54 protein-coding genes (2 of these 54 running past the window's edge) are annotated in these 56,501 nt (G+C 72.9%); 33 read left to right on the top strand and 21 right to left on the bottom strand.

Features of this window, described 5'->3' with window-relative positions; all coding sequences use genetic code 11:
- The 3 genes from ABD832_RS13010 to panD all read left to right on the top strand — a co-directional run.
- Window positions 1–5,008, top strand: partial view of an amino acid adenylation domain-containing protein gene (locus ABD832_RS13010; RefSeq protein ID WP_344893308.1) — the 3' portion only. The gene continues 1,859 nt to the left of window position 1, outside the view; 5,008 of the gene's 6,867 nt are visible here — the last part of the coding sequence; its start codon lies beyond the left edge, outside the window; the stop codon is at window positions 5,006–5,008.
- 76 nt (window positions 5,009–5,084) lie between these two features.
- Window positions 5,085–5,297: an MbtH family protein gene (locus ABD832_RS13005; protein ID WP_344893305.1), complete on the top strand. Its 213-nt coding sequence runs from the start codon at window positions 5,085–5,087 to the stop codon at window positions 5,295–5,297.
- A 28-nt stretch (window positions 5,298–5,325) separates the two neighbouring features.
- Entirely contained in the window at window positions 5,326–5,697 is a 372-nt protein-coding gene (gene panD / locus ABD832_RS13000) for an aspartate 1-decarboxylase (protein ID WP_344893302.1), read from the top strand.
- A 108-nt stretch (window positions 5,698–5,805) separates the two neighbouring features.
- Here panD and ABD832_RS12995 read toward each other — a convergent pair whose 3' ends face one another.
- Window positions 5,806–6,771 (bottom strand): HAAS signaling domain-containing protein, encoded by a 966-nt coding sequence (locus tag ABD832_RS12995; RefSeq protein WP_344893299.1) that lies wholly within the window; start codon window positions 6,769–6,771, stop codon window positions 5,806–5,808.
- The gene (locus tag ABD832_RS12990) at window positions 6,768–7,106 is read right to left on the bottom strand and encodes a PadR family transcriptional regulator (RefSeq protein WP_344893296.1); all 339 of its coding nucleotides are present in this window, start codon (window positions 7,104–7,106) and stop codon (window positions 6,768–6,770) included. The genes ABD832_RS12995 and ABD832_RS12990 overlap by 4 nt, the downstream gene beginning before the upstream one ends.
- 410 nt (window positions 7,107–7,516) lie before the next feature.
- Between ABD832_RS12990 and ABD832_RS12985 the strand changes: the two genes are divergently transcribed.
- From ABD832_RS12985 to ABD832_RS12940, 10 genes are all read left to right on the top strand, one after another.
- Entirely contained in the window at window positions 7,517–8,929 is a 1,413-nt protein-coding gene (locus ABD832_RS12985) for an MFS transporter (protein ID WP_344893293.1), read from the top strand.
- The gene (locus ABD832_RS12980) at window positions 8,926–10,284 is read left to right on the top strand and encodes an amidase (RefSeq protein WP_344893290.1); all 1,359 of its coding nucleotides are present in this window, start codon (window positions 8,926–8,928) and stop codon (window positions 10,282–10,284) included. Before ABD832_RS12985 ends, ABD832_RS12980 begins: the two co-directional genes overlap by 4 nt.
- Complete coding sequence (locus tag ABD832_RS12975; RefSeq protein ID WP_344893287.1) at window positions 10,281–11,309, top strand: 3-oxoacyl-ACP synthase III family protein; 1,029 nt, start codon at window positions 10,281–10,283, stop codon at window positions 11,307–11,309. Before ABD832_RS12980 ends, ABD832_RS12975 begins: the two co-directional genes overlap by 4 nt.
- 49 nt (window positions 11,310–11,358) lie before the next feature.
- Complete coding sequence (locus ABD832_RS12970) at window positions 11,359–11,655, top strand: phosphopantetheine-binding protein (RefSeq protein WP_344893285.1); 297 nt, start codon at window positions 11,359–11,361, stop codon at window positions 11,653–11,655.
- Window positions 11,656–11,839: 184 nt separating this feature from the next.
- Window positions 11,840–13,312: a class I adenylate-forming enzyme family protein gene (locus ABD832_RS12965; RefSeq protein WP_344893283.1), complete on the top strand. Its 1,473-nt coding sequence runs from the start codon at window positions 11,840–11,842 to the stop codon at window positions 13,310–13,312.
- Window positions 13,313–13,347: 35 nt separating this feature from the next.
- A complete protein-coding gene (locus ABD832_RS12960) occupies window positions 13,348–14,571 on the top strand; it encodes a beta-ketoacyl-[acyl-carrier-protein] synthase family protein (protein ID WP_344893281.1) in 1,224 nt (407 codons plus the stop codon).
- Between the two features lie 80 nt (window positions 14,572–14,651).
- Entirely contained in the window at window positions 14,652–15,179 is a 528-nt protein-coding gene (locus ABD832_RS12955; protein ID WP_344893278.1) for an SET domain-containing protein-lysine N-methyltransferase, read from the top strand.
- The gene (locus ABD832_RS12950; protein ID WP_344893275.1) at window positions 15,176–16,897 is read left to right on the top strand and encodes a thiamine pyrophosphate-binding protein; all 1,722 of its coding nucleotides are present in this window, start codon (window positions 15,176–15,178) and stop codon (window positions 16,895–16,897) included. The genes ABD832_RS12955 and ABD832_RS12950 overlap by 4 nt, the downstream gene beginning before the upstream one ends.
- Window positions 16,890–18,086 (top strand): Glu/Leu/Phe/Val dehydrogenase dimerization domain-containing protein, encoded by a 1,197-nt coding sequence (locus ABD832_RS12945; protein ID WP_344893271.1) that lies wholly within the window; start codon window positions 16,890–16,892, stop codon window positions 18,084–18,086. The genes ABD832_RS12950 and ABD832_RS12945 overlap by 8 nt, the downstream gene beginning before the upstream one ends.
- Window positions 18,087–18,354: 268 nt before the next feature.
- A complete protein-coding gene (locus ABD832_RS12940) occupies window positions 18,355–20,010 on the top strand; it encodes a CocE/NonD family hydrolase (protein WP_344893268.1) in 1,656 nt (551 codons plus the stop codon).
- Between the two features lie 78 nt (window positions 20,011–20,088).
- On the opposite strand, the gene ABD832_RS12935 is transcribed toward ABD832_RS12940, so the two are convergent.
- Both ABD832_RS12935 and ABD832_RS12930 read right to left on the bottom strand, forming a co-directional pair.
- Window positions 20,089–20,745 carry a TetR/AcrR family transcriptional regulator gene (locus ABD832_RS12935; RefSeq protein ID WP_344893265.1) on the bottom strand — a complete coding sequence of 219 codons (657 nt, stop codon included), beginning with the start codon at window positions 20,743–20,745 and terminating at the stop codon, window positions 20,089–20,091.
- Between the two features lie 213 nt (window positions 20,746–20,958).
- On the bottom strand, window positions 20,959–21,597 hold the full coding sequence (locus ABD832_RS12930) for a TetR/AcrR family transcriptional regulator (protein WP_344893262.1): 639 nt from the start codon (window positions 21,595–21,597) through the stop codon (window positions 20,959–20,961).
- A gap of 120 nt (window positions 21,598–21,717) precedes the next feature.
- Here ABD832_RS12930 and ABD832_RS12925 point away from each other — a divergent pair, with 120 nt between their 5' ends.
- The gene (locus ABD832_RS12925; protein ID WP_344893259.1) at window positions 21,718–22,929 is read left to right on the top strand and encodes a cytochrome P450; all 1,212 of its coding nucleotides are present in this window, start codon (window positions 21,718–21,720) and stop codon (window positions 22,927–22,929) included.
- A 28-nt stretch (window positions 22,930–22,957) separates the two neighbouring features.
- Here the strand turns inward: ABD832_RS12925 and ABD832_RS12920 are convergent, their stop codons facing one another.
- Window positions 22,958–23,635, bottom strand: a complete 678-nt coding sequence (locus ABD832_RS12920) for a TetR/AcrR family transcriptional regulator C-terminal domain-containing protein (protein ID WP_344893256.1) — start codon at window positions 23,633–23,635, stop codon at window positions 22,958–22,960.
- 144 nt (window positions 23,636–23,779) lie between these two features.
- On the opposite strand from ABD832_RS12920, the gene ABD832_RS12915 reads away from it, so the two are divergent.
- From ABD832_RS12915 to ABD832_RS12885, 7 genes are all read left to right on the top strand, one after another.
- Complete coding sequence (locus tag ABD832_RS12915; RefSeq protein ID WP_344893253.1) at window positions 23,780–24,298, top strand: hypothetical protein; 519 nt, start codon at window positions 23,780–23,782, stop codon at window positions 24,296–24,298.
- A gap of 99 nt (window positions 24,299–24,397) precedes the next feature.
- Window positions 24,398–24,946, top strand: coding sequence for a hypothetical protein (locus ABD832_RS12910; protein WP_344893250.1), 549 nt, complete (start codon window positions 24,398–24,400; stop codon window positions 24,944–24,946).
- A 208-nt stretch (window positions 24,947–25,154) separates the two neighbouring features.
- Complete coding sequence (locus ABD832_RS12905) at window positions 25,155–25,721, top strand: hypothetical protein (RefSeq protein ID WP_344893247.1); 567 nt, start codon at window positions 25,155–25,157, stop codon at window positions 25,719–25,721.
- A gap of 104 nt (window positions 25,722–25,825) precedes the next feature.
- Entirely contained in the window at window positions 25,826–26,674 is an 849-nt protein-coding gene (locus tag ABD832_RS12900) for a DUF4097 family beta strand repeat-containing protein (RefSeq protein WP_344893244.1), read from the top strand.
- A gap of 49 nt (window positions 26,675–26,723) precedes the next feature.
- Complete coding sequence (locus ABD832_RS12895) at window positions 26,724–27,689, top strand: ATP-binding cassette domain-containing protein (RefSeq protein ID WP_344893241.1); 966 nt, start codon at window positions 26,724–26,726, stop codon at window positions 27,687–27,689.
- Entirely contained in the window at window positions 27,686–28,489 is an 804-nt protein-coding gene (locus ABD832_RS12890) for an ABC transporter permease (RefSeq protein WP_344893238.1), read from the top strand. Before ABD832_RS12895 ends, ABD832_RS12890 begins: the two co-directional genes overlap by 4 nt.
- Window positions 28,486–29,031, top strand: coding sequence for a DUF1707 SHOCT-like domain-containing protein (locus ABD832_RS12885; protein ID WP_344893235.1), 546 nt, complete (start codon window positions 28,486–28,488; stop codon window positions 29,029–29,031). The genes ABD832_RS12890 and ABD832_RS12885 overlap by 4 nt, the downstream gene beginning before the upstream one ends.
- A 173-nt stretch (window positions 29,032–29,204) precedes the next feature.
- Here the strand turns inward: ABD832_RS12885 and ABD832_RS12880 are convergent, their stop codons facing one another.
- On the bottom strand, window positions 29,205–30,464 hold the full coding sequence (locus tag ABD832_RS12880; protein WP_344893232.1) for an epoxide hydrolase family protein: 1,260 nt from the start codon (window positions 30,462–30,464) through the stop codon (window positions 29,205–29,207).
- Window positions 30,465–30,501: 37 nt separating this feature from the next.
- A complete protein-coding gene (locus ABD832_RS12875; protein ID WP_344893229.1) occupies window positions 30,502–30,948 on the bottom strand; it encodes a MarR family winged helix-turn-helix transcriptional regulator in 447 nt (148 codons plus the stop codon).
- A gap of 129 nt (window positions 30,949–31,077) precedes the next feature.
- Here ABD832_RS12875 and ABD832_RS12870 point away from each other — a divergent pair, with 129 nt between their 5' ends.
- Window positions 31,078–32,286: a WD40/YVTN/BNR-like repeat-containing protein gene (locus ABD832_RS12870; protein ID WP_344893226.1), complete on the top strand. Its 1,209-nt coding sequence runs from the start codon at window positions 31,078–31,080 to the stop codon at window positions 32,284–32,286.
- Between the two features lie 98 nt (window positions 32,287–32,384).
- Here ABD832_RS12870 and ABD832_RS12865 read toward each other — a convergent pair whose 3' ends face one another.
- Genes ABD832_RS12865 through ABD832_RS12840 form a run of 6 tightly spaced genes read right to left on the bottom strand, consistent with a single transcriptional unit; the run spans window position 32,385 to window position 37,892 of the window.
- Window positions 32,385–32,966, bottom strand: a complete 582-nt coding sequence (locus ABD832_RS12865) for a flavin reductase family protein (RefSeq protein ID WP_344893223.1) — start codon at window positions 32,964–32,966, stop codon at window positions 32,385–32,387.
- Window positions 32,963–33,499 carry an NADPH-dependent FMN reductase gene (locus ABD832_RS12860; protein ID WP_344893220.1) on the bottom strand — a complete coding sequence of 179 codons (537 nt, stop codon included), beginning with the start codon at window positions 33,497–33,499 and terminating at the stop codon, window positions 32,963–32,965. Before ABD832_RS12860 ends, ABD832_RS12865 begins: the two co-directional genes overlap by 4 nt.
- Window positions 33,496–34,845: an LLM class flavin-dependent oxidoreductase gene (locus ABD832_RS12855; protein ID WP_344893217.1), complete on the bottom strand. Its 1,350-nt coding sequence runs from the start codon at window positions 34,843–34,845 to the stop codon at window positions 33,496–33,498. Before ABD832_RS12855 ends, ABD832_RS12860 begins: the two co-directional genes overlap by 4 nt.
- Window positions 34,842–35,963, bottom strand: a complete 1,122-nt coding sequence (locus ABD832_RS12850; protein ID WP_344893214.1) for an ABC transporter permease — start codon at window positions 35,961–35,963, stop codon at window positions 34,842–34,844. The genes ABD832_RS12855 and ABD832_RS12850 overlap by 4 nt, the downstream gene beginning before the upstream one ends.
- Window positions 35,956–36,876, bottom strand: coding sequence for an ABC transporter ATP-binding protein (locus ABD832_RS12845; RefSeq protein WP_344893211.1), 921 nt, complete (start codon window positions 36,874–36,876; stop codon window positions 35,956–35,958). Before ABD832_RS12845 ends, ABD832_RS12850 begins: the two co-directional genes overlap by 8 nt.
- On the bottom strand, window positions 36,873–37,892 hold the full coding sequence (locus tag ABD832_RS12840) for an ABC transporter substrate-binding protein (RefSeq protein WP_344893208.1): 1,020 nt from the start codon (window positions 37,890–37,892) through the stop codon (window positions 36,873–36,875). The genes ABD832_RS12845 and ABD832_RS12840 overlap by 4 nt, the downstream gene beginning before the upstream one ends.
- A gap of 430 nt (window positions 37,893–38,322) precedes the next feature.
- Between ABD832_RS12840 and ABD832_RS12835 the strand changes: the two genes are divergently transcribed.
- The gene (locus ABD832_RS12835; protein WP_344893205.1) at window positions 38,323–38,826 is read left to right on the top strand and encodes a TipAS antibiotic-recognition domain-containing protein; all 504 of its coding nucleotides are present in this window, start codon (window positions 38,323–38,325) and stop codon (window positions 38,824–38,826) included.
- A 108-nt stretch (window positions 38,827–38,934) separates the two neighbouring features.
- Window positions 38,935–39,471: an NUDIX hydrolase family protein gene (locus tag ABD832_RS12830; RefSeq protein ID WP_344893202.1), complete on the top strand. Its 537-nt coding sequence runs from the start codon at window positions 38,935–38,937 to the stop codon at window positions 39,469–39,471.
- A 59-nt stretch (window positions 39,472–39,530) separates the two neighbouring features.
- On the opposite strand, the gene ABD832_RS12825 is transcribed toward ABD832_RS12830, so the two are convergent.
- Complete coding sequence (locus ABD832_RS12825) at window positions 39,531–40,781, bottom strand: helix-turn-helix domain-containing protein (protein ID WP_344893199.1); 1,251 nt, start codon at window positions 40,779–40,781, stop codon at window positions 39,531–39,533.
- Between the two features lie 217 nt (window positions 40,782–40,998).
- Between ABD832_RS12825 and ABD832_RS12820 the strand changes: the two genes are divergently transcribed.
- The gene (locus ABD832_RS12820; protein WP_344893196.1) at window positions 40,999–42,174 is read left to right on the top strand and encodes an NlpC/P60 family protein; all 1,176 of its coding nucleotides are present in this window, start codon (window positions 40,999–41,001) and stop codon (window positions 42,172–42,174) included.
- The gene (locus ABD832_RS12815) at window positions 42,174–43,262 is read left to right on the top strand and encodes a hypothetical protein (RefSeq protein ID WP_344893193.1); all 1,089 of its coding nucleotides are present in this window, start codon (window positions 42,174–42,176) and stop codon (window positions 43,260–43,262) included. The genes ABD832_RS12820 and ABD832_RS12815 overlap by 1 nt, the downstream gene beginning before the upstream one ends.
- A 213-nt stretch (window positions 43,263–43,475) precedes the next feature.
- Here ABD832_RS12815 and ABD832_RS12810 read toward each other — a convergent pair whose 3' ends face one another.
- Window positions 43,476–44,072 carry an ArsR/SmtB family transcription factor gene (locus ABD832_RS12810; RefSeq protein WP_344893190.1) on the bottom strand — a complete coding sequence of 199 codons (597 nt, stop codon included), beginning with the start codon at window positions 44,070–44,072 and terminating at the stop codon, window positions 43,476–43,478.
- A 310-nt stretch (window positions 44,073–44,382) separates the two neighbouring features.
- Here ABD832_RS12810 and rfbD point away from each other — a divergent pair, with 310 nt between their 5' ends.
- Window positions 44,383–45,249, top strand: a complete 867-nt coding sequence (gene rfbD / locus ABD832_RS12805; protein WP_344893187.1) for a dTDP-4-dehydrorhamnose reductase — start codon at window positions 44,383–44,385, stop codon at window positions 45,247–45,249.
- Window positions 45,250–45,262: 13 nt separating this feature from the next.
- On the opposite strand, the gene ABD832_RS12800 is transcribed toward rfbD, so the two are convergent.
- Complete coding sequence (locus ABD832_RS12800) at window positions 45,263–45,859, bottom strand: dTDP-4-dehydrorhamnose 3,5-epimerase family protein (protein ID WP_344893183.1); 597 nt, start codon at window positions 45,857–45,859, stop codon at window positions 45,263–45,265.
- 228 nt (window positions 45,860–46,087) lie between these two features.
- On the opposite strand from ABD832_RS12800, the gene ABD832_RS12795 reads away from it, so the two are divergent.
- The 4 genes from ABD832_RS12795 to ABD832_RS12780 all read left to right on the top strand — a co-directional run bounded on the left by ABD832_RS12795 (window position 46,088) and on the right by ABD832_RS12780 (window position 49,307).
- Complete coding sequence (locus tag ABD832_RS12795; RefSeq protein ID WP_344893180.1) at window positions 46,088–46,318, top strand: hypothetical protein; 231 nt, start codon at window positions 46,088–46,090, stop codon at window positions 46,316–46,318.
- Between the two features lie 240 nt (window positions 46,319–46,558).
- Complete coding sequence (locus tag ABD832_RS12790; protein ID WP_344893177.1) at window positions 46,559–47,491, top strand: DUF4429 domain-containing protein; 933 nt, start codon at window positions 46,559–46,561, stop codon at window positions 47,489–47,491.
- 14 nt (window positions 47,492–47,505) lie between these two features.
- The gene (locus ABD832_RS12785) at window positions 47,506–48,630 is read left to right on the top strand and encodes a sensor histidine kinase (RefSeq protein WP_344893174.1); all 1,125 of its coding nucleotides are present in this window, start codon (window positions 47,506–47,508) and stop codon (window positions 48,628–48,630) included.
- Window positions 48,627–49,307: a response regulator gene (locus tag ABD832_RS12780; RefSeq protein WP_344893171.1), complete on the top strand. Its 681-nt coding sequence runs from the start codon at window positions 48,627–48,629 to the stop codon at window positions 49,305–49,307. The genes ABD832_RS12785 and ABD832_RS12780 overlap by 4 nt, the downstream gene beginning before the upstream one ends.
- Window positions 49,308–49,436: 129 nt before the next feature.
- On the opposite strand, the gene rfbB is transcribed toward ABD832_RS12780, so the two are convergent.
- Both rfbB and ABD832_RS12770 read right to left on the bottom strand, forming a co-directional pair.
- Entirely contained in the window at window positions 49,437–50,375 is a 939-nt protein-coding gene (rfbB, locus tag ABD832_RS12775) for a dTDP-glucose 4,6-dehydratase (protein WP_344893168.1), read from the bottom strand.
- A gap of 368 nt (window positions 50,376–50,743) precedes the next feature.
- Window positions 50,744–51,559, bottom strand: a complete 816-nt coding sequence (locus tag ABD832_RS12770) for an SAM-dependent methyltransferase (RefSeq protein WP_344893165.1) — start codon at window positions 51,557–51,559, stop codon at window positions 50,744–50,746.
- A 216-nt stretch (window positions 51,560–51,775) separates the two neighbouring features.
- On the opposite strand from ABD832_RS12770, the gene ABD832_RS12765 reads away from it, so the two are divergent.
- On the top strand, window positions 51,776–53,077 hold the full coding sequence (locus tag ABD832_RS12765) for an endonuclease Q family protein (protein WP_344893162.1): 1,302 nt from the start codon (window positions 51,776–51,778) through the stop codon (window positions 53,075–53,077).
- A gap of 66 nt (window positions 53,078–53,143) precedes the next feature.
- Here the strand turns inward: ABD832_RS12765 and ABD832_RS12760 are convergent, their stop codons facing one another.
- From ABD832_RS12760 to ABD832_RS12750, 3 genes are all read right to left on the bottom strand, one after another.
- A complete protein-coding gene (locus tag ABD832_RS12760; RefSeq protein ID WP_344893159.1) occupies window positions 53,144–53,356 on the bottom strand; it encodes a hypothetical protein in 213 nt (70 codons plus the stop codon).
- 232 nt (window positions 53,357–53,588) lie between these two features.
- A complete protein-coding gene (locus ABD832_RS12755; protein WP_344893156.1) occupies window positions 53,589–54,275 on the bottom strand; it encodes a nucleoside/nucleotide kinase family protein in 687 nt (228 codons plus the stop codon).
- Between the two features lie 84 nt (window positions 54,276–54,359).
- Window positions 54,360–55,094 (bottom strand): GntR family transcriptional regulator, encoded by a 735-nt coding sequence (locus ABD832_RS12750; RefSeq protein WP_344893153.1) that lies wholly within the window; start codon window positions 55,092–55,094, stop codon window positions 54,360–54,362.
- Between the two features lie 137 nt (window positions 55,095–55,231).
- On the opposite strand from ABD832_RS12750, the gene ABD832_RS12745 reads away from it, so the two are divergent.
- Window positions 55,232–56,501: the 5' portion of an extracellular solute-binding protein gene (locus tag ABD832_RS12745; protein ID WP_344893150.1), read on the top strand. Its footprint extends 14 nt past the window's final position; 1,270 of the gene's 1,284 nt are visible here — the first part of the coding sequence; the start codon lies at window positions 55,232–55,234; the stop codon falls past the right edge of the window.

The raw sequence follows: 56,501 nt of genomic DNA, 5'->3' as shown, positions 1-56,501 counted from the left end.
CGTCGCGTTCATGCTCCAGGACGCCGCCCCCGCCGTGGTGATCCGCGCCGGTGCCGCCGGCGCGGCGTTCCCCGGCGACCGCCCGGTGATCCCGATCGACGACGACGCGGTACGGGCCGAGCTGGCCCGGCTGCCCGCGGGCGGGCTGGACGACGCCGAGCGCGGCGGGCCGGTTCGCCCCGCCGACATCGCCTACGTCCTGTACACCTCGGGATCGACCGGCCGTCCCAAGGGCGTCGCGGTGGAGCACCGCTCGGTCGACAGCTACCTCGCCTTCGCCCGCGCCGCCTACCCCGGCCTGGCCCGGGAGGCGCTGGTGCACTCGGCTCCGTCGTTCGACCTCACCGTGACCAGCATGTTCGGCCCGCTGACGTCGGGCGGCCTGGCGCGGGTCGTCGACCTGAACGACTACGAGCACTCCGACGAGGCCACGGGCACCGCCCCGGCCTTCCTCAAGGCCACCCCCAGCCACCTGCCGGTGCTGAACGCGTCCCCCGAGCGGTGCTCGCCGACCGGCGAGCTGGTGCTGGGCGGTGAGCAGCTGCTCGGCGAGGCGCTGGCCGAGTGGCGCGGCCGTCACCCTGGGGTGACGATCGTGAACGAGTACGGTCCCACCGAGGCGACCGTGGGCTGCATGGAGTACCGCCTCGAACCCGGCGACCCGCTGCCCCGGGGCGCGGTGCCGATCGGCCGGCCCGTGCCCGACGCCTGCGTCTACATCCTGGACGGCTTCCTGCGGCCGGTCCCCCCGGGCGTCGCCGGGGAGCTGTACATCGGCGGGGACGTGCTCGCGCGCGGCTACGTCAACCGGCCCGGCCTGTCGGCGATCCGCTTCGTCGCCGACCCGTTCGGCGCGCCCGGCGCGCGGATGTACCGCACCGGGGACATCGCCTGGTGGCGGCCCGACGGCGTCATGGTCTACGGCGGCCGCGTCGACGACCAGGTCAAGCTGCGCGGCTTCCGGATCGAGCTGGGCGAGATCGAGGCCGTGGTCGCGGCGGACCCGGCCGTCGCGCAGGTCGCGACGGTGGTGCAGGAGGACCGGCGGGGGGTCCAGCGGCTGGTGGCGTACGTCGTCCTCGCCGACGGCCAGAACGACCAGGACGTCCGCGACGGCCGCGACGGGGCCGGGGACACCGCGACCGACTCGCTGGCCGGCAGGATCGCGGCGCGGCTGCCCGCCCACATGGTCCCCTCCGCGTTCGTCGCCCTTCCCGCCCTTCCGCTGACCCCGAACGGGAAGCTCGACCGGGCGTCACTGCGGCTGCCCGACGCGGCGGTGGACCCGGAACCGGAGCCCGAGACGACGCCGGACCCGAGGCCGGAGCCGATACCGGAGCCGGTGGCGACGCCCCCGGCGGCGGCGCGGGTGAACGGCTCCGCAGAGCGGCGTGAGCCCGCGAACGGCTCCGCAACGCGGCACGAGCCCGCGCCCGATGTGGCCGAGACGCTGGCCTCGCTGTTCGCGCAGGTCCTCGGCCTGGAGCGGGCCCGCCCCGACGCCGACTTCTTCACCCTCGGCGGCGACTCCATCACCGCCATCCAGCTCGCCGCCCGCGCCGCCAAGGCCGGACTGCGCCTCACCCCCAAACACGTCTTCACCCACCGCACCGCCACCGCCCTGGCCACCTTCCTGCGCGACCGCACCACCACCACCGCCACCCCGGCGGCGAACGGTTCCGCGGAGCGGCACGAGCCCGTACCCGACGTGGCCGAGACGCTGGCCTCGCTGTTCGCGCAGGTCCTCGGCCTGGAGCGGGCCCGCCCCGACGCCGACTTCTTCACCCTCGGCGGCGACTCCATCACCGCCATCCAGCTCGCCGCCCGCGCCGCCAAGGCCGGACTGCGCCTCACCCCCAAACACGTCTTCACCCACCGCACCGCCACCGCCCTGGCCACCTTCCTGCGCGACCGCACCACCACCACACCGGCGGCGCGGGCGGACGGGCCGGCCGGAGCGGGCACCGGCGAGCCGGCGGCGGAGACGATCCCGGCCACGCCGATCATGCACTGGCTGCGGGAACGCGGCGGCACCATCGACGCCTTCCACCAGTCGACGCTCCTGCGCGTGCCGTCCGGGCTCGGTACCGACCGGCTGGCCGTCGCGCTCGGCGCGGTCATGCGGCGGCACGAGGCACTGCGCACGCGCCTGGAGGCGGACGGGTCCCTCACCGTGCGGCCGGCCGGATCCGGCGAGCCGGGTGACCGGGTGCGCCGGGTCGACGTCCACGGGCTGAGCCGTGACGCGCTACGGGAACGGATCGCCGAGCACGCCCGCCGCGACGCCGCGGCGCTCGCCCCCCGGGACGGCGCGATGCTCCGCCTGACCTGGTTCGACGCCGGCGAGGGCCGGCAGGGACGGCTGCTGGTCACCGTCCACCACCTGGCCGTGGACGCGGTCTCCTGGCACATCCTGCTGCCCGACCTGTACGCGGCCTGGCAGAGCGTGACCGAGGGCGCCGAACCGCGGCTGGATCCGGTGCCGCTGTCGCTGCGGGACTGGAGCCGCGGGCTGCGGGCCGCGGCGACGACGCCCGCCGTGCTGGACGAGCTCCCGTACTGGCGCCGCGTCCTGGCGCCGGGCGACACGGCGCTCACCGGCACCGCGCCGTCCCCGGCGCGCGACCTCTACGAGACGGCCGGCGAGCTCAGCCTCACGCTCCCCGGGCAACTGACCGCGCCGCTGCTCACCACCGTTCCCGCGGCCCTGGGCACCCGTACCGACGAGGTCCTGCTCGCCGGTCTGGCGCTCGCCGTCGCCGCGTGGCGGCGGGCCCGGGGGCTCGGTGACGGCACGGGCGTGCTGGTCGACGTGGAGGGGCACGGCCGCGAGGAGATCACGGACGGCGTCGACCCGTCGGGCATCGTCGGCTGGCTCACCTCGCTGTACCCGGTGCGGGTCGACGCGGGCCTGCCCGGCTGGGACCCGGACGGCGACCCCGCGGACCCGCGCCTCGGCGACGCCGTGCGCCGGGTCCGCGACCAGCTCGGCGAGATCCCCCGGCGCGGTGTCGGTTTCGGCCTGCTGCGCCACCTGAACCCCGGCACGGCCGCCGAGCTGTCGTCCTACCCGGCCCCGCAGATCGGGTTCAACTACCTGGGCAGGCAGGGCGGGAACCCCGGCTCGTCGGACTGGAGCGTGGCGCCCGAGTCGGACGCGCTGCCCGTCGGCGCCGACCCCCGGATGCCGCTGCCGCACGTCGTCGAGCTGAACGCGACGGTCGACGACGGCCCGTCCGGCCCGAAGCTGGTCACCCACTGGTTGTGGGCCCGCCTGCTCCTGCCGGAGGAGGACGTCAAGGAGCTTGCCCGGCTGTGGTTCTCGGCGCTGTGCGCGCTGATAGCGCACGCGACGAGCGTCGCGCCGGCCGGGCGGGTGCCGGAACCGGCCCTCGTGGCGCGGGCGGCGGACCCCGACAGGGACCCGGCCCGGCTCGGGTCGCGGATCGGCATGCCGCTCAGCGAGGTGCTGCCGATGACGCCGGTGCAGGAGGGACTGTTCTTCCACGCCCGGTACAACAGCCAGGACCTCGACGTCTACAACGTGCAGATCTCCATAGAGGTGGAGGGCGCGCTCGACGTCGAGCGGTTCCGGGAGGCGTGCGACGCCCTGCTGCGGCGCCACCCGATGCTGCGCGCCGGTTTCCTGCGGCTGCCGTCCGGGGAGCCCGTGCAGGTCGTCCCCGAGCGGACGCGGATGCCCTGGTCGTCGCACGACCTGAGCGGCCTGGGCCCGCGCGCGCTGTCGGAACGGCTGGACGCGCTGCTGGAGGCGGACCGCAGGGAGCGCTTCGTCGTGGCCGAGCCGCCGCTGATGCGCTGCACGCACGTCACGCTGGCCCCGAACCGGCGCAGGCTCGTGCTGAGCATGCACCACCTGCTCGTGGACGGCTGGACCACCTCGATCGTGCTGCGCGACCTGTTGGCGCTGTACGAGCACGGCGGTGACGACAGCTGCCTTCCGGAACCGCCCCGCTACCCGGACTACCTGCGCTGGCTGGCCGCGCAGGACCGCGACGAGGCGCGCGCCGCCTGGACGGCCGCGCTGGACGGCCTCAAGGAGCCCACGCTGCTCTGCCCGGAGGCGGACATCGCGCGGGTCCGCGAGCTGCCCGAGCGCATCGTCGTCGAGCTCTCCGAGGCGGAGACCTCCGCGCTGGCCGAGGCGTCGCGCCGTCACGGCGTCACGCTCAACACCCTCGTCCAGGTGGCGTGGGCGCTGTGCCTGCACCGGAGGACACAGGCGCGGGACGTCACCTTCGGCGCCACGGTCTCGGGCAGGGGGGCCGACCTGCCCGGGGTCGAGGACATGGTGGGGATCTTCATCAACACCGTGCCGGTACGGGTGCGCCTGGACCCGGACGAGCCGGTGGGGGCGCTGCTGGAGCGTCTGCAGGCCGAGCAGGCCGAGCTCCTGCCGTACCACCACCTCGCCCTGAGCGACGTCCAGCGGGCGATGAGGCTGGGCCCGCTGTTCGACACCTGCCTGGTCTTCGAGAACTTCCCGGACGCCCGGAGCGTGCCGCCCCCGCCCCCCGGCTCCCCGTCGGGCCCGCCCGAGGACGAGCTGCGGCTCGTGGACGTCACCGGCCGCGACGCCTACCACTACCCGCTGAAGGTGATGGTGGTGCCCGGCAGCAGGCTCGTCCTGGACATCGGGTACCGCTCCGAGTTCCTCGACGCCGAGACCGCCGGGCAGATGGCCGACCGGTTGCGGGCGCTGCTCGTGGAACTGCCCGCGGCGACGGCGGACCCGGTGTCCCGGTTCTCGCCGCGGGTGCCGTCGCCTCCCGTCGCCCCCGGGCAGCGGCTGCTGTGCGAGCTGATCGCCGAGGTGCTGGGACGCGACGTCGTCAGCGCCGACGACGACGTGTTCGACCTCGGCTGCGACTCGACGACCGCGCTGCGGCTGGCCGGCCGGATGGAGCAGGAACTGGAGCGGCCCGTCGACGTCGAGACCGTCTTCCGCCACCGCACCGCGCGGGCCCTCGCCGAGGCGCTCGCCTGACCCGAACCGCTGGATCGAACACCGCGTGACGTGCGGGCGGCGAACGTGCCGCCCCCGAAATGGAGAAGGACGACCCATGACCAACCCCTTTGACAACGACAACGGCAGCTTTCACGTGCTGGTCAACGACGAGGGCCAGCACTGTCTGTGGCCCGCGTTCGCCGAGGTGCCGGCCGGCTGGAACGTCGTCATGGCCGACTCCGGCCGGCGCGCCTGCCTCGACTACATCGAGGCGAACTGGACGGACATGCGTCCCGCGAGCCTTGTCGACGCGATGGGCAAGGCGTAACTCTCTCTCGTCCTGAAGGGGCATTCACATGCAGCGGATCATGCTCAAGTCGAAGATTCACCGCGCCACGGTCACCGAGGCGAACCTGCACTACATCGGCTCGGTCACGATCGACCCCGACCTGATGGAGGCGGCGGACCTGCTGGTGGGCGAGCAGGTGCACATCGTGGACATCAACAACGGTTCGCGGCTGGAGACCTACGTCATCGAGGGCGAACGCGGATCGGGGATGATCTGCATCAACGGTGCGGCCGCGCGCCTGGTGGCTCCGGGCGACCTCGTCATCATCATCGGGTACATGACGGTCAGCGACCAGGAGGCCCGCGAGCTGGAGCCTCGGGTCGTCTTCGTCGACGAGCGGAACCGGATCGTGAAGCTGGGCTCGGACCTGGCGACCTGACCGGGGCGGTGAACGAGAGCGGCGGCCGGGTCCGATCCCGGCCGCCGCTCTCGTACGTTCCGGCCGCCTTCCGGCGGGGTCACCCTCCGGCGGGGCCGGAGGGTGCTCTCACGCGCGGGCCTGGCGGAAGCGCGTGACCACCGCGCTCGCGGCGACGAGGAGCACGCCCGCCGACATGGCGGTGTAGAACGCCTCCGGCGTCGTCCAGCCCTTGTTGAAGTCGGTCAGGAACTCCTGGTTGAAGATCATGTGGTTGTAGAGGATCCACGCCGCGGGCAGCGCGAACACCGCCTGGGCGGCGGCGTACCAGGTGGCCGTCGTGGTGGTCCACCTGCCGGCCGCGACCCGGATCAGGTTGAGCACGACCAGGGCGCCGAGCCCGGCCAGGACGGGCCAGATCCAGCCCGACCACAGCGCCGGGTCCAGGATCTCCATCCGCTCGCCGCCGTCGGTCACGTAGGGCCTGGCGGTGTGCTGCCAGACGATCAGGCCGAGCAGGAGGGCGTTGCCCACCACCGCGGCCAGGGCGCCCGCGCCGCCCTTCCTGTCGCGCTGGGGGACCTCGGGCAGGTGGTCGGGGGTCCAGCCGTCGCCCCGCGCGGTCACCGAGGCGCGGTAGCGGGAGCGCTCCACCAGGGCGAACACCACGGTGGGCCACGCGACCAGCTGGGCGCCGAGCGCGACGGTCATGCCGACGGCGGTCTGCAGCACCGCCCCGAGGTCCTTGCCGTCCACGATGTCGAGCACCACCAGGACGACGACGACCACCGGCAGCACGGCGGTCAGCAGGACCCTCATCAGCCGCCGGTAGGCGGGGTAGAGCGCAGGACCGATCAACGACAGCGGCCGGTCGGCGTAGCGGGCGGCGAGCCGGCTCGGGTCGCCCATCTCGCTGAGCACCTCGCGCTCCGTCGAGAGCGGGTCGGCCGCCGCGCGCGCCTCGATGGTGTCGGCGATCGTGGTGCGCAGCTCGTCGGCGATCTCGTCACGTTGGTCGGCGGGGACTCGTCGGATGACCTCCTGCACGTAGCGCTCGGTCAGGGTGTTCGAGCTCAACGCTGCGTTCGTGCTCAACAATCCTCCTTGGTCAGTTGTGAGATCGAGTCGACCAGCGTCTGCCACTCCTGGATCAGGCTGGCGCGCACCCGCGCACCCTCCGGATTGACCCGGTAGTACTTGCGTGGCCGGGCGTCGCTCGTCCTCCACTCGCTGTTCAGCAGACCTTGCTTTTCCAACCGCCGCAGCAGGGGATAGAGGGTGTTGCCGTCGACGGCGACCTCCGCGTCCTTCAGGGTCTCCAGGAGCGCGTAGCCGTACTGTGGCTCGTCCAGAAGGGCGAGACAGGCCAGGACGACCGTGCCTCGCCGCAGTTCCTGAACCTGGCTGAATATTACCTCGTCTGATACCACGTACAGCACTATACAGTACGGCGCACACTAATGTCTTGCCCCCGAATCGGACCGGTTCCGCGGCGCTCCGCGAGCCCGTCCGGAGCCCCGGGAACACTCCGGCCAGGCGATATGCCGGCGGCGGCGCCGGAGCGCGGCGGGCGGCGCCGGCCGGATCCGCGCCGAACCCGCAGGGCGGCAACTTCCCGCACGTGGTTGCCGGTGCTTTGTCCAGGTGTTTTGCCGGTGTGCTGCCTGTTCGATCCGGTGAGGCATCACCGAGCATCCATAAGGGGTTCGCGGCAGGAGCCCGGCCCGAACGGCGATGAGCGGACAGGGGGCGAATGGTGGAGCGGTCGCACCCGGAGGAGCCACGGGTCGTTGCGGAGCGAGCGGAGCAACCCGGGTCGCTGTGGCGTAACCGGGACTACATGGCCTGGTGGACGGGGAACGGGATGTCCACCCTGGGCACCGCCGTGTCGACCATCGCCTTCCCCCTGCTCGTCCTGCACACCACCGGATCGCTGGCCCAGGCCGGCAGCATCACCGCCGCCCAGATGATCGGCACGCTCGTCACCCTCGCGGTCGGCGGCGCGCTGGCCGACCGGGTGTCGCGCCGCCTGGTCATGACGGTGGCGCCCCTGGTCCAGGGGGTGGCGCTTGGCCTGGTGGCCCTGCTGGTCCACCGCGGGGCCCCCTCGATCCTGGCGCTCGACGCGCTGGCGCTGATCAGCGGGTTCGCGGCCGGGCTGCGCACCTCGGTCTCCATGCCGGCGCTGCGCCGCATCGTCCCCAAGGAGCAGGTCTCCACCGCGACGGCCCAGGGCATGGGACGCGACATGATCGCCCACCTCGTGGGCGCGCCCCTGGGCGGGCTGCTGTTCTCGCTCGCCCGCTGGGCCCCGTTCCTCTTCGACGCCCTGTCCTTCCTGTTCGTCACGGTCGGCGCCCTGCTGATCCGCCGGCCGCTCGGTCCCGACCGGGACACCGACGCGGGCAGACCGCCCGGCATGCTCGCGGACATCACCGACGGCCTGCGCATGATCCGGCGCAGCGACTACCTCATGTTCACGATCATCTGGGGAGCCCTGCTCAACGTCGTGACGGAGGGCTTCACCCTGCTCTTCATCGCGCTCGTGCACCACCGCGGCGGCGGGCCCGCTGCGGTCGGCACCGCGACGTCGCTCGCGCTGGTCGGCGGCGTCATCGGAGCCGTCGCCGGCCCCTGGATGATCCGCAGGCTCGGCGCGCGACGGGTCCTCACCCTGTCCGCCTGGGTCGTCACGGCGACCTTCGCCATCACGGTCTGGACGCCCCAGCCGTGGCAGATCGGCGTGGTCACGATGATCGGGATGATCAGCATGGTGCCGCTGAACGTCGTCACCGAGTCCTACCAGGTCCGTCTCGTCCCCGACGCCTACCTGGGCAGGGTCGCCGCGACGAACCGGTTCTGCGTCCAGGCCGTGCAGTGGTCCGGCCCGCTGGGAGCGGGCTTCGCCGCCGACGCGATCGGGGTGCCCGGGGCCGTCCTGATCCTGACCGCCGTCATGGCCGTCCTCGCGCTCGCGCTGTGGACCTACAGGCGCCGCCTGGACATCCTCGACGTCCCGCTGAGCGAGGTGCGGGAGCTCGACCCACCGGCCCCCGGCCCACGGGAGAGCGCCACGAGCGCGGCGAGCACAGAGAACGCGGCGAACGCGACGAGCGCCACGCGCACGACGAGCACGACGAGCACGACGAGCACGACGAGCACAGGGAACACGGCGAGCGCAGGAAGCGCGACGAGCGCGGAGAGCTCGCCGGAACGCCACGACGACCGCGAGCCGAGCGGACGGCTCTCATGAGGGAGACCATGGAGAGCCTGGTCCGGCCCATCGACCTGACGCGCGTGTCCGAGGACCTGCGGACCGGCGCGATCGACCCGCGGGAGTACGCGGCCGCGACCTGCGAGCGTATCGACCACCTGGACGGCGTCGTCCAGGCGTTCGTGCCCGAGACCGGCCGGGCCGGACGGTTGCACCGGGCCGCCGAGGCGCTGATCGCGTCCGGCGCCGAGCCGGACGGCGGGCGACCCCCGCTGTTCGGCGTCCCGGTCGGGATCAAGGACATCGTGCACGCCGACGGGCTCGACACCCGGGCCGGTTCGGCGCTGCCACCGGAGGTCCTGCGCGGTGAGCAGGCCGTCGTCGTGGACCGGCTCGTCGCGGCCGGTGCCCTCGTCGCCGGGAAGACCGTGACGGGCGAGTTCGCCGTCACCGCGCCCGGCCCCACCCGCAACCCGCACCGGCCCGGCCACACCCCGGGCGGAACCAGCAGCGGATCGGCCGCGGCCGTCGCCGCGGGCATGGTGCCGCTCGCCGTCGGCACCCAGACCATCGGGTCCCTGATCCGCCCCGCGGCCTACTGCGGGGTGGTCGGCTTCAAGCCGAGCCACGGGCGCATCCCCACCGACGGCGTGCTCCCCGTCTCCCCGACGTTCGACACCCTCGGGGTCGTCACCGCGGGGGTCGCGGGCGCCGCCCTGGCCGCCGCGTGCCTGTGCGACGACTGGCGGCCCGAGCGGGCCGGGTCCGGCGCGCCGGTGCTCGGCGTTCCCGACGGCCCCTACCTGGGCTTCGCCGAACCGGAGGCGCTCGCCGCCTTCGAGGAGCACGTGGCCCTGCTGCGCGCGGCCGGTCACCGGGTCGTGCGGGTGCCCATGTTCGAGCACTTCGAGCAGGAGGCATTCGACCTGGTCATCATCAACCTCTACGAGGTGGCCCGCTCGCATGCCGGGTGGTTCGACCGCTTCGGGACGTCGTACGACGAGCGGACCGCGGAGGTCGTCCACCAGGGCCGGAGCATCGCGGAGTCCGACCACGCCGCGGCGATGGAGCGGCGGGACGCCTTCCGCGACCGCCTGGCGGCCGAGACCGACCGGCACGGCGTCGACCTGTGGATCGCCCCCTCCGCCACCGGCCCCGCGCCCGCGGGGCTGGAGAGCGCCGGCGACTCGGTGATGTCCCTTCCGTGGAGCGGCGCCGGCCTGCCCTGCCTCACGATCCCCGCCCCCCGCCCCCCGGGCGCCCTGCCCCTGGGCCTCCAGTTCGTCGCCCGCGACGGCGACGACGAGCGCCTGCTGGGCTGGGCGCCGGAGCTGGAGAGGGCTCTGTCGCCGCAGGAAACGGTCACCGTAGGGAACAGGAAGGACAACGCATGAGCGTCCCCGTGGAGATGGGCATCGTCGCGACCGGAACGGCGTTCGGCGAACAGCTCGGAGTGGCCGAGACGGCGGCCCGGTACGTGAGCGACCCCACGTTCGTCCTCAGCCTGGGCTTCGACACCTACCACCGGCTGGCCGACGGCCGCACCTCGATCGAGCTGGCGGCCGAGGCGGCCCGCGACGCGCTGGACCGGGCCGAGGTGGGCATCGACGACGTGGACCTGATCGTCGTCGGCAACTCCGACATCCCGGAGTACCTGGGCTGGGACTCCTCGGCGGCGGTGGCCAGGGCGCTGGGGTCGTACGGCACGCCCACCGTGCTCATCACCCAGGCCTGCGCCGCCTGGTCACTGGCCTTCGACCACGCGGCCGGCGCGATGGCGCTCTCCCCCGAGGTCGGCACCGTGCTGGTGGTCATGGTCAACGTGGTCAGCGAGCAGCACAGCAACCGGATGGCCTTCGGCGCCAGCGTCGCCAGTGACGGCGCCGCCGCGGTCGTCCTGCGGCGCGGCCACCCGCGCCTGCGCAGGCTCGCCTCCGCGCACTACACCAACCCCGAGTTCGCCGACCTGTTCCGGCTGGAGTACGGCGGCTCGGCCGTTCCCGAGCCCCCGGAGGGCGAGCACAACCTGAAGGTCGACCCGATGGCCGGGGTCTACCGGCACTTCGGCCGGGAGCCCAAGCAGTTCAAGGCCTTCGTGGACGAGATCAACGGGCGGCTCGCGGACGTGGTCGACCTGGCCTTCACGCGCGCCGGGAGGGACCGGGGCGAGCTCGCCCGGCTGATCTTCCTCAACGACAACCGGCAGGCGATCCGGGAGGCCGCCGATGCCGTCGGCCTCCCGCTCGAGCGCACCAACGCCGAGCTGGCCCGCAGGTACGGCCACATGGGAGCGGCCGACCAGCTGGTCTCCCTCCGGCACCACCTGGAGGCCGGGGAGCTGGTGCCGGGCGATCTGGTGGCCCTCGCGGGTCTGGCGGTCCCGGGCATGCACTGGTTCTGCACGCTCATCGAAGTCTGACGCGGTGAACCGGCCGACGGCCGCTCACGCCCCCCTGAGAGGAACGAAAATGCCCCCCGAGCACCGAACCTCGACGACGGAGGTCCCCGTGGTCTCCGAGGAGGAGATCGCCCGGTTCGTCGCCGAGCACTTCCTCGACGACGACGACGAGGACGTCGACGCGGAGGAGGACCTGCTGGCGCGCGGCGCGATGGACAGCCTCGGCGTGCTGCACGTCGCCGCCTGGCTGGAGAAGCGGTACGCCATCACCCTCCCGGACGACGAGCTGACCATCAGGAACCTCCACTCCGTGCGCACCATCCGCGAGACCGCCGAGCGGGCCGCGGCCCGTGCCGGAGAGCCGTAGGCGAACCGCTCGCCCCGGCGAGCCCCGATCACGCCGCCCGGACCACCGCCAGGGCCGGGAGGCCCGCGCGTGCGCGGAGCCTGCCGAGCGGCCGGCACGGCGATGAACGACCCCAGAGGGAGTGATTGGCTTGTCCACTAAAGCTGTGAAAAACATAGAATTATCACTTTTGTCCGATACGGAGGTGAACTCCCTCGGGGTCGCGCGGGAACTGGAACGCCACGGACTCGCGCCGGGCGACCGCGTGGTGCTCAAGGCCGACAACTCCGCCGGGTACGTGCACACATTGCTGGCCCTCGCGCACTGTGACGCCTCCATCGTGCTCCTGGACCACCGACTGACCGGTGCCGAGACGCGCAGGGTGATCGACCAGTGCGACGTCCGCTGGGTGATCGCCGACGGCCCGGACGAGGAGGATCCGGCCGGCGCGCCCCGCTTCCTGCTCATCGAGGACCTGACGGACCCCGTGCCGCCCTCCCCGGACGCCGGGACGGGAACCGGACCGGACCTGTCGCGGTGGCGCCGCCGCACCGACGCCCTCATCGCCTGGTCGACCGGGTCGACGAAGGAGCCCAAGGCCATCGTGAAGTCGGGAGGGGCGTTCCTGACGAACCTGGAGCGGACCCTGGCGCACATGGGCTACCGCGACGACGACGTGCTCCTGCCCCTGCTGCCCTTCTCCCACCAGTACGGCCTCTCCCTGGTCTTCCTGGCGCACCTCGCCGGCGCCTCGCTGCTGGTCACCCCGTACCGCAGGATCGACCTGTCGCTCGCGGCCGCCGCGGCCCACGGCGCCACCGTCGTCGACGCCACGCCGGCGACGTACCGAAGCCTGCTCAACCTGGCCGAGCGCAACCCGCGGCTGCTGGAGTGCCTGCGCGACGTCCGCCTGTGGTGCACCGGCGGGGCCCCGCTGGACGGGTCGCTGTCGCGGCGGTTCGCCTCCGTCATGGGCGCCCCGCTGCTGGACGGGTACGGCAGCACCGAACTCGGCAACGTCTCCTTCGCCACCCCCGACAACCCGTCGGGGTGCGGCAGGACCCTCGACGGGATCGAGGTCAGGGTGGCCGGTGAGACGGGCCCGCAGAACACCGGCGGCACCGGCGTCCTCGGCGGGCCCGGCGGGCCCGGCGGCATCGATCTCGACGCCGCGGGCACGGCGGACGACGGGTTCGGCGAGATCTGGGTGAGGTCCCCGGACGTCATGGTCGGCTACCTCGACCCCGACGGGAGGATCCAGGAGCAGACCGGCGAGTGGTACCGCACCGGTGACCTGGGGTACCTCTCCGACACCGGCGACCTGTACGTGATCGGCCGCTCCCAGGCCGTCCACCGGATGGGTCACCTCATCTACCCCGAGGCCCTGGCGGCGAAGGCCGGTGCCTGCGGGCGCCAGGTGGTCGTCGTCCCGGTCGACGACGAGCGGTGGGGCAGCCGCCTGGTGTTCGTCGTGGTGGACCCCGACGGCGGCGACCCCCAGGAGTGGAAGCGGACGTTCTGCTCGATGCTGCCCTCGTTCGAGCATCCCAACCAGGTGGTGGTCGTCTCCGACCTCCCGCTGAACCGGAACGGGAAGGTCGACGTCAAGCAGCTGCGCCTGCAGAACGAGCACCCGGTGACCGTGGGCGACCTCGCCCGGAGCGGGGCCCGGCTGTGAGAGTCGCCTCATCACGAGGATCGGGACGACGGGTCGTGGTCACCGGCTACGGCGCGGTCACCCCCGTCGGCTCGGACGTGCCGACCATGTGGAAGGCACTGGTGTCCGGGCAGAGCGGGGTCGGCGAGATATCGGGGTTCGACACCACCGGCCTCCCGGTGACCATCGCCGGGGAGGTGCGCGACTTCGACCCCCTCGACTTCATGCCCAAGCGGGCGACCCGGCGCCTCGACCCGTTCGCCCAGTACGCGCTCGCCGCGTCGGTCCAGGCGATGACCTCGGCGGACCTGCCCTTCCCGGCGTCCCGGGCCGACCGGATGGGCGTGCTCATCGGGTCGGGGTACGGGGCGGAGAAGACGCTCACCGCCGCGGTCGAGACGCTGAACGCGGACGGTCCCCGCGGTGTCACCCCGTACTTCGCCGTCAGCGGCGGGATCAACTCCGCGGCGGTGGAGGTGGCGATCCGCTTCAGCGCGCAGGGCCCCTCCGGCGCGATGAGCACCGCCTGCGCGACCGGGGCCACCTGCATCGGCGAGGCCGCGCGCATGATCATGATGGACGCGGCGGACGTGATGATCGCGGGTGCCTCGGACGACTGCCTGACCCGGCTGGAGATGGTCTCGACCGCCAGGACGGGGGTGCTGTCCAAGCGCAACGACAGCCCCGCCGAGGCGAGCCGGCCCTTCGACCTGAACCGCGACGGGTTCGTGATGAGCGCCGGAGCAGGAGTGGTGGTCCTGGAGGAGGCCGAGCACGCGCTGCGCCGGGACGCCGAGATCCTGGCGGAGATGGTCGGGTACGGCGCGACCACCGACGCCTACCACCTGACCACCCCGGAGCCGGACGGCCGGGGGCTGCAGCAGGCGATGCGGCTGGCGCTGTCGAACGCGGGCATGGACGCCGGCGCCGTCGACTACGTCAACGCGCACGCCACGGGGACACCGACCGGGGACCGAGCCGAGATCACGGCCCTGCGGGGGGTGCTCGGGGAGCACGTCACGAAGATCCCCATCAGCTCGGTGAAGTCCGCCCTCGGGCACATGATGGGCGCGGCCAGCGCGATCGACCTGATCGCGACCGTCGAGACCCTGCGCACCGGAATCGTGCCACCGACCACGAACTGCACGCACCCCGAGGACCCGGCGCTGAACTTCGTCTCCCAGGGCCCCGAACGGCACAAGGTCAACACCGCCATGAGCAACTCGTTCGGGTTCGGCGGTCACAACGCCGTACTGGTGGTCACGTCGTTCGACGGCTGAGCGGGTCCCGCCCGTACATCTCCCCCGGCGGCATCCGCCGCGCACGACCGGCACAGAAGAAACGAAAGGTACCCACGGCCATGAGCAACGTACACGACGAGCAGATCGCGGCCGAGAACCGCTACCGGATCAAGACGGACTGCACCTCGGGGACCGGCCTGGTGGCCGGCACGGTCATCGAGGCCGGCAGCGAGGTCATGACCCTGCACGACTGCGTCCCCTCGACCGCCTCCAAGTACACGATCCAGGTCAACCAGGATCTGCACGTCATCGGATCGGACATCCGCTTCCTGAACCACTCCTGCCGGCCGAACACCTTCGTCGACACCACCGCGGGCAGCGTCATCAGCATCCGCCGCATCCTGCCCGACGACGAGATCACCTTCTTCTACCCCTCCACGGAGTGGGAGATGTCCATGCCGTTCGACTGCAGGTGCGGCTGGGAGGAGTGCGTGGGCGAGATCAAGGGCGCCGCCTTCCTCGACCCCGAGACGTCGCACCGGTACCGGCTCAACAACCACATCGTCATGCTGATGACGGCGCGGGAGAACGGCCAGGCCCTCGCGTTCGAGGGCCTGGCGGCCGAAAAGGCCGAGCCGCTTCCATGACGATCCATCACGACACGCGGCCCGGCGCCCCGATCGGGAGCCCGGGCCGGACCGGCGTACCGGACGCCACCGCGTCCGGCACCGGAGGTCGCCGCCTGATCGAGGGACTGACCGGGCACGGTGTGGACACCGTGTTCGGCATCCCGGGCATCGACAACCTCGAGATCTTCCGGCACCTCGGGGGGAGCGGCATCAGGCAGGTCACCACGCGCCACGAACAGGGCGCGGGGTACGCGGCCTACGGGTACGCCAGGACCACCGGGCGGCCCGGTGTCGTGCTGACCACCTCCGGCCCCGGCCTGCTCAACGCGGCGGCCGCGGCCGGGCAGGCGTACTCCGACTCCGTCCCCGTGCTGTTCCTCTCGGCCGGTCCCCCGCTGGGACAGCGGCCGGGCGACGGGCTGCTCCACGAGGTCAAGGACCAGTCCGGCGCGATGAACGCCATCTGCGCCTGGAGCGAGCGCGCCACCGGCGCGGAGAGGACGGCCGAACTCCTGGACCGGGCGTTCGGCGAGTTCTCCCGCCGGCGCCCGCGTCCCGTCCACATCGAGATCCCGGCCGACGTCCTGGCGACGGAGACGTCCTGGTCCTCCTCCCCGGCGGGGTCCTCCGCCGGTGGGCCGCCTGTCGCGCGGGCGGGGGACGACGACGTCCCCGCGGCCGTCGAGGTCGGGCCCGCGGCCCGGCTGCTCGCGACGGCGCGCCGCCCGGTGATCGTCGCGGGCGGGGGCGCGGCCGGCGCGTCCGCCCTGGTGACGCGCCTGTCCGAGGAACTCGGCGCCCCGGTCGTGACGACCGCGAACGGAAAGGGAGTGATCGACGAGTACCACCGCAACGCGCTCGGCGCCGTTCTCCACCTGGAGTCCGCGCGCGCGTTCCTGCGCCGCGCGGACGTCGTGCTCGCGGTCGGCACCGAGCTGGCCGACACCGACACCTGGTCGGGCCCGCTGGAGCTGCCCGGCGACGTGGTGCGGGTGGACATCGACCCGGAACAGGGCCATCGCAACGCCGTCGCGACCTGCGCGCTGATCGGTGACGCGGGCAGCGTGCTGCACGACCTGCTGGCCGCCCTCGGTCCCGGACCGGACCGGGCCGGGACGCGGGAGGAGTACCGTCGCGAGATCGCCGGGGTCCGCGCCGGGATCGAGGCCGAGCACGCCGGCCAGGGCGCGCGGTGGACCGGGCTGATCGACGCGATCCGGGAGGCCACGCCGCCGCGCACCGTCCTGACCACCGACAGCGCGATGGTGTGCCACTACGGCGCCATCAGGGGGTTCAGGGTCCGCCATCCCCGCTCCTTCGTGCATCCGACCGGGTTCGGAACGCTCGGGTTCGCGCTCCCGGCGGCGATAGGGGTCCTGGTGGGCCGTCCCGACCTGCCGGTGGTGGCGCTCACCGGCGACGGCGGCCTGCAGTTCACCGTCAACGAGCTGGCGGGCGCCGTCATGCTGGGAAGACCGCTTCCCGTCGTCGTCGTGGACAACGGCGGATACGGGTCGGTGCGCAGAGAGCAGTCGCGCATGGGTTTCCCCCCTCTCGGCGTGGACCTGCCGAGCCCCGACTTCACCACCCTGGCCCTGGCCTACGGCGCCCACGGCGTGTCGGCCCCGACCCTCGACGCGGTGTCGGCCGAGCTGTCCGCGGCGCTGCGGCGCAACGGGCCGACCCTGATCACGGTGCCCGATCGTTCTCTCGACCCGGAGGGTCACCATGACTGATCCCTATCTTCAGGTGACCTGGACGGACCGGGAGACCGGCGCCGTGGGCCACCTGGTGATCGACCGCCTGCTGGGCGGCGTCTCCAGCGGGGGCCTGCGCATGCGGCCCGGATGCACGCTCGGCGAGGTGGCGGACCTCGCCAGGACGATGAGCCTGAAGGAGACGCTGGTCTACCGGCCCACGGACCGTTACGTCCCCTACGGCGGCGCCAAGGGCGGGATCGACTTCGACCCGCGCCACCCGGACGCGCGCGCCGTCCTGACCAGGTACCTGGAGGCGATGAAGCCCCTGGTGCAGACGTGCTGGGCGACGGGGGAGGACCTCGGCGTGCAGCAGCGGACCCTGGACGAGGCCGCCGCCGAGGTGGGGATCGCCTCCAGCGTGCAGGCGGCGCTGCCGCACGTGCCGGACGGGGCCGCGGCCGGGCTCGCCCGGCTGGAGGCCGGTTTCGCGACCCGGGTCGACGGGATCTCCCTGGCCGACCTCATCGGCGGCTACGGGGTCGCCAGGGCGACGATCGCCACGCTGGAGCACCACGGCGACCCCGCGGACCGGGCGACGGCGGCGATCCAGGGCTTCGGGACGATGGGCGGCGCCATCGCCCGCTACCTGTCGGCCGCCGGGCTGCGCGTGGTGGCGGTCGCCGACGCCCAGGGCGTGGTGGCCAACCCCACCGGGCTCGACGTGGAGCGCATGCTCGCGCACCGCACCCCGGACGGGCGCGTCGACCGCGACATGCTGGGACCGTACGACGAGGAGGTCACCTCCGACTGGCTCTCGACACCGTGCGACGTGCTGGTGACGGCCGCCGTCCCGCACGCCGTCGACGCGGGCAACCACCACCTGGTGAAGGCGCGCTACGTCGTCGAGGGGGCCAACATCTCGATAACCCCCGAGGCCGAGCGTGAGCTCTTCACCAGGGGCACGGTGGTCGTCCCGGACTTCGTCGCGAACTGCGCGGGCAACGCCTGGTGGTGGTGGACCCTGTTCGGGGACATCGAACCGACCGCCCCGTCGGCGTTCGGGCACGTCTCCTCCGTCATGGAGGACCTGGTCTCCGGCGCGCTCGGCGGCGCGCCCGGCGACACCAGGACCCCGCGCGAGCGGGCGACGGCCCGCGCCGAGGCCAACGCGGCGCTCGTGAGGGAACGCCCGAGGAACCGGCCCGTCCCCGCGGGCTCCCGCTGACCCGACCCGGTTCCCCGGCCCGCCTTCTCCCGGCAAGGGCCGGGGCCGGGGAACCGGGGTGGGAACCGGGGTGGGAACCGGGGTGGGAACCGTACAGATTACTCGCCGGTAATGAGAATTGCACCGCCTTCTCATTCTCGGTGCCGGCCCATACGCTGCCGTCACTGAAGCGCTGCGGCCGGTGCCGTGCCCGGGACCGGAGCCCGGACGAGCCGTCGTCACGCACGCCTCACACCCCCCGCCCCGAGCCCGTCCAAGGAGTGCGCGCATGTCGCGACGCCGCTCGACCCTGCTCGTCCACCTGCTGTCGGCCGTGACCGTCACGGCCCTGGCCACCACCGTCCTCGCCGGGCCCGCCGAGGCCGCCCCGGCCGCGGCTCCCCTCGCCGCTCCCGCCACGGCCTCCCTCGCGGCCCCCGCCACGGTCAGGGCCGGCGCGCCCGTGGCCACGACCGGGTTCCGGTTCGTCGACGTCCCCGGCGCCGGCGTCACCCTCAAGGCCAACGTCATCGCCCCGGCCGCCGCCGGGCGGTACCCGGCCGTCATCCTCCCGTCCAGCTGGGGACTGAACGACCTGGAGTACCTGGCCCAGGCCAAGGCGCTGGCCGGACGCGGCTACGTCGTCGTCTCGTACACGCCCCGGGGGTGGTGGGCCTCCGGAGGGGAGATCGACACCGCCGGTCCCCGGGACATGGCCGACCTGTCCAGGGTCGTCGACTGGACGATCGCCCAGACCGCGGCCGACCCGGCCCGCATCGGCGCGGCCGGCATCTCCTACGGCGCCGGTCTCAGCCTGCTGGGTTCGGCCTTCGACCGGCGGATCCGGGCCGTCGCCGTGATGAGCGGCTGGACCGACCTGGTCCACTCCCTCTACGGCGACTCCACCCGCCACCGGCAGTCGTCCGGGCTGCTCCAGCTCTCCGCGGACCTGCTGGGCAACGCCGGTCCGGAGCTGACCGAGAGGCTCGGCGACTTCGCCGCAGGCCGCGACCTGGACGAGATCGTCGCGTGGGCGAACGTCCGCTCCCCGGCGACGTACCTCGACGCCATCAACGCCAACCGGCCCGCGGTGCTCATCGCGAACGCCTGGAACGACTCGTTCTTCCCGCCCAACCAGCTCGTGGACTTCTACGCGCGGCTGACCACCCCCAAGCGCCTGGAGCTGCGGCCCGGTGACCACGCGATCGCCGAGTTCACCGGCGTGCTGGGCCTGGAGAACGACGTCTGGACCGGCGTGTACCGCTGGTTCGACCAGCACCTGGCCGGCATCGACACGGGCATCGGCGGGGAGCCGCCGGTCCTGGTGAAGCCGCACAACGCCGCCCGCGAGGGGTACGCCGACTGGTCCGCGCTCACCTCCGCGACCCGCCGGTACGGGCTGGGGCAGATCCGCAGGCTGGACCGCACCGGCCTGCTCGGCGGGGAGCCGCAGGCCGGCTGGAGCAAGAGCCTTCCCACCGACCTCGACACCACGGCGAACGGCGGCCAGGTGCTCATCTCCAACGGCATCGCCGCGTTCACCGGCAGGCGTCCGCAGATCTGGCTGCCCACCGTGGACCGGGGCCGGGCCGGGGTGTGGGCGTCGGAACGGCCGTCCACGGCGCAGCGGATCCGCGGCATCCCGACGCTGCACCTGGAGCTGGGCGACACCGCGGCCCGCGGCACCGTCATGGCGTACCTGTACGACCTCGACGCGCTCGGCAACGCCCAGCTCATCACCCACGCCCCGGTGAGCTGGCTGGGCACCGAGGGCGGTGACCGCGCCGTCGACGTCCGCCTGCCCGCGACCGCCTACGACCTTCCCGCGGGGCACTCCCTGACCCTGGCCGTCGACACCGTCGACCCGCTGTACTACGACGAGAACGCGCCGGGCGGCACGGTCACCGTCAAGGGCGGGTCCTACCTCGACGTCCCGCTGAAGTAGACGCACGGGCCCGTCTGAAGTAGACGCACCGGCCCGTCGCCGGCGCCGCGCCCGTCACGGGCCGGTGCCGGCGACGTGTCACGCCCTCGCGCTCCCGGTGGCCGGTGGCAGGGCCGGCTCCGGATCGCGAGCCGCGCGGCCGTCGTCCCGGGCGTCCGTCCCGGACGCGGGCGCGTCGCCGAGGAACAGTCCGTCCAGCATCAGCTCGATCGACCGGTGGGCGGCGGCCTGCGCCGTGGCGACGTCCCCGTCGCCCCGCAGGACGCCCTCCACCATGCCGAACAGCAGCGCCAGGTCGTGGGCGCGCAGGTCGCCGCGCACCTCGCGGCGCTCCTGCGCGCGCCGCAGCGGCCCGGTCAGCGCGACGACGATCCTGCGCTCGTACCGCTCCCGCGTGCCGGTGTCCATGCGGTACGCGAGCGTCACCAGCGAGCGCATCCTGACCTGCGCGTACAGCACCTCTCTGAGCAGGTCCCTGAAGGGCGGCCACGGTCCCGGGCCGCCGGCGCAGTCCTCCAGCCGTGACAGCTCGGACGCGATCACCGCGTCGGCGAGCGCGGTGCGGTCCGGGAAGTGGCGGTACAGCGTGGCCTGGCCGACGCCCGCCCGCCGGGCGATCTCCGGCATCAGGCCGGGCGACCCCGGGGCGCACATCATGTCCGCCGCGGCCTGGATGATCGCCAGCCGGTTCCGCCGGGCGTCCTGGCGACGCGGCCCCCGCGCACCGTAGGGCATGACACACTCCTCGACCGCCGATGTTACCGACTGGTAAAGATGATGACACCGGCCCCGGGATCCGGCCACCTCTCCGGCCGGATCGGTATGCCGCGCGCACCCCGTCCGGGCTCGCCCCGGCTCGCTCCGGCCCGTCCCGGCCCGTCTTATCCCGTCCGGCATCGTCCCGGCCCGTCCGGGCTCGTCGCGGCCGGTCCGACGGGTCCCCGCGGGTCAGCGGGACGTGCCGCCGTCGACGCCGTAGATCGCGCTCAGCAGGGGCATGGTCAGGGCGGCCATCTCGGCCGGGGGCCGCGGGCACCCGCGCTGGAGCCAGTCGGCGACCACGCCGATGAGCGCCCCGGCGGTGAACGCGGCGGGGACGTCGTGCGGGATCTCCGGCGACGACCCGTCGCGCTCGGGAAGGTCGCCACCGGCGAGGGCCTGGCGCACGCGGTCGTGGACGCCCGCGGTGACGCGGCGGCGGATGTGGTCGGCGACGCGCGCGCTGCCCCGCGGTCCCAGCAGTCCGCGGTAGAGCCCGGAGTGCTCGGCGAGGCTGGCGAAGAACGCCTCCAGCGACCGGCTCGCGTCCCGCGTCACGTCCACCGTGCCGGGACCGGGGCCGGGCAGGGACCCGATCAGGTCGTCGATCATCGCGGTGCAGGCGGCCTCGGCCAGCTCGTGGACGTCCCGGTAGTGGTCGTAGAAGGTCGAGCGGCTCACCCCGGCGCGTTCGGCGACGTCCGCGACGCTGATCCGGGACAGGTCCCGCTCCTCGACCAGCCGGATGAGCGCGCGTTCCAGGGCCGCCTGGGTGCGGCGCACCCGCCGGTCACCCGAGGGGGCGCCGCCCGTCCTGGTCGTGGCCACGCCCTCACCCTACCTTCTCACTACATGTGTAGGCTTTCCTACACCTGTCGGTTAACCTGACGGCAGGACGAGCCAGGGAAGCGACGACATCCACGCCGCCCGTTCACGAGGAGACGCCGAATGAGCCCCAGCGAGCAGGTCCTGAGCTACCCGATCCTCGGTGACGCGGCCCTGGAGCCGCCCGCCGAGTGGGCGGAGCTGCGCCGGCGGTGCCCGGTCGCCCCCGTGACGCTGCCCAGCGGCGACCGGGCGACGTTGCTGACCCGCCACGAGGACGTCAAGCGGGTGCTCGCCGACCCGCGCCTCACCCGCCAGCTCAACGCACCCGACGCGGCCCGGCTGTCGGCGGACGGGGGCGGGGTCTTCAGCAGCGAGATGGCGCAGATCATCCCCGACGGGGGCGAGGAGCACCTGCACTGGCGGCGCCTGGTCGGCAGATGGTTCACCGCCAAGCGGATGGCCGCCCTGCGGCCCGCGATGACGGAGATCGCCGACCGGCTCGTCGACGACATGGTCGCGCGGGGCCGGTCCGGTGACCTGCGGGCCGGGCTGGGCTTCCCGCTGCCGGTGTACGTCATCTGCGACATGCTCGGCGTGCCCGCGGCCGACCGGGACCGGTTCGCCTACTGGTCCGACACCCTGCTCAACCTCACCCGCTACGGCCAGGCCGAGATCGAGGCCGCCCAGGTCGAGTTCTTCGAGTACATGGCCGGCCACGTCGCCGCCAAGCGCGCAGAGCCGGGCGAGGACCTGCTGAGCGAGCTGATCGCGGTCGGCGGCCCCGAGGACGGCGGGCTGTCGGACATGCAGATCCTGGTCACCGGCATGGCGCTGCTGGTCGCCGGGCACGAGACCACCGCCAACATGATCGGCAAGATGGTCTGCATGCTGCTGGCCGACCGCGGCCGGTGGGAGCGGCTGCTGGCCGACCCGTCGCTGGTGCGCACGGCGGTGGAGGAGTCCCTGCGGTTCGACGCCAACGCGGGCATCGGCCTGCCGCGCTACCTGCCCGAGGAGATCGAGGCCGCCGGGACGGTCCTGCCCCGCGGTACCACCCTGATCTGCAGCATGGCCGCGGCCAACCGCGACGAGGACGTCTTCGACGCCGCCGACGAGATGGACCTCGGCCGCAGCCCGAACCCGCACCTGGCCTTCGGCACCGGCGCCCACTCCTGCCTGGGTCAGGCCCTGGCCCGTACCGAGCTGCAGGTCGTGCTGGAGGTGCTGCTGCGCAGGCTCCCCTCCCTGGAGCTGGACGTGCCCGCGCAGGAGCTGGAGCGCGTGGAGGGCCTGGCCGTCGGCGGCCTGCGCACGGTCCCGGTCCGCTGGTGAGCGGGCACCGGCCGGGGCGTCGCGGACGTCACGCGCCGGGAAGCCGGGCCTCCAGGCCGTCGAGGAGGGCTTCGAGGCCGTACTCGAAGGTGCGGTCGGGGGCGGCGGCGTAGTCCAGGGCGGGCGGCGTCTCCAGGCGGGCGCGCAGCCGGGGGAACCCCATGGCGACCTCGCCCGCCCTGGCGACGGTGTCCTGGATCAGCGCCTCGGCGTCCGCGCCGTTCCGGCCGAGCCGCCGCCTCAGGGACACCGTGGCCGACGCGCCGAGGACGGCGCCCATGACGAAGGTGAAGACGGTGGCCGCGGCACGGTCGGCCTGCGTGCCGGTGAAGCCGGCCGCCTCGTAGACGGCCAGGCTGTGGTCGTCGTGACGCGCCTTGCCCGGCCCGTAGAACAGGTGGGAGCCGAAGGCCTGGACGAGCCACGGGTGCCGTCCGAGCATCGCGTGCAGGCCGGTCGCCATCGTCGTGGCCGCGGCGCGCCAGCCGGCCGCCCCGGGGTCGGGCAGCCCGATCTCGTCCCAGACACGGTCGCCCGCGAGCAGGAGCAGGTCGTCCTTGTTCTTGACGTGCCAGTAGACGGCCGTCGCCGCGGCGCCGAGCCGCTTTCCCAGGGCACGCATGTTCAGGCCGTCCAGGCCCTCCTCGTCGAGGAGCTCGATCGCGGTCCGGATGATCTGTTCCTTGGTCAGCGTGTCGCGCGGCATGCGCTCACGATAGGGCACCCGAGCTGAATTGAACAAAGTTCAAGAACACTGTTGAACTTAGTTCAGGTGATGGGTTACGTTCTCCTTGAACTTAGTGCAAGTCGATTGCGGCGCCACCGGGCGCCCCGCCGAAGGAGACCTCCCGTGAACGCTTTCATCGCCGTCATGCAGCTGCTCGTCGCCGCGGCCTTCCTGAGCATCCCGCTGGTGCGCCACCGCTACGGGGCCACCGCGACGGCCGGCGCGCAGGCGGAACTGGAGCGCCAGGGGGTACGGCCCACCGTCCTGGCCGAGCACGGGATGAGGTTCGACGCCGGCGGCCACGAGACGGCGGTCCCGGCGACGGTCGCCGCGGTGATGACGGCGCTGGCCGTGCTCAACCTGGCCGGGAGCGGCCACGCCCCTCTCCTGAACGTGATCCTCCAGTCGATCGTCCTGGCCGGGAGCTGCCTCATCCTGTACAGCCAGGTGACGGCCACCCGGTCGGTACAGGCCGCCTTCCGGCGCAAGGGCGACCCGATGCTCGCCCGTATCGACGTCCCCGCCCTGCTCAAGGCGGCCAAGGACGGTTTCCCGGCCTGGACGTGGACCCTGCAGAAGGTGCGGCACGTGGTGGCGTTCGGCGCCTCGATCCTCGTGCTGGTCGCGGTGTTCGCCGCCTGACGGGCGAGCGACCCGCTCCCGCCGCCCCTGTCGCCCCTGTCGTCCTTGTCGCTCCCGCCGCACCGTCACCGGTGCGGCCCATCCCCCTGGAGACCCGCCGTGCCGCCCTCCGTCGCCATCGCCGTCACGCTGCAGTTCCTGCTCGCCGCGACCTTCGTCGTCATCCCGGTCACCGCCGGGATCACCGGGGGCAGGGCCCAGCGGGCGGCCGAGGCGGAGCTGACCGGGCAGGGACACCCGGCCGCACTGCTCGCCCGGCACGGGATCAGGTTCGAGGAGAAGCCCTGGGAGTTCGCGCTCGCCCTGGGCATCGCCGCGTGCCTGGCGATCCCGGCCTGGCTCAACCTCACCGCGAACGGGACCGGCCGCGTCCTGTCGTGGATCGTCGAACCGCTCGTCCTGCTCGCCGTCGGCTCCGTCACCGCCGGACAGGTGTTCGCCGTCCGCTACACCGAGGCCGCGCTCGCCAGGTCCGGCGACCCCGCCGCCCGGGACGTCGACGCGCGAGCCGTGATCGCCGCCGCGAACACCGGATTCCCCTCCTGGCTGCGCCCCCTCGTCCTGGCGCGCTTCGCGCTCACGACCGCGGGCTCGCTCCTGGTCATCGTCCTGCTGGCGACCCCCGAGGCCGGCGCGTACTTCCGCTGACCGGTGCGCGTCCCTTCGGTGACACACGTGACGCCATCGTGACGTCACCGCGCCTCGCACTCCGGGGCCGCGTTTCCCGAGGTGAACGCGGCACGACATGCCCTCGCGCGGAGAAACGCACTCCGGCGAGAAGGGCGACGACCGGTGTGACGCCAGAAAAAATCGTCCACGGCTTGAAATGACGTCACGATGGCGCCATAGTGGCGTCATGGACCTCACACCCTATGTCGACACCCTCCGCCGCGATCTGGCGGTCGCCGCGGAGGCGGGCGGCCCGGACGCCCGCGCGCTCGCCGAGCGCCTCGTCGCACCGCTCGAATCGTCCGTCCGGCTCGCGCTGCTGGAGGCCCTGTCGGCCGCCGCGGGAGAGATCACCCGCGACCTCGCGCCGGGCTCGGTCGACGTACGGCTGCGCGGGCGCGATCTCGACTTCCTCGTGACCCCCCCTGCGGCCGACCGGGCTCCGGAGGAGCCGCGCGCGGGCAGCCTCAGGAGCGCGCTGGCCGGTGCGGTGGAGGTCGCGATGGGCGTCCGGGCACCCGTCCCGGAGGAACCGGCCGAGAGCGACGAGGGCGGCACGTCCCGGATCTCGCTCCGCGTCCCCGACCACCTCAAGCCGCGCATCGAGCGGGCGGCCGGGCGGGAGGGGCTCTCGATCAACGCCTGGCTCGTCCGCGCCGTGTCCGCGGCGCTCGAACCCGGTGACGCGGGCCGCCGCTCCGGCCAGGCCGACGATCCGGGAACCGGCCGGCACTACACCGGCTGGGTACGCTGACGCGATCCGCGCACCCCGCCGGCCCGTCCACGCCGGCCCGTCCCCGCTCATCGCCCGTCCCCGCCGCCGGGACACCCACCACCGTTCACCGTGAGGGCACCGCCATGCCGACTTTCGACACCCCGGAACCGATCCACGCCGTCATCGAGCTCATGACCGCCGACGTCCGGATCCACGCCGGCGACCGCACCGACACGGTCGTGGAGATACGCCCGAAGGACGGTCTCGACGACGCCGACGCGCAGGGCGCCGAACAGATCCGGGTGGAGTACTCCCGGGGCCGGCTGCTGGTGAAGGCGCCCGCCCCCACGCTCCGCTCGTGGTTCCGGTGGGGCGGTTCGGTCGAGGTGACGGTCGAGCTTCCTGAGGGCTCCCGCGTCGACGCGAAGACGACCGGGGACTTCCACTGCGAGGGCCGCCTCGGGGACTCCCGGTTCGAGACGGCCGACGGCGACATCTGGCTCGACCGCACGGGCAGGCTGCGGCTGAACACCGCCAACGGCGACGTCACGGTGATCCGGTCGGCCGGGCACACCGACGTCACCACGGCCAACGGCGAGATCCGGATCCACGAGATCGACGGCGCGGCGGTGATCAGGACCGCCAACGGCTCCATCACCCTCGGCGAGGTCACCGGCGACCTGCGGCTGAAGACGGCGTACGGGGACATCACCGTCGACCGCGCGCTGGCGGGCGTCGACGCCAGGACCGCGACCGGCAACGTCCGGGTCGGCGGGGTCACGCGCGGCCCGATCGTCCTGGAGACCACCTCCGGCGAGATCGAGGCCGGCATCCGCGAGGGCACCGCCGTCCTGCTGGACGCGAGGACCGACCACGGCACCGTGAACGTCCTGCTGGACCCCAGCGACGGGCCCCGGCGGGGCGACGAGACCGCCCAGCTGCGCGCCCGCACCTCCAACGGCGACATCGTGATCCGCCGTACCCCCGGCTGACCTCCCCATCGGGTCACCCGGCCCACCGACTTCCGACACAGGAGAAGCCATGCCCCCCGCGATAACGGCCGAAGGCCTCGTCAAGAAGTACGGCGACGTGGTCGCCCTCGACCGGCTGGACCTGTCCGTCCCCGAAGGCACGGTGTTCGGGCTGCTCGGGCCGAACGGCGCCGGCAAGACCACCACGGTACGGATCCTGACCACGCTGCTGAGGCCGGACGCCGGCCGTGCCACGGTCGCGGGGTTCGACGTCGTCCGCGACGCCCAGCGGCTGCGCTCCCACATCGGGGTCTCCGGGCAGTACGCCGCCGTCGACGACCACCTCACCGGCGCCGAGAACCTGGAGATGGTGGGACGGCTCTACCACCTGGGCACCGGGCGCAGCAGGGAGCGCGCACGCGAGCTGCTGGAGCGCTTCGACCTGGCCGGGGCCGCGGACCGTCCCGTACAGGGCTACTCCGGTGGCATGCGACGGCGGCTCGACCTCGCCGGGGCCCTGGTCGCCGACCCGCCGGTGCTGTTCCTCGACGAGCCCACCACCGGCCTGGACCCCCGGGCCCGCGCGGCGCTGTGGGACGTCCTGTCCGAGCTCGTCGCCGCCGGCACGACGCTGCTGCTCACCACCCAGTACATGGAGGAGGCCGACCGGCTGGCCGACCGGCTCGCGGTGATCGACCACGGCCGCGTCATCGCGCTCGGCACGCCCGACGAGCTCAAGGACCGGGTCGGCGGCGACCGGATCGCGCTGACCGTGACGTGCCCGGAGGACCTGGAGAACGCCCGGCGGACGCTGGCGCCCCTGGCCGTGGGAGAGACACAGGTCGACGCCGCCACGCTCCAGGTGATCGTCCCGGTGGCCCACGGCGCCGCGTCGCTCGCCGACGCCCTGACCAGGCTGGCCACCGAGCGGGTCGCCGTGAAGGACGCCGGCCTGCGGCGGCCGACCCTCGACGACGTGTTCCTGACCCTCACCGGGCACGAGACGACGAAGAACGCGAAGGAGCACGGCCGATGAACGTCCTGCAGGTGGCGATCGCCGACGGAATGACGATCACCAAGCGCAACGCCCTCAAGATCAAACGCGCTCCCGACCTGCTCGGGGGCGTGATCACCCTCCCGATCGTGTTCGTGCTGCTGTTCGCCTACGTCTTCGGCAGCATGATCGACATACCGGGTATGTCCTACCAGGAGTACATGATCCCCGGGATCTTCGTGCAGACGATCGTCACGAGCGCGCAGATCACCGGGTACACCCTGACCCACGACCTGCAGAAGGGCATCTTCGACAGGTTCCGCACGCTGCCCATGGCGCCGTCGGCGGTGCTGATCGGCCAGACCGTCTCCGACGTGCTGATGAACGTGAGCAGCATCGTCGCGATGTCGGTGATGGGACTGGTCGTCGGATGGCGGATCCACTCCTCACCGCAGGAGGCCGTCCTGGGCTTCGCGATGCTGCTGCTGTTCTCCTACGCGTTCTCCTGGGTGACGGCGACGGTCGCGCTGGCCCTGCGCACCCCCGAGACGTTCAACAACATCGCCACCGTCGTGTCGATGCCGCTGGTCTTCCTCTCCAACGCCTTCGTCGACAGCGCGCGGCTGCCCGGGCCGCTGAAGGTGATCGCCGAGTGGAACCCCGTCTCCACGATCGTCCAGGCGGCGCGCGAGCTCTTCGGCAACACCGGCCCCGGCCTCCCGGTCCCCGACGCGTGGCCGCTCCGGCACGCCGTCCCGGCGTCGCTGCTCTGGTCGGCGCTGCTGCTGATCGTGTTCGTCCCGCTGGCCACGCGGCTCTACAAGAGGGCGGTCAGCCAGTGACGACTCCGGGGAACGACGGTCCGCGCCTGTCCGACGAGGACCGCGACAGGATCGTCCAGCGGCTCCAGCACGCGTTCGCCGAGGGGCGGCTGAGCCCCGAGGAGCTGGACGAGCGCCTCGAACGGGCCCTCACCGCCATCTCCGGCGGTGACCTGATGCCGGTGACCGCCGGTCTGCCCGACCCCGTCGTGGAGGACGTGGTCCAGCTGAGGTCCACGGGCGGGCGCATCAAGCGGACGGGCGAGTGGCGGGTCCCCCGGCGGCTGCGGGTCGAGTCGGAGTACGGGGGCGTGGTGCTCGACCTGTCCCAGGCCGTCGTCGACCACCCGCGGATCGAGATCGACCTCCGGCTCGCGTACGGCTCGGCCACGATCGTCCTGCCGCCCGGCGCGACCGCGGACGTGGACGGGGTGGCGACCGAGTGGGGCGGCGTGACGTGCAAGGTGCCGGCGCGTGCGCACCCCGGCAGGCCGCACGTCCAGGTCACCGGCGAGCTGGCCTACGGCAGCGTACGCGTCCGGTACCCGCGCCCGTGGTCCTGACCGGACGCGTCCGTCATCCCCGGTCCCGACCGGACGCGTCCGTCACCCGTGGTCCCGGCCCCGTGCGCGTCCGTCATCCCCGGCCCCGGCCCGTGCGCGTCCGTCACCCGTGGTCCCGGTTCCCCGCCCGGGCGGGGAACCGGGACCCGGCCCGTCCCGGAGCCGGGGAGGGCTCAGCGCCGGCCGCGGAAGGTGCGGCGCAGGTCGTCGACCCAGGCGCCGGGGATCTCCCAGGGGATGAAGTGGCCGCCGTCCTCGTGGGCGGTGAGGTTGACGTGGTGGTACCAGGCGGCGCGGTCACCGGAGAGCCAGCTCTGGATCCGCTGCTCGGCGGTGGTGACGCCCGGCGGGTTCTCGTGGCCGACGAAGGTGATGCCCGTGGGGGCCTCGACGACCGGCCACCGGTCGTGGGAGGGGGTCCAGGGGTAGCGGTTGGCGTTGGCGTAGTAGCGCATCGAGGTGCCGGCGGCGTTGTTCACCCAGAAGATCATGGCGTGGGTGAGCAGGTCGTCCTTGGAGAAGACGTTCTCCACGTCGCCGCGGTTGTCGCTCCAGCGGTCCCAGCGCTCCAGGAGCCAGGCGAGCAGGCCGACCGGTGAGTCGGTGAGCCCGTAGGCGAGGGTGTCGGGGTCGAGGACCTGGGCGGCCAGGTGGACGGCGAAGCGCCGCTCCAGGGAGACGAGCCGGCGACGCGCGGGCTCGGGCAGGTCGTCGGGGATCGGCCGCCCGCCGCTGAGGTCCCAGGCCCGGTCGCCGTTGAACATGGTGAGCTTCTGGCCGGAGCCGATGTGCACGGCGTGCAGCGCGTCGGCGTACCGGTGGCCGAGCTGGCCGGTGACCAGGGCGCCGATGTCGCACCCCGCGGCGGCGTACCTCCGGTGGCCGAGGACGTCGGTCATCAGGGTGTGCCAGAGGTCGGCCACCTTCCAGAAGTTCATGTCGTGGTGGTCCCGCAGCGGGGTGGAGAAGCCGAAGCCGGGCAGCGAGGGGACGATGACGTCGAACGCGTCGGCCGGGTCGCCGCCGAAGGCCGCCGGGTCGGCGAGGGGGTCGACGACCTTCGACCAGTGCCAGAACGTCCACGGCCAGCCGTGCGTGAGGATCAGCGGTACGGGGTCGGGCCCGGCCCCTGGCCTGCGCATGAAGTGGACCGGGACGCCCTGGACGTCCACCCGGTAGTGCTCGTAGGCGTTGATCGCGGCCTCGGCCTGGCGCCAGTCGTAGCGGTAGAGCCAGTGGTCGGCGAGGTCCCGCAGGTAGGCGCGGTCGACGCCGTAGCTCCCGTCGTGATCGCCCGCCCCGCCGTGACCGCCCGCCCCGTCGGGCCACTCGGGCCATCGCGTGAGGCGCAGCCGCGTTCTGAGGTCGTCCAGCACGGCGTCGGGGACGTGAACGGGCGTGGGGTGCAGGGGAGGGCGTGCCGTGGCCGTCATGGGGTTCCTTTCGAGGTCGCGAGGGGACCGGCCCGGGTCAGCGCTCGTCGTCCATGAGCGCGGCCATCCGTGCCAGCGCGGGCAGGGCGGCGCCGATGGCGTGCCGTTCCTCGGGGGTCAGGGTCTCGGCCAGCCGCGCGAGCCGGTCGACGCGGTCCCGGCGCCGGGTGTGGACGATCCGCGCACCGGCCGGGGTGACCTGCACGAGCACCGCGCGGCGGTCGTCGGGGTCGGGACGGCGCTCCACCAGCCCGTCGCGTTCCAGCCGGTCGACGAGCTGGGTGACGGCGGGCTGGGTGATCTGCTCGGTCGTCGTCAGCGCGGTCAGCCGCATCGGGCCCCGGTGGGTCAGCGTGTGCAGGACCGACAGCGTGGTGAAGGTGTGCCTCTCCGCCGAGGGGAGCCGGATGAAGCTCCGGATGAACTCCTCCAGCACGGTGGCGAGGTCGTCGGCGTCGAGCTCCTGCCGTCTCCGCGGTGTCATGGGCCGAATGTATCACCGATTTATATAAGTTGCTTATGTGAGATGGTGATACGCGGACGGGCCGGGAGTGCCGTGCGGCCTCACCCGTACCTGTGGACGTCTTGACCATCGTGAGTTACTTTTCCCGACATGAGGCTTAGATCGTTCATGCGCTCGTTGTCGGTTCTGTCGGCACTCTCGGCGGTGTCGGTGTCCTCGGTGCTCTGCACGGCCGCCGCGACCCTGCCCGCCGTCGCGGAGACCGGCGCGAGGACCGGCACCGGGGCCGGGGCCGGGGCGGAAGCTGGGGCCGGGGCCGGGGCGGAAGCTGGTGCGGGGGTCGGCGCGGGGGTCGGCGGGGAGACCGGCGCCTCGGCGTTTCCGCGGCTCGGCTGGGACGTGAAGCAGACCGGCGTGACCTCCCGCCTGCGCGGCCTGTCCCCCGTCAGCCGTGACGTCGTCTGGGCCTCGGGCAGCGAGGGCACGGTCCTGCGCACCGCCGACGGCGGGCGGAGCTGGTCGGACGTCGGCCCGCCCGGCACCGAGGCCCTGCAGTTCCGCGACGTCGAGGCCCTCGGCCCGCGTGAGGCGGTGGTGCTGTCCATCGGCGAGGGCGCCGACTCCCGCGTCTACCGCACCGACGACGCCGGACGGACCTGGGCGGAGACGTTCCGCAACGACGAGCCCCGCGCCTTCTACGACTGCATGGCCTTCTTCGACCGCGAGCACGGGCTGGCGATGAGCGACCCGGTGGACGGGAGGTTCCGCATCCTGTCCACCGGCGACGGCGGCCGGAGCTGGCGCGTGCTGCCCTCCGACGGGATGCCCGCGGCGCTGCCGGGCGAGGCCGGGTTCGCCGCGAGCGGCCAGTGCCTGACCACCTCCGGGGAACGCGACGTCTGGCTCGCCACCGGCGGCGCCGACCGCTCCCGGGTGTTCCACTCCCGCGACCGCGGCCTGACCTGGACGGTGAGCGACACCCCGATCCCGGCCGCCGACCCCGCCCGCGGCGTCTTCGCCCTCGCCTTCCGCGGTCCCCGCCACGGGATCGCGGTGGGCGGCGACTACCGGCCCGACCAGCAGTCCCCGATGGCCGCGGCGCTGACCCGGGACGGCGGGCGGACCTGGCGGCCGGCCGCCTCGGCGCCCCCCGCCTACCGGTCGGGGGTGACCTGGCTTCCGTTCCCGCCGTTCGCGGCCGTCGCGGTGGGCCCGTCCGGCAGCGACGTGACGCTCACCTCGGGACGGACGTGGACGACCTTCGACACGGGCTCGTTCGACACCGTCTCGTGCACGCTGCGCGCGGGCTGCTGGGCGTCGGGAGAGCAGGGCAGGGTGGCCCGCCTGCGGCTGGGCTGATCCCGCCCCGCTCCCCCGCCGTCCCCACCGGCCCCGCCGTCCCCACCGGCCCGGTCCGCGGTACGGGGCCGGACCGGCGGGGCCCGCCGGACGCCGGGTCAGGCGTGGCCGCTGAACCGGCCGAAGCGGCCCCGGTGGTACAGCAGCGGGCGGTCCGGACCGTTCGCGACCGCCTCGGCGACCAGTCCCACCACCAGGAGGTGGTCGCCCACCTCGACGGTCTGGTGGGGCAGGCAGATCAGGTGCGCCGAGACGTCCCGCAGCAGCGGCGCCCCCAGCGGCCCGGGGCGCCACCGGGTGGGTTCGGCGAAGCGGTCGATGCCCTTGCGGGCGAACCGCGAGGCCAGTTCCGCCTGGTCACCGTTCAGGATGTTGACCGCGAAGTGGTCGGCCGCGCGCAGCAGGGGCCAGGTGGTGGAGTGCCGGTCGACGTAGAAGGAGACCAGCGGCGGGTCCAGGCTCACCGACGAGAACGAGGTCGCGGTCAGCCCGGCGGGCACGCCCTCGGTCTGCGCGGTGATCACGACGACGCCCGCGGCGTGCGCCCCCAGGGCCAGCCGGAAGGTGTCGCCGTCCACGCCCAGAACGGGCGGATCGGACGGGACCGGGTGCGGGGTGGTGACGTTCTCCGCCGGACCGGGCGTGGCCGTCCGCGGGGCTTCGGTGATGGTGTCCGTCATGCTTGCGCTCCCTGTCTGAGCGTCTCCCCGAGCGCCGCCGTCACCTGGGGGGCGACCCGGTCGGCCCAGGGGCCGAGGCGGTCGTCGAGGGCGGGGATCTCGGCCTCGGCCAGTGCCAGGCCCGGGGTGGGCACGAGCGCGCCCAGTTCGACCAGCACGGGCCGCAGATGGATCTCGACGGCCAGGGCGTGCCGGGGATCGCCCATGACCAGCAGCGGCAGTGCCACGGTCCCGGCCAGCGCGCCCCCGGGCAGCCGGTCGAGGAACACCTTGAGCAGCCCGGTGTAGGTGGCCTTGTACGTGGGGCTGGCCACCACGAGCACACCGGCCCCCTTGACCAGCTCCAGCGCCACCTCCACCTGCGGGGAAGGGGCCGGTGCCAGCAGGTGCGGCGCGAGCACCGCCAGGTCCACGACCTCGGGCGGGTCGTCGTACCCGATGCGCCGTCCGAGCGTCTCGGCCGCGGCCACGGCCACGGTCCGCGTCCGGGACCCCTCGCGGGGGTTGCCGACCAGCGTCACGACGGAGCTCATGACGCCACCACCGCCTCGGGCCGCGCGGCGACCGCGGACGGCGCGTAGCGGGAGGCCGGACGCGGCAGGCCGTAGTTCTCGCGCAGCGTACGGCCCTCGTACTCGGTACGGAACAGGCCCCGCAGCTGCAGTTCGGGGACGACGTGGTCGACGAAGTCCTCCAGGCCGCCGGGCAGGATCGGCGGCATGATGTTGAAGCCGTCGGCCGCGCCCGCGGTGAACCACTCCTCGATCTGGTCGGCGATCTGCTCGGGGGTCCCGGCCACGACCCGGTGCCCGCGCCCGCCCGCCAGGCGCCCGAGGAGCTCCCGGACGGTGAGGTTCTCCCTGCGGGCCAGGTCCACGACGAGCTTGCGGCGGCTCTGCGCCCCCTCGGTCTCGACGGAGACGTCGGGCAGCGGCCGGTCCAGCGCGTCGTGCGTCAGCTCGATGCCCGTCAGGACGGAGAGCTGGGCCAGGCCGTAGGCGGGGGTGATGAGATCCTGCAGCTCCCTCTCCAGCCGGTGCGCCTCCGCCTCGGTGGAACCGATGATCGGGGAGATGCCGGGCAGGATGAGCAGCTCGTCGTGACTCCTGCCGTACCGGGCCAGGCGGCTCTTGAGGTCGGTGTAGAACTCCCGGCCCTCGGCCAGGGTCTGCTGTGCGGTGAAGACCGCCTCGGCGTGCCGGGCGGCGAACTCCTTGCCGGCCTCGGAGGAGCCGGCCTGCACCAGCAGCGGGTGTCCCTGCGGCGGGCGGGAGGTGTTGAGCGGGCCGCGGACGGCGAACCGCTCCCCGGCGTGCTCGATCGGGTGGATCCTGGTCGTGTCCGCGTAGACGCCGCCGTCGCGGTCGCGGACGATCGCGTCGTCCTGCCAGCTGTCCCAGAGCTTGGTGACCACGTCGAGGAACTCGTCGGCGCGGGCGTAGCGGTCGGCGTGCGCGGGACGTTCGATGCCGAAGTTGCGCGCCTCGGCCTCACCGGCCGAGGTGACGATGTTCCATCCGGCCCGGCCGCCGCTGATGTGGTCCAGGGAGGCGAACTTGCGGGCGACGTGGAACGGCTCGTTGTACGTGGTGGAGACGGTCGCGATCAGGCCGATGTGGTCGGTGACCGCGGCGAGCGCGGACAGCAGGGTGAGGGGTTCCAGGCCGCCGAGCGCGTTGTGGCGGACGTCGCCGTGCAGGGCCAGGCCGTCGGCCAGGAAGACCGAGTCGAGACGGCCGCGCTCGGCGACGCGGGCCAGCTGCTGGTAGTGCCGGACGTCGTTGAGCCGGGCGGGTTCGGTGCGCGGGTGGCGCCAGGCGGCCTCGTGGTGGCCGACGCCCATCAGGAAGGCGTTCAGGTGCAGCCTGCGGGTGGTCATGAGGTGGTCCTCCACGTCGAGAAGCGGCGCTCCACAGCGAGCAGGAGCAGGTTGAACAGCAGGCCCAGCGCGGAGATCGTGATGATCCCGGCGTACATGTCGGGGATACGGAAACTGAACTGCGAGTCCTGGACGAGGTAGCCCAGGCCGGCCTTGGCGCCGACCATCTCGGCGAACAGCAGCACCAGGATGGAGGTGGCCCCGGCCAGCCGGATGCCGGTGAAGATGGTCGGCACGGACGCCGGGAGGATCACCTTCTGGAACAGCCGCAGCGGGCTGAGCCCCATGGACCGGGCGGACTTGATCAGCAGCGGTTCCACGGTCCTGACCCCGCTGACGGTGTTGAGCAGGATCGGCCAGGAGCAGGCGTAGAACACGAAGATGATCTTCGAGGGCTCGCCCAGGCCGAGGACCAGGATGAAGACCGGGAGCAGGGCCACGGCCGAGGTGTTGCGGAACAGCTCCAGCACCGGGCTGAGGAAGTCGGCGACCGGCCGGTAGCGGCCGATGGCCAGGCCGAGCGGGACGGCGGCCAGGATCGCCAGGCCGAAGCCCGAGACGGAACGGATCAGCGACGCCTGGAAGTGGTCGACGAGCTGCCCGGAGGCGAGCAGGTCGTACCAGGCGACGAGCACCTGCGAGAGCGGCGGCACGAACACCGCGTCCACCACCCCGATCCGGGGCAGCACCTCCCAGATCCCGGCCAGCAGTGCGATGGCCGACGTCCTGCGCAGCAGCAGTCCCAGCCACGAGACCGCGGACGTCCGCGCGGCTCCGGTGACCCTGAAGAAGTTCGTGGCCCGGTCCTCGGCGGTGGGCACGTCCCCCTTGACCTGCTCCCCGTCGTTCTGCGTCGCGGGGAGGACCGGCGGGGCGCTCGCCGGGCCGGTCCCGGCCGGGTCAGCAGTGACGATTCCCTGCCGGTCCGCGGTGACGGCGCCCGGCCGGTCGGCGGTGACGGTCCCCGGCCGGTCCGCGGAGGCCGACCGCGCGGGGGCACCGGTCCCGGTCCCGGCCCCGGTCGTGGTCGCGGTCGCGGTCGCGGTCGCGGTCCCGGTGGGGACCTCGGATGCGGTGGCGGTCCTGGGGACCTCGGATGTGGTGAGCGCGTCAGCCAACGGTCCGCTCCTGTTCCTGAGCCGTGGCGACCTCGTCGCGCAGCAGCGTCCAGACGTGATGGCGGTACTCCCCGAAGACGGGGTCGGCGCGCAGGTCGCCCTCGCGCGAGTCGAAGGCGATGTCGACGATCCGCTTGATCCGGCCGGGCCGGGACGTCATCACCGCGACCCGCTGTCCGAGGTAGACGGCCTCGTCGATGCCGTGGGTGATGAACACCACCGTCTTCATCGTCTTCTCCCAGATGCGCAGCAGCTCCTCCTGGAGGGACTCGCGGGTCTGCGCGTCCAGCGCGGCGAACGGCTCGTCCATCAGCAGCACGTCCGGGTCGAAGGCCAGGCTGCGGGCGATCGCGACGCGCTGGCGCATGCCGCCCGACAGCTCGTGCGGGTAGCGGTGCTCGAACCCGCCCAGCCCGACCAGGTCCAGGTAGTGCAGTGCCCGCTCGCGCCGCTCCTTCCTCGGCACGGCCTTGGCCTCCAGGCCGAACTCGATGTTGCCCAGGGCGGTGCGCCAGGGGAACAGCGCGTACTGCTGGAAGACGACACCGCGGTCCAGGCCGGGGCCGTTCACGACCTTGCCGTCGATGAGGATCTCGCCGCCGGTCGGCGCGGTGAGGCCCGCGATGAGGTCCAGCAGGGTGGACTTGCCGCAGCCGCTCGGGCCGACCAGGGTGAGGAACTCGCCCTCGCGCACGTCCAGGTCGACGCCCTGGACGGCGGTGAACGGCCGGCTGGATCCCCTGATCCGGAAGACCTTGTCCACGTCCCGGATCCCGATCTTCACCGGCCGGGCGGCGGGGTCCCCGCGTCCCGCCTCGGAAGCCTCCCGGCCGGCGACGCCCCGGCCGTCGTTCCCGCCGACGTCCCCGGCGATCCTGCCGGCGGTCCTGTCCTCCGCGACGCGCGGGCTCATGACGCGCTCCCCTTCGCGAAGGGGTTGAACTCGTTGGTGTAGAGGTCGGACACCTTCACCTGGCCGGGCTTGATCTCGCCCTCGCGCTCCAGCCAGTCGACCCAGGTGGTGAACTCCTTGTCGGCGATCACGCCGCCCTTGCCGCTGATCCCGCTGCTCTTCCAGAACTCGACGGTCTTGGCGTCCTCGTTCCGCCCGCGTGCGGCGATGATCTCCTTGTACTTGGCGACCACCTCCTCGCGGGAGTGGGTCTGCGTCCACTCGACGGCCTTGGCGAAGGCGCCGACGAACGTGGCGGTGGTCTTCGGGTTCTGCTCGATGAACTTCTCGGTGAGCACGACGCTGCCCGCCGTGAAGGAGCCGAACAGGTCGATGTCCTTGAACAGGGGCTTGATGCCGCCGCGCTCCAGGGCCTTGTCGCGCAGGATGCCCGAGAGCGCGGCCACGTCGATCTGCCCCTGGCGCAGCGCCTGCTCGGTGTTGACCGGCGGCACGACCACCAGCTCGACCTTCTCGATCTCCTGCGGCGTCAGGCCGCCGCGCTTGAGGTACTCCTTGAGCACGGCCTCCAGGTGGGCACCGAGGGTGTTGACGCCGATCTTCTTGCCGATCAGGTCCCGCGGGCCCTTGATCGGTGATCCGTCGGCGACGAAGTAGCCGATGTAGCTGCCCTCGTCGCTGCCGTAGTAGCCGACCACGGCCTTGATCGGGGCCCCGGCCGCCTTGAGCTTGACGATCGCGCCGTTGAACGCGCCGCCGAAGTCGGTCTGGCCGGTGGCGGCCGACTGGATGTCCTGGGGACCGGAGATGGTGTTGCCGACCCACTTGAGCCTGACGTCGCCGAGGTAGCCCAGCGCCTGGGCGAGCTCGGGGAAGGTGACGGCGCCGACGCTGCCCTGGTAGCGCAGCTCGGTGACCTCGGAGGCCCCCGTACGGGACGATCCGGCGGCGGAGCCGCAGGCGGTCAGGGACAGGGCCAGCAGTACGGGCAGGAGGGCGTGTCTGGTTCTGATCACGGAGGTTGTCCTCGGAGAGGAAGGGCATGCTCGCGCGGCGCCGTGGCGCGGCGGGACATGCCGGTGGGACGGGACGGGACATGGGGGAGGCGTGGGCACCGTCGGCCACGCGAGGGGTGAGGGTCGGGAAGGCGGCGGCAGGCCGCATCCCTCACCGGCAGGGCGATCGTCAGTGATCCGTGATCAACGACACTGCGCGCTGGCGACGTGACAGAAGTCCACGTGCGGGCGGCGGGTCAGGTGAAGCCCATTGCTCATGTCCCGAACCTACGATCCGGAGGGACAGAAGTCAACATTTCCTACTCGCTTTACATGAAATATGTCGGCCACCTTCCCCGGCGAGCCGCGCATGGCACGGCGGGACAGGGCCGCCGTGCCCGTGCCGGAACCGCTTGACCCTCACGTGACGTCAGTCCCTACGGTCGACGCCATGAACGACAGAAGAATCCGATCCCCGCTCACCCCCGAGGAGAAGCGCGAGGTGTGGGGCGAGTTCGCCGGCCGCGAGGAGGAGTACCTCGACGAGGTGCAGCAGCGGTGGGGGGACTCCACCGCGTACGAGCAGTCGGCGAAGCGCGTCGCGGCCTACGGCAGGGAGCAGTGGGAGCGGATCAACCGCGACAACGCGGCGATCGAGGCGCGGATCCGCGAGCTGATGGACGCCGGTGAGGACCCGTCGGGCGAGGCGGCGATGGACGTGGCCGAGGCGCAACGGCGACACATCGCCCGCTGGTTCTACGACATGACGCACGAGTTCCACGTACGCAAGAGCGACCTGTACGTCGACGACCCGCGTTTCCGCGCGGGCGTCGAGACGAACACCCGGCCGGGTGCGGCGGAGTGGCTGCGGACGGCGATCAGGGCGAACGCCGCCCGCGCCGCCCGCGCCTCCGGGACCGCAGGGACCGCAGGGGCGCCGGACCCCTCCGGGTGACCGGCGGGGAGGGTCCGGCGGGCGGGCAGGGCGAGGAGTCCGAGCCCGTCGCGGAACACCGCAGCGAGGATCGCACCCCCGGGCCTGGTCGCGAAGTACGATCGGCCAATGACCGAAATGACCGAAACCACGCCCGGCTGGCTCTCCCCCGAGGAGCTGGAATCGGCCCGCGAGCGGATGCCGATCCTCTACGTCGACGCCGTACCGGTACGCCTCGACGAGGCGGGGGTGGTCACGCACGTCGGCCTGCTCCTGCGCATCGGGGGCGACGGCGCGGTCAGCCGCGCGCTGGTCTCGGGGCGCGTTCTCCTGCACGAACGCGTCCGGGACGCGCTCATGCGCCACCTGGAGAAGGACCTCGGCCCGACCGCGCTGCCGCAGGTCCCCGCCTCCCCGCAGCCGTTCACCATCGCCGAGTACTTCCCCTCCCCCGGGGTCACGCCCTACCACGACCCCCGGCAGCACGCCGTGTCCATGGCCTACGTCGTGCCGGTCACGGGTGACTGCCGTCCCCGTCAGGACGCCCTCGACCTCGTCTGGTTCACGCCGCGGGAGGCCTCCTCGCCGATGGTGCAGCAGGAGATGACCGGCGGCCAGGGCGTCCTGCTGAAGCAGGCCCTCGCCCACGTCGGCTGCCTGTTCTGACCGGCGTCCGGGGACCGGGCCGGGTCGCTCCGGCGCGGCCCCCGTCCTCACCCGGCCGGTCACTCCGGCGCGGCGGTGTCCTGGCCGGTGGCGCCGTCGCGGAGGTTGACCGGACGGTAGGCGCGGAAGTCGTCACCCGGCACCAGCCCGTGCCGGACGACGCGGTGGTCGGTGCCGTACTGGGCGCGCTGCTGGTACGCCCAGTACGAGGTGTGCCCGGAGTCGGCCCACCTGTCGAAGATGACCACCGCGCGGGCGGTGTTGCCGCCCACCGGGTCGATCACCAGGTCCCCGCGCATCAGCTCGGACATCTTGATGCGGCGGCTCAGGCCCGGTGAGGCCAGGCTGATCGTGTTCGGGCCGGGTTTTCGGAGCCCGAGCGCCATGGAGACGTATCCCGAGCCGTCGGTCCGGTATCCGTCGTGCTTCTTGAGCTGGCTGTAGGGCACGCGCTGCGCGGTGCCCGGACGCCAGCTCTCGGCCCGCTCGATCACCGTCTCCCGGTCGATGGCCGCGGCCCTGCCCGCGGTGGTCACCGTGGCCTGGCCGGTGGCCGCGCCCGGCGGCTCGGGGTCCTCGTCCTTCCGGTTCATCAGGACCGACCCTCCGATCGCGACCCCGGCGGCCATGCCCAGGGACAGGCCCACCGCCGTCCCGATCAGGAACCGCCGTCGCGAGCGGCCCGACGGCGGCCGTGACACGGCCATGCCCAGCCCCGGCTCGGTCACGTCGAGATCCCGGACCGTCACCCCGGCGTCCGGCGGGGGCGCGCCGTACCCGGGGACGGGCGTCCCGGGCCCCGGCACGACCGGGCCGCGCTCCACCAGGGTCACGCCGAGGTCCGGCACGCTCCCCCCGTGAACGGGCACGGTCACCCCGGCCCCGGCCCCGGGGTCGGACGCGGATCCGGGCACGGGCCCGGTCCTGGACAGGGGCACCGCCTCGGCCTCCGGTACGGGCGCGCCCCACTCGGGCACGGTCGTCCCGGGCCCCGGCACGGACGCGCCGGGCTCGTCCCCGGCGGTCTCGCGTATCCGTTGCCCCGTGTCGGGGAGGTCGGCAGCCCGCCGGTCCCGTTCGGCCGCCTCCCACAGCCTCCGGAACCTTCTCTCGTCCTCCCGGCAGAGCCGGGCGAGTCCCTCCACGGCGTCCAGGGGGATCCACGTCTCTCCCGAGAGCCACCGCCCCCAGGTCGACCGGCTCGCGTGCGTCGCCTGTTCCAGCGCTCGCAGATCCAGCCCCGCCCGTTCCCTCAGAGCTCTCAGCTCCTGCAGAAGAACACGGGTCGGCTCAGGCAGATCGTCCGACAACGGTCGCTGCCGCCGGTTCCGGCTCGTGTTCCCGGTTCCATTCACCACGGTGATTCGTCCCAACCTTGTCTCAGCGGTCTGAGTCATTGCAGGTCACGTCGGTCCCATTAGTAGCTATTGTCCCGACTTCATCAATTTCACGATGTGTTTCAGGAATTTCCTGCCAACGTGTGTCCTCGTCCGACCGAACGATCAACGGCAGGAACAAGGAGAGCACATGTCCTCGACCCGAAACTCCTGGATCACAGCGGGCTATCTGGCGCTGGCAACCGCGGTGGTCTGCGGAGGCGGTCTGGTGACGGCGACGTCCGCACAGGCGGCGCCCCTCGCCCTCGCCGAGCAGCCGGCCGTCGCGGCGACCACCCCCGCCCCGACCCCCACGCCGACTCCGACCCCGACCCCGACGCCCACGCCCACGACCACGGCGCCGGACCCCGACGACGAGACCGAGAAGCCCCCGCCCGGCACCCCGGCGGACGAGTACGGCGAGCCCGACGTGACGACGGAGGAGGAAGAGGCGACCACGTTCGCCGCCGCCACCATCACCCGCTCGCAGATGATCGCCCGGGCCAAGACCTGGAACCCCGGTACCTCCAAGCGCGTGCCCTACAGCCAGAGCAAGACGCGCGGCGGCTACCGTACCGACTGCTCCGGCTACGTCTCCATGGCGCTCGGCCTCGGCAAGCCCGGCCCGAACACCGTCGGGCTCGCCAAGAGCACCCACACCAAGCGCATCACCATGTCCCAGCTGCGCAGGGGCGACCTGGTCATCGACGCCATCGGCACCAACACCACCCGCCACGTGGTCATCTTCGACAAGTGGGCCAACACCAAGAAGACCTCCTACTGGGCCTACGAGCAGCGCGGCGGCTACGGCACGGACTACCGGACGCGCACCTACGGCCTGTCGTCGGGAAGCCAGTACAAGGCCTACCGGGCGAACAAGATCCGTGAGGACGCGCCCAAGCCCCCCGCCACGGTCACCCGCGCCCAGGTGATCACCCGGGCCAAGAGCTGGAAGCCCGCCACCGCGCAGCGCGTGCCCTACAGCCAGACCAAGCTGCAGGGCGGCTACCGGGCCGACGGCTCCGGCTACGTCTCCATGACGCTCGGCCTGGCCAAGCCCGGCCCCAACACGGTCGCCCTGGCCAAGAGCACCTACACCCGTCCCATCGCGATGACCGCGCTGCTCCAGGGTGACCTGGTCATCGACCCGGTGGGCGGCACCACCGCCCGCGCGGTGGTCATCTTCGACAAGTGGGCCGACGCCAAGAAGACCTCCTACTGGGCCTACCAGCAGCGCACCGGCTACGGCACGGACTACCGCGTGGTCAAGCACGGCCTGACCGCCGGCACCCAGTTCAAGGCCTACCGTTCGCTGAGGATCCGCTAGTGCCCCGGTCACGACCCCACGCCGCCCCGCCCGCACCTGCCGGGATCGCGGGGGCGATCCTGCTGGCGGCGGCCGTGGCGGCCACGGTGGTGACCGCCTCCGGCACACCCGCGGAGGCGGCCGCCTCCGCCACGCCCCTGCCCGCCGTGCTCGGCGCTCCCGCGGAGGCGGCGGTCTCCGCCGCCCCCCTGCCCACCTCGCCGTGCGATCCGGCCGGGGTGACGGCGGACGACACGGCACTGGCCGGGGTGCTCAACACCCGGCTGACCATGAAGATGCGGGGCTACATGGACGGCTACCGCGTCTCCTGCGCCCGGGCGGTGGTCGGGGCGGTCCGCGCCCGCGGGCTTCCCCGGGAGGCAGCGGTGATCGCGATCACCACGGCCGTCATCGAGACGGGCGTGCGGAACATCAACCGGGAGGTCGACCATGACAGCCTGGGCGTGTTCCAGCAGCGGGCCTCGTGGGGAACCGCCGCGCAGCGGCTGGACGTGGTCTGGTCGACCGGCGCCTTCCTCGACAAGATGCTCCGCAAGTACCCCGACGGCTCATGGCGGACGGCCGTGGTGGGTGACGTCTGCCAGCGTGTCCAGGTGTCGAAGTACCCGGAGCGCTACCAGCCGCAGGCGGCGGACGGGCAGATGATCGTCTCGGCGCTCTGGCCGGCGAGCGGTGTGACACGGGCCGAGGTCGTCGCCCGCGCGAAGACCTGGAACCCGGGAACCGCGCAGCGGGTGCCGTACAGCCAGACCGGGCTGCACGGCGGCTACCGGACCGACGGCTCCGGCTACGCCTCCATGGCGCTGCGGCTCGCGGCCCCCGGGCCCGACTCGCGCGGGTTGTCCTCCGCCCGCCACAGCAGGCCGATCCCGGTCGCGGAGCTGCGCTCCGGTGACCTGATCATCAGGGCCACCGGCCCGGCCACCGCCCGACGGGTGATCATCTTCGATCGGTGGGCCGACGCCAGGCGCACCTCCTACTGGGCGTACCAGCAGCGCCGGGACTACGGCACCGACCACCGTCGCCTGACCGACGGCCTGTCGGCGGGGACCGGTTTCACCACCCACCGCCCCCTGACCATCCGCTGATCCCCCGCGAGAGCCCGGTCACCTCCGTGACCGGGCTCTCGTCCGTTGTGCGGAGGCGCCACGCGGTCGCCGGCCCCCGGCCCGCTCGACGCTGGCGCCGGGCCGGGCGGCCGTTCGGGCGTCCCATCCGGCCCGCTCGTCCCGAACGGGTGGGTGATCGAGGCTCCACGTCCGGGTGATCGAGGCTCCGTCACGCCCGGGTGGACGGCGACGTCACGCTCGGGTGGACGGCGACGTCACGCTCGGGTGGACGGCGACGACGATCCGGTGGTCACGGCCGCCCTCGGCGGACTCGTCGTGGTACTTGGCCACGAGGGCCGTGACGGTCCCGGCGAGCTCCCTGGCGAACGCGGCCCGGTCGGCGGCCGAGGCGAAACGCACCTCCCCGTCGATCGCGAAGGTGGCGACGCGTTTGCGCGCCCGGGCGGCACCGCCGATGAGCGCCCCGACGTCGCGGACCAGCCGGGCCGCGACGGCCAGCAGCCAGCTCGCCGAGAGCTGGTCGGGGGAGCGGGCCGGATCGGGCTCGACCGACGCCAGCGCGGCCGGTGAGATCACGTACGAGGCCGCGGTCGCGCGCATGATGCGCTCGTTGACGTTTCCCTTGCGCCGCTCCTCGATCATCTCGACGAGCCCGTGCGCCTCCAGCGTCTTCAGGTGGTAGTTGACCTTCTGGCGGGGCAGGCCGACCCTGGCGGCCAGCATGGTCGCGGAGCCGGGCTCGCTCAGCTCGGCCAGCAGCCGGGCCCGGATGGGATCCAGCGAGACCTCGGCGGCGGCCGGGTCCTCGATCACGGCGATCTCCTGCATGACCGAAGACTATCTTCCGACAAAATTAATTGTCAACGCAGCCTTATTTGCCGGTGCTTCCCGGGCCTGTCCTCCCGGGCCGGGTCTCCCTCGGCCCGGTTCCCCTCGCTCCGGTTCCCGTCGTCCCGCTCTCCGTCCCGGTTCCCGGCGTCCCGGTCTGCGTCCCGGTCCTCGACGACCCCGGGCCGGGTGGCGTCCGGACCGGAGCCGGGGATTCGGCCGTTGAACAATCCCGCGACCTCACCTGTGGCCCCACCCGCGGATACGCTGCCCCCGGGGGTCCGCACAGCCGCCGCTCGAAGGGGACGTCATGGTCTGGCTCGTCACCGGAGCGAACGGCATGCTGGGGCACGAGGTCGCCGCGCGGGCGCGCGAGCGAGGACACGACGTGGCCGCGCTGGGCCACCGTGACCTCGACATCTGCCGTCCGGACCGGATCGACGCCGCCTTCCGCGCGCTGGCCCCGAAGGTCGTGGTCAACTGCGCCGCGTGGACGGCCGTGGACGCGGCCGAGGATCACGAGCCGGAGGCGCACCGGGTCAACGCCGACGGGCCACGGTTCCTCGCCGCGGCCTGTGCCCTGCACGGCGCCCGGCTGGTCCACATCTCCACCGACTACGTCTTCCCGGGCGACGCCACCGTTCCCTACCGCGAGGACCACCCGGCGGGCTCGCGGACCGCCTACGGGCGGACCAAGCTGGCCGGGGAGGAGGCCGTGCTCGGCCTGCTGCCCTCCGCGGCGATCGTCCGGACGGCCTGGCTGTACGGCGCCCACGGATCGAACTTCGTGCGCACCATGCTCCGACTCATGGCCGAGCGGGAGACCGTCGACGTGGTCGACGACCAGCGCGGGCAGCCGACCTGGGCGGCCGACCTCGCCGACCGGCTGGTCACGATCGGCGACCTGGGCTCGGCGACCGGCACGTTCCACGCCACCAACTCCGGCGACACCACCTGGTTCGAGTTCGCCCGGGAGATCTTCCGGCTGGCCGGCGCCGATCCGGACCGGGTCCGCCCGACGACGTCGGCGGCCTTCGGCAGCCCGGTCGAACGGCCCGCCTTCAGCGTCCTGGACGACACGCGGTCCCCGGAACTGGGCCTGGAACCGCTCCGTCCCTGGCGGGACGCGCTCCGCGCGGCCCAGCGGGACCCGTCGAGCCGTCTCGTCCGGCGGTGACCCGCCCGCCGGGCTACGGGTACGACCTCGACGCGTAGAAGGCCAGGCACTCCTCGTACGAGGGGAGCATGCCGCGGTCGCGTGCCTCGGCGAGGGTGGGCGCCGCGGCGTCCTTGGGCGACAGGAGCGGTTCGACACCGGCGGGCCAGGCGATGCCCAGCTCGGGGTCGAGCGGGTGCACGCCGTGTTCCCTGGCCGGGTTGTAGCCCTCCGAGCAGATGTAGATCACGGTCGCGTCGTCGGTCAGCGCCAGCAGGCCGTGCCCCAGCCCCTCGGACAGGAACACCCCGCGGTGGTCCTCGTCGTCCAGCCGCACCAGCTCCCAGCGGCCGAACCCCGGCGAGCCGACGCGGACGTCCACGACCACGTCCAGCACCGCCCCCCGCACGCACTTGACGTACTTCCCCTGGCCCGGCGGGACGTCGGCGAGGTGGATGCCGCGCAGGGTGCCGCGCCGCGAGACGGAACAGTTCGCCTGGGAGAGCCGCAGGTCCCTGCCGGTGGCGGTGCGGAAATCCCCCTCGCGAAACCATTCATGAAGACCACCTCGATCGTCGGCGTGCATTCTCGGAGCGTCGATCCACGCGCCTTCGATCTCCATCGGTTTCATTCGGGCTTCTCCTGCTCCATGTGTACGGCCGCGCCATCAGGAAGGCGCCACGGCTTTTCCCGTCGCGACCCGCCGCCGCTATACGGTAACCCGGACGACGTCCCGGCAGACCGAAGTCGGAGCGACTCCTACTTTGGTCGGAGAATCCGTCCCGGACGGCCACCTTGGTCGGAGCCGATAATTCCAACGACCGATTCCCCGGGCGACGAACGCCCCTAACCTCGGAACGTGCGGAAATCCATCCAGTTCGTCGGCCTGGTCCTCACCCTCCAGGGGGTGAGCGGGACCATCGACCATCTCGTCGGCCAGCCCTTCTTCGGCGTGGTGCTCAACTTCTTCAACCGCTTCGTCGTCGAAAACGTCGCCTTCCTCGAAGGCCGCGAGATCTACGCGAATCTGATCCTGGCCGCGCTCGGCCTCATTATGATGATCGCCGCCGAAAGGGCTCCGTCATCGTAGGGCGAACCTCCTCCGGGCCCGGTGTCCTCCGTACCGGGGCCGCCGGTTCCGTGAACGGACGGCCGTCATTGCCAGGGGCCTTTCCGGAAGGCCGGAAAAGAACGACGTGCCGATGTCTCCGGAAGAAAAGAACGGAAATCACGACCGGAGGGCGGGAAAGAGGGCGATACCGAACGGCGCATACGCCCGGCGGCCTCCCCGGAACGGTCGCCGTGTACCGCGATGTCCTAGGGTGACGGCATGGCCGAAATCTTCGTCCCGAGCGGTTCGTGGACGTTCGACAACGAGACCCTCCGGATCGTGCCGGGAGGGGGCGGTGACACGCACGAGCTGCGCAGGACCCTCGGTGAGATGACGGTCCCCCTGGTGGCGATCGCCGGTGTCTCGTTCGAGCCCTCGCGCAAGGGCGGCGACCTCCAGCTCCGGCTGCGGCCGGGCGCCGATCCGCTGAGCGACGTGGTCGCCGGGCGGCTCTCGGGTTCCGCAGACCCCTACCGGCTGGCCGTTCCCAAGGATCGGGTCTGGGCCGCCGAGTACCTGGTCGACGAGGTGCGTTCGGCACTGGCGCTGGAGGGGGTGCCGGGCGGCCCGTGCGAGGAGTTCCTGCTCCCCGGCCCCGCCGTGCCGGTGTCGGCCTCGGCGGGCGACGGCACGGTGAGCTTCGACGGCGAGCGGATCCGCCTCGACTGGACCCTGTTCGCCACGTCGGTCAAGCAGACGGCGGGTTCGCAGACGTTCCTGGTGAGCGATCTGGAGGGCGTGGAGTGGGCCCCGCAGAGCGGGGTGGGGTACGGACGCCTCCGGTTCCGGCTCCGGCAGGCCGTTCCGGCCAGGTCACCGGAGAACGACGTCCACTGCCTGTCCTGGGGCCTGCAACGGTACGGCGGGGCGAGCGTCCTGGTCGCCGCCGCGGTGCTGGCCAGGCTGCCGCGCCACGCCGGGAACCGGGTCGCGCTCCCCGCGGCGCCGGACGACCGGCGTCCCCCGGACGGGCCCCAGGACGGGCCCCAGGACGAGCGGGTCCCGGCGCGGCCCGCGACCGGACTCGACGAGCACGACGCGGTGGTGCGCCGCCTGGGTGAGCTCGGCGAGCTGCACCGCTCGGGGGTGCTCACCGACGAGGAGTTCACCTCGGCCAAGCGGTCACTGCTGCGCCGTCTCGAAGAGACCTGAGCGGGGAGGGGCCCGTGCCGTCCGCCTCCCGGCGCAGCGTCCGCGACTGGCTCGTGGACATCGGCCTGTTCCTGGCCGCGGCGGCCGTCGGGGCGCTGACGCTCTCCGACCGCCTGGCCGCGCCTCCGCTGGACATACCGCTCTGGGCCTTCCGGCTCGACCAGCTGGTCGGCGTGCTGAGCTGCGTCGCGCTCTGGGCGCGCCGGCGGTGGCCGGTCGGCCTGCTTCTCGTCCTCGTCGTCCTGTCGACCTTCTTCGAGCTGGTCGCGGGCGCGATGCTGGTGGCCCTGTTCACGGTGGCGGTGCACCGGTCGACACGGACCACGGCGCTCGTCTTCGCGCTGAGCATGGTCACCAGCGTGATCTTCGTCATGACCCGGAGCATGCCCGGCACCCCGGGCGTGGTGCTGTTCACCATAGGCTTCGTGGCCCAGAGCGCCGCCACCGGCTGGGGCCTGTTCGTGCAGCACCGGCGCCGGCTGCTCGTCTCCCTGCGGGAGAGCGCCGCCAGGGCCGAGGCCGAGGTGCAGCAGCGCGTCCGCGAGACGATCGCCAGGGAGATCCACGACGTCCTCGGGCACCGGCTCTCCCTGCTGAGCGTGCACGCCGGCGCCCTGGAGTTCAACCCGGACGCCCCGGCCGAGGACATCGCCCGCGCCGCCGGCGTGATCAGGCAGAGCGCCCACCAGGCGCTCCAGGACCTGCGGGAGGTCATCGGCGTCCTGCGGGCCCCGGCCGGTGAGCTGCTGCAGCCGTCCCTGGACGACATCGAGGAGCTCGTCGCCGAGTCCCGTCGGGCCGGGATGCGGGTGCACCTGAGCCGGCAGGTCACCGGGCCCGTCCCCGCGCGGGCGGGCGGGACGGCGTACCGGATCGTCCAGGAGGCCCTGACCAACGCCCGCAAGCACGCCCGGGGGGCCGAGGTGTCGGTGCGCACGGCCGGGAGGCCCGGCGAGTGGCTCACGGTCGAGGTGCGCAACTCCGCCTCCGGGGTGCCGGCGGCCCCGGGCGGCGGGAGCCCGGGACGCGGGCTGGTCGGCCTGGCCGAGCGGGTCGACCTGGCCGGGGGGCGGCTGGAGCACGGCCCCACCGCCGAAGGTGGCTGGAGGCTGTCGGCCTGGTTACCCTGGCCGGCATGACCTCTCCACCACCGCCGCAGGTCACCGTGCTCATCGCCGACGACGACCCCCTGGTACGGGCCGGGCTGGCGATGATGCTGGGCGGCGCCCCGGACCTGCGGGTCGTCGCCCAGGCGGGAGACGGCAGGGAGGCGATCTCCCTCGCGGGCCTGCACGGCCCCGACGTCGTCCTGATGGACATCCGGATGCCCGTGATGGACGGCCTGGCCGCGACCAAGGCGCTCCGGGCGGGTCCCGGCGGGCCGGAGGTCATCGTGATGACCACCTTCGACGCCGACGACCACGTCCTGCGCGCGCTGCGCGCCGGGGCCGCCGGTTACCTGCTCAAGGACACCCCGCCCGCCGAGATCGTGGCCGCGGTGCGCCAGGTCGCCCTGGGCAACCCGGTGCTCTCCCCCTCGGTGACGCGGCGCCTCATCGCCCGGGTCGCCGACGCCGACGGCGACGAGCGCCGCGCCCGTGCCAGGGAGCGGCTGGCCCGGCTGGCGGACCGGGAGCGCGAGGTGGCGCTCGCGGTCGGCCGAGGCATGTCCAACGCGGAGATCGGCGTCCTGCTGCACCTCACCCTGGCCACGGTGAAGACGCACGTGTCCAGCATCCTGACCAAGCTCGACCTCAACAACCGGGTGCAGATCGCATTGCTCGTCCACGACGCGCGCCTGCTCGACCCCTTGTGAGCGGGGCCCGTTTCCACGACCGGGGCCCGACCTGTGACCGGGACTCGACCCTCGTGACCGGGGCCCGTCCCGCGCGTCCGGCCGGGTGGGGTCCCGGCCGCGCGGAGGCCGGGTGGGGTCCCCGGCCGCTCAGCCGGTCTGCCGCTTGCCCTTCCACCAGGAGGGGTTGTCGGCGTACCAGCGGACGGTCTCGGCCAGGCCGTCGGTGAAGGCGGTCCGCGGCCGGTAGCCGAGTGCGCGCAGCCTGGAGTCGTCGAGCGAGTAGCGGCGGTCGTGGCCCTTGCGGTCGGCGACCCGCTCGACCATGTCCCATCCCGCACCCAGCGCCTCCAGCAGCCTCTCGGTGAGCTCCAGGTTGGTCAGCTCGGCCGTCCCGGCGATGTGGTAGACCTCCCCGGGCTCGCCGCGTTCGGCGACCAGGCGGATGCCGCGGCAGTGGTCGTCGACGTGGATCCAGTCGCGGACGTTGCCACCGTCGCCGTACAGCGGGACCCTGCGCCCCTGGAGCAGGTTGGTGACGAAGAGCGGGACGACCTTCTCGGGGAACTGGTACGGCCCGTAGTTGTTGCCGCACCGGGTGATCGACACCGGCAGCCCGTGCGTGACCGCGTAGGCACGGGCGATCAGGTCACCCCCCGCCTTGGAGGCCGCGTACGGCGAGCGCGGGCGGAGCGGGGCGTCCTCGTCCCACGAGCCGGTCTCGATGGACCCGTACACCTCGTCGGTGGAGACCTGCACGATCCTGGGCGTGCCCGCCTCCAGGCAGGCCTGCATCAGCGTCTGGGTGCCCAGCACGTTGGTGCGGACGAATTCCGCCGCCCCCTCGATCGACCGGTCGACGTGCGACTCGGCCGCGAAGTTGACCACGACGTCGTGGCCGGGCACCACCCGGCCGAGCAGCTCGGCGTCGCAGACGTCCCCGTGCACGAAGTCGTGCGGCACACCCTCCAGGTTGGCCCGGTCACCGGCGTAGGTGAGCCGGTCGAGCACCGTGACGCGGGCCTGGCCGAGGGTGCGGACGAAGTGCGAGCCGATGAACCCGGCGCCGCCGGTGACGAGGACTCTCATGGACGGGCTGCGCCTTTCGCTGGGGACCGGCCACGGCCGGGGACCGGACCTGGCACGCGCCGTCCGCTGCCCGCCCACCGGCCTCCCGCCACCGGCCGGTACCGGGCGCGGTACGGTTCCGGCCGGTGGCGGCCGGGAAGGACGACCGGTCGCGGATCGTTCCGACGCGACGTCCTCCCCCTACCCCCGGCCGGGGCAAGCGCCGTACCGCGGGGGCCAGGGCGCCGTAAAACTTGTCCCGGCCTCCCGGCCTCCCGGCCTCCCGGCCTCCCGGCCCCCGGCCCGCCTGCCGGTCCGCACGCCGGGCCGTCACCGTTCGGCGATGCCGGTCGACGACGCCGACAGGCGGCACCGGTCGGCGGCACCGTTCAGCGACGTCCGACGACGGCGAGGATGGCGGGCAGGGTGAGGTCCACCGGGACCTCCTCCTCGTCCTCGTGACGCTCGGGCCGCCACGCCTGCACCGGGACGATCCCCGGCTCCAGCACCTCCAGCCCGTCCATCAGCTCGGCGAGCCGTTCCGGGCCGCGCGAGGTGAGCCCTCCGGCACCGGTCAGCCGGTAGGGCCGCTGGCCGGCCTCGCGCGTCTCGTCGTCGATGTCGCCCTCGAAGGCGTGCGAGACGACCACGTGGCTTCCCGGGACGAGCCGCCCGCGGAGCACGCTCATCAGGCGGGTGACCAGGGCCTCGTCGGGGACGAAGTGCAGCACCGACGCCAGCAGCACGGCGACCGGCCTGGTGAGGTCGAGGACGTCCCCGATCTCCGGGTGCGCCAGGAGCGCCTCGGGTTCCCGCACGTCGGCCCGGACGACCGAGGTGAGGGGGGTCTGCAGCAGCGCGCGGCCGTGCGCCAGGACGATGGGGTCGATGTCGACGTAGACGACCCGGGCCCGCGGCGCGACGCGGTGGGCGACCTCGTGCACGTTCTCCCGCGTCGGCAGCCCCGACCCGATGTCGAGGAACTGGTGCACCCCCTGGTGCGCCAGGAGCGTGACGGCCCGCGACAGGAACGCCCGGTTCGCCCAGGCCATCTCGCGGATGCCGGGCAGCACCCGGATGAACTCCTCCGCGGCCACCCGGTCCGCGGCGAAGTTGTCCTTGCCCCCGAGATAGTGGTTGTACATCCGGGCGACGCTCGGTACGCCCGGGTCGATCCCCTCCGGCATGACGTCGTGATCGGTCATGTCCCTCCTCCCCGTTAACCGGGAATGATAGGGAACACCTACGACCTTCTGGATCTTTATCGAAAAATCCTGACTTCAGCGGACAGAAGCGGCGGCCTTCCCCGCGTCGTCCGTGAGGCCGTCCTCCCGCCCCGCTTCCCCGGCCGTCCGGGACGGGTGAGGGCAGGGGCATCCGGCGGGCCGTCGGCCGCCCCTGTCGCACTGTGGCAAAGTGTCATGATGCGTTTTCATGCCGACCTGCACATCCACTCCAGGTACGCCCGGGCCTGCAGCAAGGACAGCGATCTGGAGCACCTGACCTGGTGGGCGCAGCGCAAGGGCATCGCCCTGATGGGCACCGGCGACTTCACGCACCCGGTGTGGTTCGAGCGGCTGCGCGAGAGCCTCGTACCGGCCGAGCCGGGGCTGTTCCGGCTCCGCGAGGACCTCGCCTCGGGCCCGGCCGCCGACGTCGGCGGTGCGCTGCCGGCCGGCGTGGTCCCCGGCCAGGTGCGGTTCATGCTCTCCAGCGAGGTGTCCACGATCTACCGGCGCGGCGAGCGCACCCGGAAGATCCACCACCTGGTCTACATGCCGGGCTTCGACGAGGCCGCGGCGTTCAACCGCGAGCTCGAACGGGTCGGCGACCTGGCCGCGGACGGCCGTCCCGTCCTCGCGATGGACTCCCGCGACCTGCTGGAACTCACCCTGGGCAGCGGTGACGGCGCCTACCTGGTGCCCGCCCACGTCTGGACGCCCTGGTTCGGGGTGTTCGGGTCCAAGGCCGGTTTCGACACGGTCGAGGAGTGCTACGGCGACCTGTCGGAGGAGATCTTCGCGCTGGAGACCGGCCTGTCCAGCGACCCGGCGATGAACCGGCGGGTCTCCGCCCTGGACCGCTACCGGCTGGTCAGCCACTCCGACGCGCACTCGCCGCCCATGCTCGGTCGCGAGACCACGGTCTTCGACACCGACCTGGACTACTTCGCCGTGCTGCGGGCCCTGCGGACCGGTAAGGGGTACGCGGGCACGACCGAGTTCTTCCCCGAGGAGGGCAAGTACCACCTCGACGGGCACCGCGTCTGCGAGGTCCGGCTCGACCCCGCCGAGACGCGCGAGCTGGGCGGGAGATGTCCGGTGTGCGGCAGGTTGCTCACGGTCGGGGTGCTGAGCCGGGTCGAGGAGCTGGCCGACCGGCCCGAGGGGTTCCGCCCGGACGACGCCGTGGACTTCCGCAGCCTGGTGCCGCTGCCGGAGATCGTGGGGGAGGTCCTGGGGGTGGGGCCGAAGAGCAAGAAGGTCGTCAAGCTGCTCGACGAGCTCACGACGGCGCTGGGCCCCGAGCTGTCCATCCTTCAGGACGTGCCGGTCGACGACATCGCCGTTCACTCGTCGCCGCTCGCCGAGGCCGTCGACCGGCTGCGCCGCGGCGAGGTGATCCGCGATCCCGGGTACGACGGCACGTTCGGCACGATCCACCTCTTCGCGCCGGACGAACCGAAGGGGGCGGGCACGGCCGCCGCCCCGACCCTGTTCTAGGCGTGCCGACGGTCCTCGTTCTCGCCCGGGTCCCGCCCCGCACCGCTTCCGGGCGGGGCGGGGCGGTCAGCGGTCTTCCCTGATCCGCTGTTCGTTGCTCTTGCTGCTCTGGTACGCCTCGTACCCCGGCCTCCACGTCCAGGTCTCGGTGAGGTCGCCGTTCTTGACGGTCAGCGTTCCCGAGGGCGGGTAGCCCTCCTCCGAGGCCGGTCGCGGTGGCATGGGGTCGGCGCAGGCCACCGGAGCGGCGAGCGACACCGCCGCGGCGGTGAGGGTCACGGCAGTGATAAAGCGGGCAACGGACATGTGTCCCCCCATGGTGTGCGAACGGTACGGCGGGGGTATTACCGGGCGCCGGTCACAACGAACCACACCGATGATCAAGACTCTGGCCGAGCCGCGTTCGGCTCCCGGACCGTGCCGTCGGCCGGTCTCCGGGCCGCGCCATCAACCGGCCTCCGGACCCAGGACCCCAGGCCCAGGACCCCGGGCCCAGGACCGGGCGCGCAGGTCAGCCGGTCGTCGCCTCAGGGTCGCCGATCGAGCGCAGGACCGTGTCGGGCACGACGAGGTCGGCGCGCGGGCGGGTGGCCGCGACGAGGTCGGCGTTGCGCTGGTCGGTCCCGAGCGTCCAGGCCAGGGCGGTGTCCGCGTCCTTGCCGAAGCGCTCGTGGCGACGGACCAGGCGACGCACCCGTTCGTCCTGGATGAGGTCGCAGTACCAGGTCTCGTGCAGCAGGGGACGTACCCGAGCCCAGTCGCCCCGGTCGAGCAGCAGGTAGTTGCCCTCGGTGACGACGAGCCGGGCGGCCCGCGGGACCGGGATGCTCCCGGCGACGGGCTGTTCCAGGTCGCGCTCGAACGCGGGAGCGTAGACCACCTCGTCCTCGTCGTCGCGCAGGCGGCGGAGCAGGGCCGCGTAACCGGCCGCGTCGAAGGTGTCCGGAGCCCCCTTGCGGTCGCGCCGGCCGAGCCTGTCGAGCTCGGCGTCGGCGAGGTGGAAGCCGTCCATCGGCACGTACGCCACCCATTCCCCGGCCGGGAGCCCTTCGGGGGGCGCCGGGCGCAGCAGGGCGACCAGCTGCTCGGCGAGGGTGCTCTTACCGGCCCCCGGGCTCCCGGTGATGCCCAGCAGCGCGCGCCGCCCGTCGCGGACGAGGGAGCGGGCCCGGACGGTCAGCTCGTCGAGGGACGTCATCCCCCGAACGTAGCCCAGCCGCCCCCCGTCCTCCAGCACGCCCCGTCCGCACCCCGTCCCGCGGGACGGCGGCCCGGCCGGAGGTCACCCGGAGTCGGCGTTGAAGGACAGCTCCGAGGTCACCCGGTAGCGGTCGCCGCGGTAGATCGAGCGGGTGAACTCGACGATCCGGCCGCCGACGTCGCGGGCGGTGCGCTCGAAGAGCAGGGCGGGGGCGTGCTGGGGCACGTGCAGCAGCTCGGACTCGGTCTCGTCGGTGACGGTGGGCTCTATCGTCTGCACGGCCGTGCGGACATCGACGCCGAAGCGTTCCCGCAGGAACCGGTAGAACGAACCGGACTCCATGTCCGCCGGGACGAGACCGGCGACCAGGGCGTACGGCAGGTGGATGCGTTCGATCGCCATGGGCTCGTCGTCCACGACGCGCAGCCGCACGACCCGCAGGACCGGGTCGGCCGGGGAGAGCTGGAGCCTGGCGGCGAGCCGCGCGCCCGCCGGGGCGGAGCCGAACTCCAGGATGCGGCTGAGCCAGGTGCCCTCGGCAGGCGGCGCGTAGAACGAGTTGTCCGTCGTCGAGGCCAGCGCCTGGGTGACCCGGTGCGGGCCGGTGAACGTGCCGCGCCCGTGCTCGCGCACCAGCAGCCCCGACCTGACCAGGTCGTCGATCGCCGCGCGGACGGTGGGCCGGGAGACGCCGAGTTCCCGGCACAGATCCCGCTCCGAGGGGATCGCCTCGGCCGGTCTCATGTCGGCGATGAGGTCGAGCAGGACGTCGCGCACCCGGTCGCGCTTGAGCCCGGACCTCATGTTCAGTGTCACGTTCCCACCCTACCAACCTCTTACCTATTTCTTACCAGTTGCCCGGGAAAAATCAGGTCTTGACGGGGGAACTGGTAAGAGCCACCCTATGCGGAGCAAGCCAATTAGTTACCAATATCTGACCTGTGGGAGCACCGATGAGGCACCGTCTCCGCGCCACCACGGCAGTGCTGGCGCTCGTCGCCGGCCTCGCCGCGTGCGGCTCCTCCGAACCGTCCTCCTCCGGCCCTCCCGGCTCGGCCGGCGAGGGCGAGGACGGGGCGAACCTGACCGTCTGGGTGATGCGGGACAGCTTCTCCGACGCCCTGCTCGACCGCTTCCGCACCCGCTACCAGGCGGCCCACCCCGGCGTCACGCTCGACATCCAGATCCAGGAGTGGGACGGCATCGGCCAGCGGGTGACCAGCGCGCTGGCCAGCAACGACGCCCCCGACGTCATCGAGGTCGGGAACACCCAGGTCGCCGAGTACGCCGCCAGCGGCGGGGTGAAGGACCTCACCGACAAGGTCGCCGACCTGGGCGGCTCCGACTGGCTGCCCGGCCTGGCCGAACCGGGCAGGATCGAGGGACGCCAGTACGGCATCCCGTGGTACGCCGCCAACCGGGTGGTCATCTACAACAAGGACCTGTTCGCCAAGGCGAGGATCACCGCCCCGCCGAAGACCAGGGACGAGTGGCTGGAGGTCACCGCGAAACTCAACAAGGGCGGTGACCAGGGCATCTACCTGCCCGGCCAGAACTGGTACACCTTCGCCGGGTTCGTCTGGGACGAGGGCGGCGACCTCGCGGTCAACGAGGGCGGCACCTGGAAGGGCGGCCTCGGCACCCCCCAGGCGCTGGCCGCGATCGAGTTCTACCGGAAGCTCCAGGCGCTGGGCAAGGGCCCCAAGGACTCCGACGAGGCCAGGCCACCGCAGGCCGACGTCTTCGCCAAGGGCGATGTCGCCCAGCTCATCTCCGCCCCGGGCGGCGCGGTGGCGATCGAGAAGGCCGACCCCGGGCTCAAGGGGAAGCTCGGCTTCTTCCCGATCCCCGGCAAGACCGCCGACAAGCCGGGTGCGGTGTTCACCGGCGGCTCCGACCTGGTCATCCCCGAGGCCTCGAAGAACCCCGACGCGGCGTACGAGGTGGTCAAGGCGCTGGCGGGCGAGGAGTTCCAGACCGACATGGCCAAGGAGATGAGCTACGTGCCCAACCGCGTCTCCCTGGCGGGCGTGCTGGACGGCAACGAGGCGACGGCCGCGATGGCCGCGGGCGCCGCGAACGGGCACGCCACCCCCAACTCCCCCAACTGGGCCGCGGTCGAGGCCAAGAACCTCATCAAGGAGTACATGACCCGGGTCCTCACCGGCGGCACCCCGGCCACCGAGGCCGCCGCGGTGGACCGGAACATCGCCGAGATCCTCA

Origin of the sequence: Streptosporangium longisporum, from assembly GCF_039534895.1 — a bacterium.
Taxonomy (GTDB): domain Bacteria; phylum Actinomycetota; class Actinomycetes; order Streptosporangiales; family Streptosporangiaceae; genus Streptosporangium; species Streptosporangium longisporum.
The sequence above is the reverse complement of the archived record's forward strand: the minus strand, read 5'-3'. Positions and strand labels throughout refer to the sequence as shown.

Coding starts and splice junctions, on each gene's coding strand:
- ABD832_RS13005 (WP_344893305.1), top strand. CDS start 5,085: ATGACCAACCCCTTTGACAACGACAACGGCAGCTTTCACGTGCTGGTC.
- panD (WP_344893302.1), top strand. CDS start 5,326: ATGCAGCGGATCATGCTCAAGTCGAAGATTCACCGCGCCACGGTCACC.
- ABD832_RS12985 (WP_344893293.1), top strand. CDS start 7,517: ATGGCCTGGTGGACGGGGAACGGGATGTCCACCCTGGGCACCGCCGTG.
- ABD832_RS12980 (WP_344893290.1), top strand. CDS start 8,926: ATGAGGGAGACCATGGAGAGCCTGGTCCGGCCCATCGACCTGACGCGC.
- ABD832_RS12975 (WP_344893287.1), top strand. CDS start 10,281: ATGAGCGTCCCCGTGGAGATGGGCATCGTCGCGACCGGAACGGCGTTC.
- ABD832_RS12970 (WP_344893285.1), top strand. CDS start 11,359: ATGCCCCCCGAGCACCGAACCTCGACGACGGAGGTCCCCGTGGTCTCC.
- ABD832_RS12955 (WP_344893278.1), top strand. CDS start 14,652: ATGAGCAACGTACACGACGAGCAGATCGCGGCCGAGAACCGCTACCGG.
- ABD832_RS12950 (WP_344893275.1), top strand. CDS start 15,176: ATGACGATCCATCACGACACGCGGCCCGGCGCCCCGATCGGGAGCCCG.
- ABD832_RS12945 (WP_344893271.1), top strand. CDS start 16,890: ATGACTGATCCCTATCTTCAGGTGACCTGGACGGACCGGGAGACCGGC.
- ABD832_RS12940 (WP_344893268.1), top strand. CDS start 18,355: ATGTCGCGACGCCGCTCGACCCTGCTCGTCCACCTGCTGTCGGCCGTG.
- ABD832_RS12935 (WP_344893265.1), bottom strand. CDS start 20,745: ATGCCCTACGGTGCGCGGGGGCCGCGTCGCCAGGACGCCCGGCGGAAC.
- ABD832_RS12925 (WP_344893259.1), top strand. CDS start 21,718: ATGAGCCCCAGCGAGCAGGTCCTGAGCTACCCGATCCTCGGTGACGCG.
- ABD832_RS12920 (WP_344893256.1), bottom strand. CDS start 23,635: ATGCCGCGCGACACGCTGACCAAGGAACAGATCATCCGGACCGCGATC.
- ABD832_RS12905 (WP_344893247.1), top strand. CDS start 25,155: ATGGACCTCACACCCTATGTCGACACCCTCCGCCGCGATCTGGCGGTC.
- ABD832_RS12900 (WP_344893244.1), top strand. CDS start 25,826: ATGCCGACTTTCGACACCCCGGAACCGATCCACGCCGTCATCGAGCTC.
- ABD832_RS12895 (WP_344893241.1), top strand. CDS start 26,724: ATGCCCCCCGCGATAACGGCCGAAGGCCTCGTCAAGAAGTACGGCGAC.
- ABD832_RS12890 (WP_344893238.1), top strand. CDS start 27,686: ATGAACGTCCTGCAGGTGGCGATCGCCGACGGAATGACGATCACCAAG.
- ABD832_RS12880 (WP_344893232.1), bottom strand. CDS start 30,464: ATGACGGCCACGGCACGCCCTCCCCTGCACCCCACGCCCGTTCACGTC.
- ABD832_RS12875 (WP_344893229.1), bottom strand. CDS start 30,948: ATGACACCGCGGAGACGGCAGGAGCTCGACGCCGACGACCTCGCCACC.
- ABD832_RS12870 (WP_344893226.1), top strand. CDS start 31,078: ATGAGGCTTAGATCGTTCATGCGCTCGTTGTCGGTTCTGTCGGCACTC.
- ABD832_RS12865 (WP_344893223.1), bottom strand. CDS start 32,966: ATGACGGACACCATCACCGAAGCCCCGCGGACGGCCACGCCCGGTCCG.
- ABD832_RS12860 (WP_344893220.1), bottom strand. CDS start 33,499: ATGAGCTCCGTCGTGACGCTGGTCGGCAACCCCCGCGAGGGGTCCCGG.
- ABD832_RS12855 (WP_344893217.1), bottom strand. CDS start 34,845: ATGACCACCCGCAGGCTGCACCTGAACGCCTTCCTGATGGGCGTCGGC.
- ABD832_RS12845 (WP_344893211.1), bottom strand. CDS start 36,876: ATGAGCCCGCGCGTCGCGGAGGACAGGACCGCCGGCAGGATCGCCGGG.
- ABD832_RS12835 (WP_344893205.1), top strand. CDS start 38,323: ATGAACGACAGAAGAATCCGATCCCCGCTCACCCCCGAGGAGAAGCGC.
- ABD832_RS12830 (WP_344893202.1), top strand. CDS start 38,935: ATGACCGAAATGACCGAAACCACGCCCGGCTGGCTCTCCCCCGAGGAG.
- ABD832_RS12820 (WP_344893196.1), top strand. CDS start 40,999: ATGTCCTCGACCCGAAACTCCTGGATCACAGCGGGCTATCTGGCGCTG.
- ABD832_RS12810 (WP_344893190.1), bottom strand. CDS start 44,072: ATGCAGGAGATCGCCGTGATCGAGGACCCGGCCGCCGCCGAGGTCTCG.
- rfbD (WP_344893187.1), top strand. CDS start 44,383: ATGGTCTGGCTCGTCACCGGAGCGAACGGCATGCTGGGGCACGAGGTC.
- ABD832_RS12800 (WP_344893183.1), bottom strand. CDS start 45,859: ATGAAACCGATGGAGATCGAAGGCGCGTGGATCGACGCTCCGAGAATG.
- ABD832_RS12790 (WP_344893177.1), top strand. CDS start 46,559: ATGGCCGAAATCTTCGTCCCGAGCGGTTCGTGGACGTTCGACAACGAG.
- ABD832_RS12780 (WP_344893171.1), top strand. CDS start 48,627: ATGACCTCTCCACCACCGCCGCAGGTCACCGTGCTCATCGCCGACGAC.
- rfbB (WP_344893168.1), bottom strand. CDS start 50,375: ATGAGAGTCCTCGTCACCGGCGGCGCCGGGTTCATCGGCTCGCACTTC.
- ABD832_RS12770 (WP_344893165.1), bottom strand. CDS start 51,559: ATGACCGATCACGACGTCATGCCGGAGGGGATCGACCCGGGCGTACCG.
- ABD832_RS12765 (WP_344893162.1), top strand. CDS start 51,776: ATGATGCGTTTTCATGCCGACCTGCACATCCACTCCAGGTACGCCCGG.
- ABD832_RS12755 (WP_344893156.1), bottom strand. CDS start 54,275: ATGACGTCCCTCGACGAGCTGACCGTCCGGGCCCGCTCCCTCGTCCGC.